The organism is Bacillus sp. EKM206B (assembly GCF_011066015.1).
Classification (GTDB): domain Bacteria; phylum Bacillota; class Bacilli; order Bacillales; family Bacillaceae; genus Bacillus; species Bacillus velezensis.
The window spans coordinates 1-53,238 of record NZ_JAAMNL010000016.1 but is presented as its reverse complement, the minus strand read 5'-3'; the positions used below and the strand labels follow the sequence as shown (position 1 = coordinate 53,238).

Below are 53,238 nucleotides of genomic sequence, written 5' to 3'. Positions count from 1 at the left end.
CGAACACGGAAGTTAAGCTCTTCAGCGCCGATGGTAGTCGGGGGTTTCCCCCTGTGAGAGTAGGACGCCGCCAAGCTTTTTTATTTTATCTACCATGTTTTTGTTTATGAAGCTTATAATATTCCGCAGTAGCTCAGTGGTAGAGCTATCGGCTGTTAACCGATCGGTCGTAGGTTCGAGTCCTACCTGCGGAGCCATTGCTTCCATAGCTCAGCAGGTAGAGCACTTCCATGGTAAGGAAGAGGTCAGCGGTTCGAGCCCGCTTGGAAGCTTATCTAAAATACGTTGATCTGAAGCAGTTTCCGCATGTTATGGAACTGTTATTTTTTTTGTCTGAAAATGATTTGGGTGGCAGAGAGGTGGCAAATTAGCAATTACCTTTAAGATGTTCTTAATAATTTGTTGATTGCGTCTGCCACTAGCGTATCCGATTCTTGGCCGGCATGAGTATAGACATTCAATGTAGTCTGTACATTTGCGTGACCCAGACGTTGAGAAATTGCTTTGATGTTTAATCCCGGCACTTTTCCAATTTGATTTATCAGCATGGTCGCATGGGAATGACGCATGTCATGTAGCCGGCCAGGCTTAATTTTATGTCTTTGAACAAACCTTTGCCAATAGGTATTAGGTGATGTTGGGTATTGTGGTTTCCCTAAGTCTCCCCCAAACAATAAAAGTTTTTCTGTCCCTTGCCAGAGTTCCCCTAACATCAACCGATTTCTCTTTATTTCCCGTAATAAAATCGCTGCTTCTTTCATTACATCTGCAGGCATTGTGATTTTACGGAATGAGTTACTTTTGGGTTCTTTAAATCTGTATCCATTCTTTTTCGTATATTGTAATGACTCATCAATTCTAACTTCGTTTGTGTCAAAGAACAAATCCGATTCATCAATGGCTAACAGTTCACCTTTCCGAAAACCACCGGTAAAAGCGAACTTAATCATAACCCTGTTTCTCAGCGGTGCATGCTCATCGAGTAAATGGAAGATCTCCTTGATTTCTTCTTCAGTATAAATGTCATACTCTTTATATTTTTGTTTTGGACGTTTAACACTTTGAGCTGGATTCTCATCTATGATATGCCATTCGGCAGCTCTTCCTAATATATCTCTTATGATCCGATATCTAGCGTGAACACTTGATGTTGAAACGTTATTTTCTTCTTGGTATTCATCTAAGAAATTTAGAATATGAATTGGTTTAATCTCATCTAAGTACATATCACCAAAGTATGGCAAAATTTCTTTTCCCATAATATATTCATAAGTTTCAATCGTCTGATCATCTAAATGTTGAAGGGCATATTTTTTCTCCCAGTCTTTTATAAACATCCTAAAAGTTCTTTTTCCAGGTGTTATATATGCGCCGGCTTCAATTTCTGTTTTGAATTTATACCATTCGCTCTCAAGATATTGGCGAAGCTTCTTTTTAGTTTTCAATAAGGCTTGATCATCTATTTTTATAGTTTTTACTTTCCGTTTACGTTTGCTCTTAGTGCCAATATCAACGACTAAACGGAAAGATTTATCATTTCTTTTTTCAATAGTTGGCATATAAGATCTCCTCCTCCGTATATTTTTGAGTTAGGAAAGCATGATATTTAAAACTGAATAGCTTACGAAGATACATATCCAGGCGTGTCTCTGCGAATGGATACGTAACTTGAAATAAGTTGGATATGTAGGTTATTGCCTCTCGTTTGGTCGCCGGTAAAACGAGATTCTTCAACATAAAAGTGGGAACTGCGAAGTGATACATAAAAGCATTTGCCTGATTCTCCTGCAGCTCTCTAAATAGGGATGGGATCTTGTATTGAACACCGACATGATTAATGTGATGGCAGAGTTCATGGCAAAAATCTTCCCATTGTTTCTTTTTAGACATACGTGAATCAAGGATAATACAAGCCATCCCCAGTAATTTCACAGCTACACTCTTTTCATTTTTGTAGTAAATTAATATCTTTAATCGTTCTGCGATTTTTTCTAAGTCTCCAGTTCCTGGCTCAGTAATTCCTATACCGGAATAAATAGATCTAATTCTTTCTTCAAGTAATGATAATTGAAACAAAATAAATCCTCCTGCAGTAACTACAAACCTATGTTCGGTTTTTTTGTTTAAAAGAAAAGCCTGAAAAGCAGGCTCATTTTAATGCTCTAAGTTAATCTTTATATCCATCTTATCCCCTAGTGCTGTAGCATTCTCATCGCTTGGTGATGCAACCCTTAGACGAATTGAATCTAGATTTTCTATATCCTCTTCATTTTGAAAGATATAAAAAACAGATCCACTGTCTTTTACTTTCCCAATATACTCTCCGAGCAGGTCGTCACTTTCATCAAGAGAAGGTTCCTCAACTTGTACTCCGGTGCTTGTAGCAAGTTTTATACTATCTGGAGTGAAATTGACTACTCCATCAGATGTGTTCTTCGCTTCCAGTTCAAGTTCAATAAAAGGCGTTTTCTCATTAGCCACCGCTGCAATTACTCTTTTCACAGTCAGTTGCATAGGACCGGATTTAGCTGTGGTTTCTTTATTGCTTATGGCCGTTACTTTTGCTGTTCCACCATCAATTTCATATAGATCTCCAACTTCGTTGGGCCCGTTTTCGGAAATATCCTGACTCTCCGACAAGCTATTATCAGGAACACTGTTTTTGGTCCCGGAAGATGAAGAAGAAGGCTCTTCACTATTTTTGCAGGCTGTGAGCAACACGAGCGAAGCAATTAATAGCAAAGTCCCCAACCTCTTAAACAAATTTTTGTCCCCCTTTGATTTTCTTTATATCTCAATCAATTTACTTATTCGTGAACAGTTTATTTTACAGTACACGCTTACCGCAAAGCCTTGGTAATTCTACGTTTTCACGGGGCTGAAAATTTTTAATTTAACACTTAATTTTCTTTTTGTTAAACAAATGCTAAACAAATGTTTTACCAGAAGAAGAATTAAGAAGTTAAGAATTAAGAAGTGAAGAATGATTGTCTGCTATTCATCAAACCCTTTTTTGAGAAGATACTCTAAAAGCTCTTTCGCTTGTTCCTTGGTGATTTTTCCGTCACGGCCAGCAATTAAGGTTTCAGGGTCATTTAAGAGTTCATCTATCTTTGAGTCATGGGAGTCACCTTTTAGAAGGTAGTCTGTAGAGACATCCAATACTTTAGACAAACTAATAATTTCTGAATCAGTAATAGGGCGAGTACCTTTTTCTATACGGTTCATAACAGCATAATTTAGGTTTACACGGCGAGCCAACTCCCTTTGGGACCAGCCTTTCCTTTCTCTTAATAAAACGATCCGATCACCTATATTCAATGTTTTCACCACTTTCCAAGTAAGACAAATGATATCACGTTTCCGATATGGAAACAAAAAAAGTTTCTAAATTGTAAACAAAAATCATTGACATTTCTAAAACAGAAATGTATTATGTGATTACAGCGTTTCTAAAACAGAAACGAAAGGAGTGAAGAAATGCAGCAGCTTAATTTAATTTTCATCAAGAATAGAAGAAAAGAATTAAAAATCTCTCTGCAATATATGGCGACAAAATTAGGTTTCAAAACTGGCTCAAGTTATTTGAAATATGAGCAAGGCCTATACGCTTTTAAAGCTGAACAATTGCCGATCTTAGCACACCATTTACAATGCAAAATAACAGATTTTTTTGCGGAAAACGTTTCTGATTTAGAAACAAGTAGTGCTTAAGGGATTTCGTAATGAGAAATGAACCGTTAATCCCTAAAAATAATGATTAATGGTGAGGTGTGAAATTTTGCAACGGACAGCATTAAGCCCTCAAGAAACTGCTGCTTTTTTGGGGGTTCATAAAGAAACCATTTATAGCATGGTAAGAAACAACCAAATTCCTCATTTTAGGGTGGGGAGGAAGATTTTCTTTAGGGTTGATTCACTCAATGCATGGATAAAAGAACAGGAAGAAAACAGCGTGCTTACTATTGAAATGTAGATTTCTTCCACCTAAGAGTACAACATGCTCCGACACAAATCTGTTCTGTTTCAGAACATGTTCCATTTTGGAACATTGAGGGGGGGTGAACAAGTTGAAATTAGGGGCACTACTTCGAAGCACACGGGAGCGGGCGGGTCTTTCTCAAGAACATCTAGCTGAATTACTACACCGATCCCGCAGCTGTATATCAAAATTTGAAAACGACAAAAAATCTTTAGATGTTCCTACATACGTACGATGGATGGAAGCGACAAATGCAAAGGAGGCAATGATCGCAACGTTATGCGGCATTGATCCGAGCGCAGTCGCTCAAAGCATCCAAAACATCATGACTCTATTTGGAGGTTGAAATGAAAAACGAAATGGAAAAGCCAATCTATACGGGCATTCATCATAGTGGAATAACACTGGAAATGATCTGTATTGAAACATTGCACACAAGAATCATGGAAGCGTTAAAAACGGGAGACACAGTTAAAGCGTTTGAGGCTCATAAAGATGTGTTGCGTTCGTTGATCCAGATTAAACGATATCAGACTGCCGAACGAGTGGAAAAGTTGAAAGCATCATCAAAAATAGTATCTGTCGAGTATCCGGAATCATTAAAAAAATTGAGAGGAATGGTTTGAAATGAAATTTGTCTTGTCTGTCAGCAAAGTCATGAAGGGGAGCCAAGTTAGAGAAAAGATTGAGGAGTCACGTGAAAATCCTGCGAAATTATACTTAGCAGACGCTGAAGCGAGAAAAGAATGTCAAATCAGAATGGAACAAATAAAAAAGCAGCAAGCCGGCACGCTCACTGCATAAAACAAATGTTCGTATCTATTATACCGCTCTTTTGAGAGCACGGCAAGTTTGTTCTTGTCGTCAGGCCAGGGGGAGAGGCGCTTATCCCACAACCCCCTTGACTTTGTCTCTTTCTCTGGTCTGACGATGCGTGCAAGCATCAGAAAGGAGTGTGAGTAAATTGGGTAATACATTTGACGCTGTGGAGGACTTAGTTGCGGCAACAAAAATTATCGGTGAGCTCCGTGCAGATATGTCGATTGTGAAGACAATGGCATCCTTATTGGCAGAGAGTAAAGATATTAACGTTCTGCAGAATACATTGAACAAAATATCTGATGACATTTCAGCATCATTGGCAAAACACAAATTTTAAGCATTAAAAAAGCTCACTGTGCAGAGTGAGCTTCAGAAGGTGTTGCAATCTTTGGTACTACCAAGTTTACTTTATCACCTTCCAAAAATCAAATATTGGAGGTCTTTGACAAATGAACGAAGTTTTTTACACTGAGCCATTTAGCGAGAATTATCGCGATCAGGTCAATCTGGCATCTGCCGGGGGATCTATCTCTTTTGATATTCAAGGGAATGCGGCTTTTCGTTTTCCTACTGCCGCCGCTCGTGAGGAATATCGCGCTCTTAAACAAAGAGCTGAAGGAGGTGGCAACAAATGAAAAAGGAAATGAAGCTATTGAAGTTGGAACTGCTGAATTTCAAGGGTGTTAAGCAATTCACCCTTGATACTCAAGGTGAGAATGCCAAGGTGTACGGAGATAATGCCACTGGTAAAACAACCCTATTTGATGCCTTCATCTGGCTGCTGTTTGACAAAGACAGTCAAAACAAAAAGGATTTTCAAATTAAGACACTGACAAAAGAAAATGAACCGGTATCTGGATTGAATCATGAGGTAACAGGAGTTTTCGTTGTTGACGGTTGTCATCTCACTCTTAAAAAAGTTTATTCCGAGAAATGGACGAGAAAGCGCGGTAGCAGTCAGGCTGTATTTTCTGGCCATACCACAGATTATTTTATTGATGGTGTGCCGGCAAAGAAAAAAGAGTTCAATGATCGTGTAAATGGGATCATTTCGGAAGATATTTTCCGCCTTGTCACTTCTCCATCATTTTTCAATGAACAAATGAAATGGCAGGACAGACGAAAGATTCTCCTTGAAATTTGCGGTGACATTACGCAAGAAGAAGTTTTTAAAGCGAATCCATCCGTAAAGGCTTTAGAGAGCATCTTAAACAAACGATCAATTGAGGATCACAGAAAAGTAATCTCGGCCAAACAAGCGGAGATAAATAAAGAGTTGAAGGCGATTCCTGTCAGGATTGATGAAGCGCTCCGGTCGGTCGAGGATATATCTGAGCTAAATGAACAGGAATTAAACGACGAAATCAATTGTCTCCAAAATGATATCGATTTATTGGATGATCAGCTGCAATCCGCTCGAAACGGAGAGGCGGTATCGGAAAAAAGAAATGCCATCCTGCATATAGAGAACGAGCTTCAGGAAATGAAAAATGCTCATCAGGAGAAAGAATACAGCAATATCAGGGCACTGAAAGAAAAACTGTTCTCAGTAAAAAATAAGCTGGAGGAAATTTCTCTGGAGATTAAATCGAATACCCGTCAGCTGTCGCTTGAAAAAGACAACCAGGAAAGATTAACTGCGGAAATCCAGTCGCTGCGCCAGAATTGGCTCGATAAGAATGAGGAAACGTTTGATCAGCATCAAACTGAATGCCCTACATGCGGCCAGGCATTACCGCCGGAACAGGTTGAACAAGCGAAAGAGAATTTCAATTCTCACAAAAGCAGTGAATTAGAAAAAATTAATGAGCGGGGTAAATCGCGTAGCGAAGAGCTGAAGAGATCAGAAGACATAATTGCAGAAATAGAGTCATCCGCTCAAAAACTGCAGAAGGATTATGAGAGCAAAAGTGAGGAATGGTCACAACTTGATACTGAAATCAAGGCGGCCGAGAGCAACATGTCAGATATCACCACGGATGATGCTTACAAAAACAAACAATCAGAAATTGATAGCATCCGTAAACAGATTGAGCAATTGGAGTCATCAAAGAACGAAGCAATTCAATTGATCAAAGATGATATTAACGGCAAAAAACAGGAGATGCTGCTGCTTCAAAAAGATTTGGCGAAAATTTCGCATTCTAAAAAAGTGAACAAGCGGATCATGCAGCTTGAAGAGGAACAGAAGGGCTTAGCCGAGGAGTATGAAGGGCTTCAGCATCAACTCTATTTGACTGAGGAATTTGTTCGTACAAAGGTAGATCTCCTGGAAGAAAAAATAAACAACAAATTCAAATTTGCCCGCTTTAAGCTCTTTAAGAGTCAGATCAATGGAGGTCTTGAAGAGACGTGCGAAACGCTATATGAAGGCATTCCGTACTCTTCCGGCTTGAACAACGCCGCCCGAATAAATGTTGGACTGGACATCATTAATACCCTTAATGAGCATTACGGCATTTCTGCTCCAATCTTCGTAGATAACTCTGAAGCGGTGACTAAATTGATCGATACAAATTCACAGATTCTCAGTCTGATTGTCTCTGAAAAAGACAAGCAGCTGCGGATTGAATTAGAAGATAGTACGCTCATTCCAGTGGATTGTGAGGTAAGTGCATGAGTGAAATTGTCACAGTAACAGTAGTTACGGGGAAAGGTTGGGAAGATCAACGCCGTGAAACCTTGCGTATAAATTCGGAAGAGATTATGCATGTGGGTCCGCTTTCTGAATGTCCAGAAGATGCGATTTTAGAAAGAGATTTAGTCGGACCCTCCGACTTTGCTGAACTGCTTAAAAATTTTCTAATTGAGCATAAGGGAAAACAGGTGAAATTTGTGTACGAGGATGAGGAGGATTCAAATGAGTGAAACCACAGAATTAATGACAAAACAGGTTGAGTTTTCAGTGAATGGTGAATCTGTAAAGCTTACGGGAAAAACAGTTAAAAACTTTTTAGTTCGCGGAAACTCTGACGTAACTGATCAAGAAGCAGCAATGTTTATAAACCTTTGCAAGTATCAAAAACTTAATCCGTTTTTAAATGAGGCTTACCTTGTGAAATTTAAAGGCTCACCCGCTCAAATGATTGTTGGTAAAGAAGCATTTATGAAGCGTGCAGAGAATAACGAACAATTTCAGGGGTTTAAAGCTGGAATTATCGTTGAACGTGAAGGGGATATGGTTGAACTAGAGGGCGCAATCAAACTTCCCAAAGATAATCTAATTGGAGGGTGGGCTGACGTTCACCGTGCGGATAGGCAGCAACCAATTTCCGTGCGTATAAGCCTGGATGAATTTAGCAAAGGACAATCCACCTGGAAGACAATGCCCTTAAATATGATTCGAAAAACAGCAATAGTAAATGCCCTGCGTGAAGCTTTCCCTAATAGTTTAGGAAATCTATACACAGAGGAAGAGGAGCAGGCTAACGATGATATACCTGCTGAAGAACGGGTGCGCCGTGAGGTAAATGAAAACGCGAATACAGAGGTTATCGATATCGAACCAATTCCGGATCCACAAACAGAACAGCCGGAGCCGCAACCAACAAAAAAAGATGAGAAGCCTTCAGTCTTTGAAGGGAACGGACCAGACTTTTGATTGAAATTACAGCCCTGTCATCGAGCAGTAAGGGGAATTGCTATCGGGTTACCGATGGTAAGACCCCGCTTCTGTTGGAATGTGGTATCAGCTTTAAACAAATGCAAAAGGGCTTTCAGTTTAGAATGTCTCAATTCGCTGGCTGCCTTGTCTCTCATGAACATGGGGACCACTGCAAGGCTATTAAGGATGTTCTGAACGCCGGCATTGATTGTTATATGTCTCCTGGGACGGCCGGAGCAATTGGCCTCACTCATAACAGAATTAAGCCTGTGCCCGTAAAACAGCCGTTTAAGGTTGGTTCCTGGTCTATTATGCCCTTTGACGTGCAGCACGATGTAGCGGAGCCGTATGGCTTCCTATTGGCGAATGACGCCGGGGATAAACTGCTTTTCGCCACTGATACCTATTACATACGCTATAGGTTCCCTGGTCTCACTCATATCATGGTGGAATGCAATTACTCAGAGGAGATATTGAATGAAAATATTGAGAGCGGCATTACCGCTCCCGCCATGAAAAAGCGCCTTTTACAATCTCATTTTAGTTTAGAAAACGTCAAGAAATTTTTAATGGCCAATGATTTAAGCAAAGTACAGGAGATATGGCTGCTTCATCTTTCAGAATCAAACAGCGACGAAAAGATCTTTAAAGAAGACATCATGAAATTGACAGGAAAGGTTGTCTATATCCCGTGAGTGAACTGATTAAAACTACGTATCCTTATTGCTATGTGTTTTTGGCACAGACTTCTGCTCCGCATATGAGAAAAGCTGTGCTTGAGAATTATATTAAGACATTCATGAGCAAGTATGAGCCGAGCCTTGAATATGTGGCTATTAAAGGCACTTACGCTCTTTGTCGAAGAAAATAAACTCTTTGGAGAGGAGGAAGGCTCTTGTCAGGCTGGGTGAAATTATACAAGTCAGTCGTCGATCATGAGATCTTTACAGATAATGTGGGCTTTAGGCTATTTACCTTCTTAATGGCTAAAGCAGCTTATCAGGACGGTATGAAAATAAATGATTATGAATTGAAGAAAGGACAATATATCCGCTCGTATTCAAAACTATGTGATGATTTAGCAGTAAAAAAGGGACGAGGGTTAACCAGATTTACGAGAGCGGCAATTAAGGCTGCAGCTGAAAGGCTTCAAGCAAAAGGCATGATTGCTGCAGAGGAAACGGAATACGGAATGCTCTGGACCATTGTGAACTATTCGAAATTTCAAGGCTCTGAAAGAATCGTAAATGAAGAGAGCTTTTCAGAAAGGCGGCAAATATCCCAACCAATTGATGAGAAACTGTCTCCTTTCCAAAAAATCGAGGAAAAGTACCTGTCCCGAAAGGGCGGCATGTTTACAACCCCATATGATGTGGCTGCCATAAACAGAATCCTTGATCAACAAATTCCAATTGGGGACGTCCTGACTTGGATAGATGAAATATTTGATCGTTACGTTCCTAAGCATCGAGCGGATGGTATCAAATCCTTTACTTACTGTGAGCAAGGTATTTTAGACAGGTGGCACGCTAAACAGAATCCACCTCCAAAAACAAACGTTTCGGAGTTCCGGCCGCGCGGATCAAAACAAGAGGAGAGTTTTGCCGCACTTGAAGCATATGCCAAAGAAAACGGCATTTCGATGGGGTGATCATATTGAAAAAAGAAGAAGCAATGAAAATTCTAAGGCGGCTCTCCGCCGCGTATACCCGCTTTGATTTAACAGGGGATGTGGGTATGGAGCGGATTGGATTATGGATGGAGCATCTGACTGAAATGCCGTTCAAACCTGTTTATGACAAAGTCAATGAGCATATTTCTAATAAACCATTTCCTCCGACTATCTCAGAAATTAAAGTCAAACAACCAGAGAAAAATGAGTTTTTAGAGCAACAGAAAGAGTGGGAACGGAATGCAAAACATGCTAAAAAACCTTGAAGCAGAAGAGAGCCTGTTGGGCTGTATCCTTGTTGAAAATGAATTGATTAAGGAAACCACCTTGGAGCCGAAACACTTCGCAGATGAGCGGCATAAACGGATTTTTAAGGCTATGCGAGATGTAGATTCCTCTGGCCAGCCTGTTGAAATCGTGACGGTGGTTACAGAGTTAGGAGAAACTGTCGAAGCGATCGGCGGCACCGGCTATCTTGTCGATTTAGCCAGTGCTGTTCCATCTGTTATTAACTTCGAGACCTATCAGACATTAATCTACGAAGCTTTTAAACTGCGTGATATGCAAAAGGCCGCTCTTGATTTTGCAAATAATCCAAGCGATGAGGGAATTTTGCAGGTTTATCAGAAGACCGTGGAGCTGCAGGAGATCGGTGTTACAAATAAACGAACTAAGATGGATGTTTTAACCGAGATTTACGAAGACATGTATCAAGAAAAAGGAGAAATAACAGGTGTGGAATCCGGTTTGGCCGATTTAGATGCTATGACTGGCGGCTGGCAGGACAGTGATTTAATTATCGTAGCTGCCCGGCCTTCTATGGGAAAGACTGCTTTCGCTCTAAGTTTGGCGCAGAATGCAGCGCTAAAAGGTGGGGTTGTCGATGTTTTTTCTTTGGAGATGTCCGACCGTCAACTCGTTAACCGGATGCTCAGCAATTTAGGTTCAATCGAGGGTACAAAATGGAGAAACCCGCACAAGTATTTCAGTGAAAAAGACTATGAAAATGCAAATCGGGCCATTGGTGAATATGAAAAATTAGACATCTATATTCATGATAAACCGTCACAGTCAGTGGCTGATATTCGTTCTGCCATTCGGAAGACCAAAAAGGACCACCCGGACAAAAAACATTTGGTTGTGATTGATTATCTTCAATTAATCCGACCTATCGGCAAATTTGAAACGAAAAACTTAGAGGTCGCAAGCATAACGGGCGAATTGAAGAACATAGCCCGGACCTTCAATGTGCCAATCATTCTTCTTTCTCAACTTTCTCGCGGCGTTGAGCAGCGGCAAGATAAGCGGCCGATGATGTCTGACCTTCGAGATTCAGGCAGCATTGAGCAGGATGCCGATATCGTTAGTTTTCTCTACAGGGATGACTATTACGATAAACAAAGCGATCTGAAAAACGTAGTGGAAATCATTTTTGCAAAACAAAGAAACGGATCCGTCGGCACTGTCATGGCTGCCTTTATTAAAGAGTACGGACGATTCTTAAACCTTGATAGACAAATGGAAGCCCTTGTGGGTTAAAAAGGAGCGGTTTTATGCCAAATAATGAAGTGGAGAAGCGGAGAGAATTTCTAATCAATGAATTGATTCGGTATGGCTATTCCATTGAAAAAGGAGCGGACTTGAGCCATTTGACGCTATTCGATCTGGAGAACCTCACAATTCAAGTAAAATGCCAGTTTGGCCGCAAGCTATCCGAAGAGGAGGAATCCTGCTGATGTACACCGTCCTGGCACTCATTTACGTGGTAAAGGAAGGCGAACAGCAGGAAATGATCATACAGCAGTGGATTCAGGATGACGGGAGGTAACAGCATGATCCAATTTACTATTTATGGGGAGCCAGTTGCACAGGGGCGCCCCAGGGCAGCCACAAGAAACGGCATGACCAGGTTATATGATCCAAAGAAATCAAGGGATTTTAAGCAATACGTTAAACTTGCCGCCTCAGATCATCGGCCAAGTTCCTTGCTGACGGGCCCGCTTGAGTTAAGAGTCAAGGTCTATAAATCTACCTTGAAGAGTTTCAGTAAGAAAAAAGCGGCTGAAGCTGAACAAGGATTACTAAGACCCAGCAAAAAGCCTGATGTGGACAATTATATAAAGGGCATTAAAGACGGCTTAAATAAAGTCCTCTGGCATGATGACAGTCAAATTGTAGACCTCCATGTCAGTAAGTATTACAGCCAAAACCCAAGAATCGAAATTCTAGTAAAACCACTATCACAAGAGGAGGAACAATTATGTCTTTCGTTGACTTCAAAGGAATCGTAAAAAAGGTGAACCACAAACCCAAAGGAATTACCGAGGTCGTTCTGGAGGTCCCAACTAAAGAGGTAGGAAGCGGCATTCAAAATTTAGCCGAGATGATTGATAAGGACGTTCAGGCGCAACTGGAGAGCGAGGTTGTACAGTTTAATGTACAAGTCAACGCGCTCACCGATCGCCCGATTATTAATTACACAGTTGGCTCTGATGGAATTGTAAAGGTAGCAGATCCGGAACCAGAACAACTTGAGGCAAACCTCGGGCTTCCTAAAGAGAAGCCAAAAATCGAAGAAGTAACAGAGGAAATCGAGAGAAAGGTTGTTGACTCCTTCATTACTGAAGATATGGCCCCGATCCTTGATGGATTCCCTGTATACATTACTGAAATGGCTAAGCGGCGCATAGAGGGTGAATCATACCGGAAGATTGCGAATGATTATGTAATGTCTGCAGAGGGCCTTATAGACCTTATCAACGAGTACAGAAAAGAAGTTGCTCCGTATGCTCAAGCTTGGTGGGACTGGAAGCAGGATCAGGAAGCGGAGGCAGAGCCGATGGAAAAGCAGGCGCCGCGTGTTCCTCTTGATGAAGCTGATAAACCCGAGCCGTCAACCGAGGATGAAAAAGAGGATGAGAATAAGGACGAGGACGAACACGGAGCGGCATAAATGGGGAGAAGGAAAAAGCAGCCGCGTTGGTATCTGCTGTTTCGCATAGAGGATGGACAAGCTGTCCACCTCTATGAACCTTTAAAGAAATACGAGCTGGTGAGCCGGATCCGGAATGGATGGAGGGTAAGAAGATGACAGAGAAGAGAAAAAAGCTCTTAGAAAAATTGAGTGATTTCCGCATGGTTCCTGGCCATGGTCCTGATCTTTCCGCGATGACAGATGAGCAATTAGAAAAACAACTATGGTTTTTAGAAACTGCTTTCAAGACGGCTTGGGAAGAAGCAGATAATGAGGACGGTGATGATATATGAGCGTAAGACATCATCTGAAAATCTTACCGGAATATTTTAAAGCGCTGAAGGATGGCCGAAAAACTTTTGAAATAAGGCACGATGATAGAGGATTTAAGGAAGGGGATACCCTCTCTCTAAATGAATGGCAGGACGGATACACTGGCCGCTCAATTGAAGTAGAAGTGACATACGTTACAGATTTTGAACAGAAGTCAGGCAATGTCGTTCTCGGCATTAAAAAGAAAGTAGGAGAAGGCGATGATTGAGATATTTGAAGGTGATTGGGTAAGAGCAAAGGGGAACGGGATCGTCGTAACGGGATATGTAGAGGAAATCAGAAGGAACTCAGTTGTTATCCGCCTTGTAGATGGAGAAATAATAAATGCTTCAAGCCGGGTAGTGAAGAAGATGGATGACACGCTGCATGCCGAAGACCTTGATACAATGATTGATTTTTCCTTATTTATGGGGGATGAAGAATGGTTTCGGGAATTGTCTGAACTGAAATACAAACGCGGTGCCCGTATAACATAAAAAAACCGCAGCACAAGGCCCCGGTTTTAGTTAATCTCGACAATTAATTATAACACGGGGAGTGCTGCAATATGAACAGACCTGAAAAAATTGAAAATTTACATCAACTTTCCGTTAAGGACTTAATGGAAGATCAAAAAACGAAGCTGATCATCTTGGATGGCTCAAGCGGGTCAGCCTATCTTGTAGATACACCGGAATATGGAAAGACCATTGTACAGACAGCCAATAGCAAGCACACAAAGCTGAATTACGATTATGGCTTCTTGCCGTAACGCGGAGGGGAACTCCCCTCTTTTTTTGGAGGAATGTTTATGGCCATGAAGGGAGAATGTCTCAGCGCAGACATTACACCGCTTGAAAAAGGAAAAGAGTATTTCCTCTTTCCTTTAGGAGAAAGTCATTTCTACGTATCAAAATTTAACAATGTAAACGCCCATTGCGGAGCCTATCAAAAGAAACTATTCCGGGTAACTGATGCCAGTCAGAGTGAAGTGCCTGAACCGAATGAATGGCATCAAATGAGTTTGTTTTGATTCCAAATCAAATAGCAGGGACATTCCCTGCGGGGAGGAAACGGAAATGAGTGAGAGAGTTGAACGGTTAAAACAGCTTACTTACATCCCACAAAAGGAAATAGGATGGCTTCTTGAACAAGCTGAACTGGCTGACAAACAGCGGGCTATCATTGAGGAACACCAGCGCCAGCAGGACATTGCGGTCAATCAATTTCGGCAGGCTCAAAAGGACATTCAGCATCTAAGCGGGGAAAGGAGCAGATACAAGAAGGCTTTACAGCAAACTATTAAGAATATGCAATTCACTATAACGGTTGCCCAAAATGAATTGGAGGGGGAAGCAAAATGAATGAATTGGGAGTGAGAAGACATGGACGGAAGATATAAGCGGTTTATCGTATTCGGCTATGATTTGTTTTACCCGAGCGGCGCCCTGTCTGATAGCATATTTGACTTTGATTCAATCGACGAACTGACAGAACAAACACGAAACACACCTGAAAGATTTTTATACGACACTTTGGAGATATTCGACTTGCAAGAACGAAAAATCATCTGGGAAGGCGGTTCGAGTATCTCTTACCGAGATTTAAAAAAGATTGAAGAGATGATGAAGGAGGATGCACAATCATGAAAAAACGATTCAAATCAATCATGCTATCAGCAGTATTACTTACGGGAGCCGCGGCCGTTGCGCCGTCTGCTTCCGCCGCATGGTCCGGTTGGCAAAATGAATCCGGGTACAGCGGCCGGGTGTTTACGGATGCCACGACTTACACGGCCGGCGCCTCAACGGTGGACTGGAAAGCCGAGAAGAAAGGCTCAAGGGCACTTTATTACACGGCTGGCGTGTACAAGAAGCGTAGCGGCGGCGGGCTGACTGATACAAATTTGGTTCAGCGGGGCAGCTTCAAAACGGCAACGCCTCTGAAATCATTCAATGTGAAATCGATCCGGAATAAGACCGGGAAAGGAACCTATGTCATTCAGCTGGACTGCTATTCTGATTCCGGCAAACGGAACTATATCGGAACATTTGAATCAGCGAAATTTTACGTCAAGTGATTCAATTTCGTTACCAAATAAAATGAGCAATTGCGGACATCAGACATTCGGCATAAGGCTGGGTGTTTGACGCCCGCTCTATTACTTTAAGGAGGGAACAGAGTGCAAGCAGTCAAACAATTGTCATTCATTCCAGAAGTAAATGAAAAAGAAGTACGTAACATCGTCATTAAAGAGCTCAAAACGTATAGATCATTAAAAACCCAAGCGGAAAATAGACAAGAGCAAAAGGAAAAGGGAATCATCGGGCTGTTTCCGCAGTTACGAAAAAACACTGATTATAATGAGCTGAAGGTCAAGCAGATGGATAGGGCGCTAGAGAACTGCCTTGACCAAGATGAGCGCAGTATTCTTGAAAAGAAATATTTGTCTCCAAGAAAAATAAAGGATTTAGAAATTATGATTGAGCTCGGCCTCAAAAGAGATAAGTTTTATCAGGTGAAAAGACAGGCCATCTACAATATCGCGACAGCGCTCGGAATAATCTGAGGGCTGTCTTTTTGTCCGTTAAATTAAATTCATCTTTAGAGTCTCAGCCAAGCGAGAAGGCTTTATAGTCAAGGCTTTTTTCACTGGTGCACTTATTGGTTGCACGATAAAATTGCAATAACTGAAAGGAGGGGTGCAAGTGATAAAAAGAAAAAGGACTCAGAGGAGTTTAGATAATGGATGATAAAAAGAAAGAGGTTCAAAGAAAATATAGAGAAGAGATTAAGAGAAAGAAACAGCAAAAAGAAGATGATAAAAACTTCACAAGAGAAGCCTTTATTGTTGTGACGATAATCGTGCTGTTTATTTTTTTGAATTTCATGTTCAAAAGTTTTTAACAAAAAATCCCTTATCCCCACTTGTACTTATTACCTATTAAGTTTATTATTGGAATAGGTAGAATATTACCAATAAGAAAAGAGGGAGAGATGATGAAAGACTTAAAAGTGTGGAAAATACTCTTACTAACGTTGGTTTGTTCAGTGATTTTTTCTGTCGTGTTTGTGACTGTTCAAAGGATTGACCTGTATTTTAATCCGTCAGAAGTACCTGTTAAATCGATTGAAAAAATAAAATAACTTGTGTGGGGGATAAGGGAAAGTGAAAAAAATATTCTTTGTAAGTGCTATTGTTGCAGGGTTTTTTATGTCTGGGATCGGTGTTAACACGGTTAAAGCGGAAGAGTATAAAATTGATCCTATTGGAGATGAAATTGGTTCGGAAGATGGACGATCTGATGTGATTGATCCAGTTGTAGCAAAAGATGGTCCAGAAGATGGGGTTAACGATGAATCTAGCGTGCAGCCTAAGATCAGAAAAATATCAGATGACATAAGCTTATTTTCTCTTCTAGGAGCCGGAGAGTGGGATTACTTAGGTTCTTCAACATTTAAAACTCGTTCAAAAACATTCTATTCTGGTGGAGGAGACCTTGGAATTCAGATTTCTCAGCCATATATTGGCCCTGGATTCGCATGGCAGTATAAGCTTGTAGAAGAAGATCCAGTTATCAATGATACAGTCTCTCGCTTTAATTTAGCTAACCAAAAAGGAACATACGAAGTAGTATTCAATGTACGTAGTTTTGTTGATGGAGATAATAAAAAAGCAGAATTACACCTGGAGAAACTAACAAACCCTGCAACAAGTGTCTCTACAAAATGGTGGGATTGATGTAAAAGAGCAAGCCTGAGTGGTTTGCTCTTTTTGTATGTCCAAAAAAACACCGATAAAAAGCCGAGAAAATGCCGACAAAAAGCCGACAAAACGGGGGATAAAATGGGTACTTTTTTTAGCTGCGGTTTGTCATACGATAGAGACAAGAAGAAAACGAACGTGAATATCTGTCCCAAAAGGAGAAACCTGCGGACGCTGATCTTTTGCATGAGTCTATTTGTGCATCTGATTAGTGGCCGCTTTTTTTATGGCAGATTGGGAGACGCACCTTTCCCGTATCAAGTGTGCACTCGGATGTATCGAATGACAATGAAGGCCGTTAGCTTCACAGGAGGAGCGGCTGGAGTCTATGCAGTATTGCGCGCGATAGTCACGGGGAACGCAAACGGTGAGATCCCGATTGCAAGGAAAGTCTTTTAAACCGGCTCTCCATTTTCTTTGCTTACCTCCTGGGGAAAATCGGCGGGCCACAAATAAATAAAAGCGAATAGCGTAAGGCGGTGCTTATTCGGCAAGGAGAAATGAAAGATGAAGATGAGAGACATTTTATCTGCAGAAACGAAACAGCAACTTGAAAAAGAGAAAAGCCCCTCAACAAAGGAAGCTGATCCTTTGACGAGAAGGGATTGGGAAGAAATCATGGGAGTCAGAAAAGACACCTATAAACGGACAGGCGGCCGTATTCGCCGTAAACAATAGTAATATGTTTTTCGTCCATGTCAATTACCGTTAATAAACCATATTTTATAGTGAGTTAAGCCTCCCATTGTTAAGCGAGGATCAACAAAGAGGGAGGCTTTCTCAGTGAATTCGGGCGGTTCTAACAGCAGCATAATATTTGCTTGCAAAATAATTATTCCCTGCAAAATATGGTTTTATTCAGATGATTTAGGCGCTTTCTTAAGTGGGAGGGCGTTTTTTATGTTCTCTGTAAACTGCTTCTAGTAAGTCTCAGAATAGACAATTGGCGGTTAACGGCTTGAATGTGGAGGCAGCAGGCATTCAAAACCGCTATGACCCACGCTTTGTTATACCGTTCTCCTTTAAAGCGTTGAAAATGAATCTTTTTGACCACGTTGAAAACAATTGTGATATTTTCTTACAAATTTTCTTGAAAAGGTTAAAAATTTACTAAAATTTTTATTAAATAAGACTCAATTGATTGACATGACCGATCGATTTGTCCCGTGGTCTAATTTCTTTTCTGCCCATTTATATGATTTATTACTTATCGGAAAATACTAAATTTTCATCATTTTTCTAAACGAGAAACTTTATATACTGGTTTCATAGAAAGGAGGGGGGCATAAAGCAGGAAACGAGTATTAAGTTGTCTGTTGTTAGCCTATGGATATCTTTAAAATCTAAAGGAGGAATTGAATTGAATAAAAAGATAATCACATCCGTCACCGCTCTGATGCTCGCTACTTCCAGTCTGCCTGCTTTTGCCCACGCTAAAGAAAAAGAGGCTGAACCCACTGTTTCCTCAGCACCAGCCGTTAAACAAACAATGAACCTTAATCAGCCTAAAGCCGGAACTGGTATCCCTGGTGTTAATTTCAATGTAAATCTTGACGTCCTCGGCATAGCAAATTCAATCCGAGATGCTGTTGTGCAAAACGCAAATCGACCGGGTTTTGTCAAAAATATGATGGAATCTACTTTTTACTCTGCGGGGCAGAAATATAATGTCATGGTATTTAATTTGGCCCAGAATTACGACGATCACTTCAGAGGCGTCAAATTCTATGGATCTGCCGTTCTAAATGGAGTGGTATACGGGATCTGGGTGTTTGAAGATGGGGAATTCACAAACCAAGGAGATGGCGGCTGGGATAACTGGGCGTTCAGAGGCTGGTTTGACAGAGATGGCAAATACGTAAAATTTTATAGACCGTAAAACATCAAAAAGGTATGCGGTTGAAAAGTGAAGTGACACACCTTTTTGATGTTTTGTAGAAAGCAAACGGAATATAACTTAAGCATCCTTCGGGGTGCTTTTTTATTTGTACCAGGAGGCGATACATCATGAATATTAGAACTATACCAGTAGAAAAGATTAACCCCGCTACATACAATCCTCGGATTGATCTTCAGCCAGGTAATCCCGATTATGAAAAATTAAAGTCTTCAATAAATAAATTTGGTACTGTAGAACCTCTTGTGTGGAACGAGAGAACAGGGAATTTAGTTGGTGGCCATCAACGATTTAAAATACTTATGGAGCGCCAGCCGGCAGAGTTAGAAGTATCAGTTGTAAACCTGAGTGAAACCGATGAGAAAATACTCAATCTTGCACTCAACAAAACCGGCGGCGACTGGGACGAGGATAAGCTCGAACAAATACTAAGAGAATTAAACGATCTTAATATAGACATTGATCCCACTGGATTTAGTACAGAGGAATTAGAAGGCATACTCGATTTAGATGTATCTGAAGATGTTGATTTTGATTTTAACGAGTCTGGGGAAACAAATACTAATGAGAGTTTAGTTGATAGGTTTATCATCCCTCCGTTTTCAATTTTCGATGCTCGCCAGGGGTATTGGCAGGAAAGAAAACGGGCATGGCACGCTATAGGAATTAGTTCAGATGAAGGAAGAGAAGAGAATCTTTTATACCCGGATTTTTCGAAGTACGCAAAAAAAATGAAAGGAACGTCAATTTTTGATCCTGTCTTATGTGAAATAATTTATAAATGGTTCAATATTGATGGCGGAAAAATTTATGATCCGTTCGCGGGTGGAAGTGTAAGAGGGATTGTGGCTTCTTTCTTAAATTATGAATATTACGGAATCGATATAAGGGAGGAGCAGGTTAAAGCAAATAAAATGAACGCAGCTACTATTGAAGGGCTAAAAATGCCTAACTGGATTTGTGATGACAGTTTAAATGTTAACAGTCACATTACTGAAAATGAAATAGATTTGATGTTTAGCTGCCCGCCTTATGGTGATCTTGAAGTTTATTCCGATAATCCAAATGATATTAGCACTATGGAGTATGATGATTTTGTTGCCGCTTATTCGGAAATAATAAAGAGGGGTGCCTCCAGGCTGAAAAATGATAGGTTTGCAGTTTTTGTGGTCGGTGATATAAGAGATAAAAAAGGCATATACAGAAATTTTGTTGACGATACCAAAAAGGCATTCCTGGAATCGGGCCTTCACTTTTATAACGAGATAGTTCTTATTAATGCATTTGGAACAGCTGGTGTAAGAGCAGCGAATACCTTTGTTAATAGAAAAGTAGTAAAGGTTCATCAAAATGTGTTGGTTTTTTATAAAGGAGATCCAAAGAACATAAAGGATAATTTTAAAGAAATTGATGTTTCCCACTTGGAAGAATTTATTGAGGAAGCATAAATAAAAAGACGCCCCATCAGGCGTCATCTTAAAAAAGAAGTTAATGAAACTTTACGAGGGCGTTGGTTATATTTCTTTGCGATAGCCACTGCTTTTTCATTTACTCTAATCAAGTAAGGTTCTATTTTAATTATCGCTTCCTCTCGGCTTAAGTGCCCCATTTTGTAGGCTGCACGAGCCGCTTCTGCCGTAGTTTTAAGATCTAAAATATCTTTATTCATATCTATCCTCTCCTTTGCTCTGACAGCATATATGAGTCCTACACAGAACTCGAGAGGTTTTTGGGAAAAAATCAAAAAAAGAGGGTGCTGCTAACACCCTCCAATCACAACAGAGATAGCTCCCTGTCGAGAGCGTGATCATGACGCGGCCGCGTTTGTGGGAAATCACGCTCTGATTCATATTGTAATGGAGGACGGGGAGCATGACAAGAGAAAAAACAAACGTATGTTCCTATTCTGATGAAGAGAAGGAAAAGCTTCTGCTTTTACATAAAGCCGATGTTCTTGAAAATATCAGTGAATCAAAAGAGAAGTATCGGAAAATCGTTAGTGCAGGCATTGCACAGTGGATCAGAGACTTTCAAAACGGTCGAATAGAGGTAAACACTGTGGACGACTTAAAAAAGCTCATAGAGCTTGATATACAGCTTCAGAAGGATGAAGAAATATAAGTTATCTCACATTTTTGTGTTTTTCTCTCCTCTTAGTATAATATTCATAAAGGGGAGGTAAAACATGGAAGTCATTCATTATAATAGTTCTTAGTAACTTGTCATAAGTCCTTAGAGAATATAAAAAATATAAGGAGCGAATTTAATGACATTAAATTTTACAAAAGAGCAGCGAGCTATATTAATCAACCAAATGGAAATCCTAAAAAGATTAGACCCTCAAAGCGAGGCTGAATATGAAAGAAACATAGAAGTGCTTTATAATGGCTATTCTCACTTTTATGAAGAGATTTTTGGGCACATTGAAGATGAGTTTTCTCCTGAAATTACCCGTAAGGTTTTTGATGTTTTAACTATGTATAGAGCTCTATATTTTGGCTTCAAGAATCTGACAAGTGAAGAACAAGAGGAAATTTCTGAAGAAGATGTTTTATTCCAAGGGTTTGATGGGAATGAAGAACCGGATCATTACTGTTTTGCAAACCATGTTGTGAAAGAAGCGGGACTTTATTCTGAAATGGAAGACCTGATCAAAGAAGGAAAGATAGAAATGAATTCTCATAGAAACAGAGTTCGTTATTATAATGAGTTGCTCTCACGTTGGACAAAAGTCAGAGAAGATGCTGGCGGAGAACATCTAACACTTCAACAAATAAAAAATGTATTAGGTAAATGATCAAAAGGCCTCGTAAGGCCTTTTTGATTTTCTAAAAACAAACTCAAACTCAATTAGATGGCTCGGGGGTGGGTGATGATGTAATGCCAAGAAAAAGAGATCCACGCAGAGACGAGGCTTTTCATTTGTGGAAAGAGAGCGGCGGAACCAAGAAATTAAAAGACATTGCCGATGAATTGGGCGTCACCAGCAGCACTGTCCGCAAATGGAAAGCGAATGATAAATGGGAAGAAAAAATCAATGGGAGCGCTCCTAAATCGAAAGGGAGCGCTCCTTTTCGTCCGGGCGCTCCAAAAGGTAACAAAAATGCCCGGGGTAATAAAGGAGGCAAGGCGCCGCCTGGCAACAAAAACGCCAAAGGGAACAGAGGCGGTGCCGCTCCCAAAGGAAATAAAAACTCTGTGCGTACAGGTGAGTATGAATCAATCTTGTTTGATTTCATGGATGATACAGAAAAAGAGCTGTTTGATCAGATTGAAACTGACCCGCTCTATCAAATTGAGTTAACGATCCGGGAGCTTTATTTAAAAGAGCGGCGTATGATGCAACGCATTATGAGAATTGAAAATGGATTAAATGAGAAGCAGCGCCGTGTTCTTCAACAAATGCGCAAGGTAAAAGACATCATCCCAACTAATGACAAGAAAACAGGACTTGTAAAGCATGTGCCGCTTATGAACGAGCGGCTGGTTGTCACGGAAGTGGAAGAAACAGCGATGCGGTCCATTGACGATATCTTAAATATTGAAGAAGCAATGACCCGTGTTACCGACAGGCGGCTGAAGGCTATTCGTCAAAAGCATGATATCACCCGCTCTATGGATGAACACGATCTGAAGCTACGCGCCATGTATCTGACAAACGAGACAAAACAAGCTGAGCTTGAACGCTTGACCGCAAGACCTGTGGATAACTCTGTGAATATCATAATAGAGCGTAAGCGCAAGGATAAGGATGACAGCTGATGACTGTTAAAAAAGTAAACCCACATTTCGAGGATTTCCTTTTTGACTGGAACCAAAAGTTTCAGTTTTTGGTTGGCGGCTATGGGTCATCGAAAAGCTATCATGCTGCGCTGAAGATCATTCTGAAATTACTCACAGAGAAGCGGACAGCGCTTGTTATCCGGGAAGTTTATGACACACACAGAGACTCAACCTTTTCTCTCTTCGAAGAGATTGTCAACGAATTAGAGATTGATCACGTTGTTAGGTGTGTTTCGTCACCGATGCAAATACGGTTTCCGAATGGCAGCCGAATTATTTTTAAAGGGCTGGATAAGCCGGCCAAGCTGAAATCAATTAATAACATTTCGATCATATGGATTGAGGAATGTTCTGAGGTGAAGTATGAAGGCTTTAAGGAATTGCTTGGGCGCCTACGTCACCCGACATTGCCGCTCCACATGATTCTTTCTACAAACCCGGTCGGAGAGGATAACTGGACATTCCGGCATTTCTTCAAAGATGACCGCCAAAAACGGTTTGTGCTTGATGATAAAGAGCTTTATGAAAAGCGGACGATCGTTGTGAATGACACCTATTATCATCATTCAACTGCGGAAGATAATCTGTTTCTGCCCGAAAGCTATGTGAAGCAGCTCGATGAACTGAAAGATTATGATCCAGACCTTTACCGTATTGCGCGGAAGGGGCGCTTTGGCATTAATGGTGTGCGGGTTCTTCCTCAATTTGAAGAGCGTCCGCACGAAGAAGTCATGGAGGCTATCGAAAACATTCACCGCCCACTTAAACGAGTCGGCATGGACTTTGGTTTTGAGGGATCGTATAACGCTATTGTCCGGCTCGCTGTGGACACGGAGAAGAAGTACCTCTATATCTATTGGGAGTATTACAAAAATCAAATGACGGACGATAGGACGGCCGAAGAGATAAAGGAATTTGCGGAGACAAAGGAATTGATCAAAGCGGATGCCGCCGAGCCGAAAACAATCCGTTATTATCAGCAGCAAGGGTTCAATATGGTGGGGGCTCGGAAGTTCCAGGGTTCACGTCTTCAATACATTAAGAAGATCAAGCGGTTTAAAAAGATCATTTGCTCTGACCGTTGTGAAAATACGGTGTATGAGCTGAAGCCGCTCACCTATGCTACCGATAAGCTGGGTCACATCATTGAAGACAAGTTCACGATTGACCCACATACTTTTTCAGCGATATGGTACGCGCTGGATGATTACGAGGTTTCCGATCTTAAAGAAAAACCAAAAGGACGCCCGCAGCGGGCCAGACCGGTTAGGGAAGAAAGGGGGTTATCAGATGACGAAGCAATCAGTCAAAGCACGAGTGATTAAAGCCGCTCCGCCTGCCGAAACGACAAAACAAATATATGCTGATGAATTTGCAGGCCATTACACGGAAAACATGATCATGGAGCCGCCATACAACCTGAAGGAATTAAAAATGATAGCTGAGTATTCAACAATGCTCCAGCAATGTGTGGATGCCTATAGGACAAATATTCTTGGTTTTGGCTTTGACATGCGATACACAAAGGATATCAATTCACATGAAGTAGATCCTGCAGAAAAAGCGGATGCGGATAAAGAATGGCAACAGCTCGAGGAGTTCATAAAGCATCTTCATTTTGATGAATCAGCAGAAACACTGCTCGGCTTCTGTTTAGAAGATCGGGAAAAGACAGGAAACGGATATATAGAGGTTATCCGTAACGGTAAAAATCAGCCTGCCGGCATTGAATACATGGCTGCGGAATATGTCCGGGTGTGCAAGCTATCTGATCCTATAGAAGTTCCTTTCAAATACTTTGAATCAGGTCAACTAAAGACTATGAAAAGGCAGAAGCGGTTTCGGAAATATGCTCAGATGATTGATGGGCGAGTCATTTATTTTAAGGAGTACGGCGACCCGCGCACCCTTAACCTTGAGACAGGGCAGTATGAAGAAAACACTCCTATAGAAAAGCAGGCCAACGAGGTTGTGCATTTTAAGATAGGAAGCGGCGCTTATGGGAAGCCGCGGTGGATCGGTCATATTGTCAATCTATACGGCGCCCGCAAAGCAGAAGAGCTGAATTTCATGTACTTTAAACAAGGCCGGCATATTCCCGCTGCTATTACGATCGAGAATGGAATGCTCTCGGAGGATTCGTATAAACAGCTGCAGGACTATATGAACGGCCTTGAAGGCGTGGAAAACTCACATAAATTCCTTTTGCTCGAAGCGGAAGGGATAGCCAAAGGGAAGAATATTCATGGTGATGAGGAAATCGTGCCGGTCAAAGTAGACATCAAATCACTTGCCGAGATTCTTCAGGAAGATGCTTTGTTTCTGGAATATGATCAAAAGAGCCGGGATAAAATCCGCTCTGCATTCCGGCTACCGCCGATTTATACCGGGGAAGCGCAGGATTACAACAGGGCGACAGCTGACACAGCCAGAAAGATTACTGAAGAGCAAGTCTTTCAGCCGGAACGAAAGGTACTTACCGGCAGACTGAACGCGTTATTTTTAAATGATCTTGAAATTCATAAAGTAGAGCTGCAGTTGAAAGGCCCGGACTTTCAAGATCCGCTTGAAATTGCAAAAGTGCTGACTCCTTTCATTACGGCTGGGGCGGTATCACCTAACGATCTGAGGGATCTGGCCGGGCGCGTGCTCGGCAAAACGCTTGAGGAATGGCCGGAGGAAGAATACAATCGGCCAATTGGTAAGAACGAAGCAACGCCTGCAGCGGATCCATTTACGGCTCTGTTTAAATCCGAGAGCGGCACTCCTGATGTGATCGGGCTGTTAAAAGATATGCGGGATGTTTTGGAGGATTTGAAGAATGAACAAAACAGATAAGCTGCTGGTCAGTCTTACCTCATTCATTCAAAAAGCCGAGGAAAGCGAAGGCCAGAAGCTTGTGGAGACGATTCCTGACTTCCCCGGCCTCTCTAAGATACCCCGTTACGTAGAGGATTATGAAAAAGGCATCGCTAGATTGTTCAGGAGCCAGCGTAAGAGATTTTTAAAAGGATTGAACGGCTTTGTAAGCAAAGCTGATTCAGAGACGTTACAGGAGCTTCTGGTGTTTTTTACGCAGAACCTTTTTGCAGAGGATGATTTTCAGGAAGAGTTCCAGGAACTGACCGAGGATTTTCTGCAACAGACGCTTGAAGAGCTGGCCGCTGTCATAATGGATTCAATCGATCCTGAAGTTCCGTTCAAAGTTCTTTCTTCCCGCTCGATCGACTGGATCAAGGATTGGTCAAAGAGACTGGCCGAGATTATGCAGCTCAACACACATGAAGCGGTGGAAACGGTGCTGACGGAAGCCATTGACTCAGGTTCGTCAATCCAGGAGATTGAACTGACTCTGAAGGATATGCCGCATTTCGATAGACCGAGAGCCAGGACAACGGCCATAACCGAGGTTCTTGCGGCTTCCTCTGCCGCTCAGCATGAATCTTATGCGCAGTCCCCGGCGGTATCCAAGAAGAAATGGCGGCACAGCGGAGGGAAGAAGAACAATCCGCGTGAGAATCATATAGACCTCGACGGCACAATTGTTGGTGTTGACGAAGAATTCAGGATACCAGGAAGCAGTGAAACCTGTATGTATCCGCGAGACACGAAGCTTTCCGCCGCTGAGCGGGTTAGATGTCATTGCGTTCTCTCGCCTGTAGTAGACAACAAGGTTTTAGGCTTGTCAGCTGACGAAAAAGAAGAGATTCGCAGAGAAGCCTTAGCAAACATGGAATAAAATAGTATAATCTCCATATCAAACTAGGAATGGAGAATTAGCTATGGAATGGAGCAAGGTTTTTGATCTTCTAAAAACAATCTTAACTTCATGGCCGTTGGCTGTAGTAGTAATAGTATTTGCTATTCGTAAAAGTCTAAAGACGGTTATAGAAAACAGGTTATTTAGCTTTAAAGTAGGAAACGTAGAGATTATTTTCGATAAACTCTTGGAAAAAGTGGATAAGAGTTTAGAAGAGGCGAGTCAACTATCTGAAAAAGAGAAGGTAGAATCTCAAAGTGTAAGAGAATCTGAGAATACCCAAACAGAAAAACAATATGATTTACCAGAGATTCAGCCAGAAAAAAAATATGATTTACCAGAGATTCAGCAATCAATAGTAAGAGAATCACAATATTATTCGGACGCTTTAGTAAAAAGACCAAGGCTATTAGTGAAAGAATCTTGGAGGGAAGTTGAACGTAAAATTAGAAGTTTAGCGATCGAAAGTGGAGGTAACGATTTCCGTTTAATGCACCCTAAAAATAGCATAATTTATTTAACTAAAGAATACCCACAGTTAGGGAAAGCACTTAAGTCTCTTTTAGAGCTACGAAACTTCTTATTAAATGAAAACTACGAGCTAAAAAGTGTTGATGCGACTATTTTTCGTTCTCGGTGTCTAAGCGCAATTGACGAATTAAATAAATACATGGAAAAGTCTAATGTTGCAAATTAGTTTCTTGAAAGGAGGTGAACAAAATGCCAAGAGAATTGGTGAACGCAAAAATCACACATGTTTCTTATGTAGACAAGGCTGCTAATCAAAAGCAGTTCTTTTTTATGAAATCAGAAAAACAGCCGGACTTTCAAAAGGAAGTCAAGGTCCTTGCGAAAGAAGCAAACGAGCAAAAACTCGTTTACGGTATCGTTTATGAACCGGACACAGTGGATGCTCATGGGGATTTCATGACAGCTGCAGAAATTGAGAAGGCCGCTCACGGCTTCCTGAAAGATGCTCGTGAAATTGACAAGCAGCATGACTTTCAGGGCGGCGTCGGTGAAGTGGTAGAATCTTATGTCGCTCCTGCTGATTTTGAAATGAATGGCGAAACCATCAAAAAAGGATCATGGGTGCTTGTGACAAAGGCTTCCGAGGCAGTTTGGGATGAAATCAAAAAGGGCGAGATTACCGGTTATTCAATGGCCGGCATCGCGGATATCGCAAAACAAAAAGAAAAGCCTGTTTCTCCAGAGGACAACAACGAGAAAGGGCTTTTTAATTTGGTCAAAAACTTTTTTAATGCCAATGTGGCCAAGGGCGCGGTTCGGGACAAATATGACGAGGGGCGCCAACGCCGTGAGTTTTGGGCCGCACAAGATGCGTTAAACTCAGCTTTATTCAAATGGGACTATCCCGGAGAGATGGAAAATGATCCTGCAAAAATCAAAGAAGCTCTGCAAGACTTCGTGGATATCGCTCAGGATGTATTGATTTCCGATGACATTCTAAAAGCGATCGGGCCGAAACCGGCAGAGCTGCAAAAGGCCGGCCGGAAATTCTCGGCTTCAAGCTTACAAGAAATTAAAAGCGCTCATACCGCTCTCGGCAACTTGCTGAGTCAGGTGGAGACGGAAGGAGAGGAAGAAGAAATGAACGCAGAGGACGTAGCAAAATCCATCGAAGCAGCGTTAGAGCCAATTCAGAAGCGGCTCACGGAATTGGAAAAAGAGGAAGATCCTAAAAAGAAGAAAGACGAGGAAAAAGCATCTGAGGAAGAAGAGGCTGAAAAAGAGGCTGAAAAGTTGAAAAAAGCCATCACAGACGCTGTTCAACCGCTCGCTGATCGTATTGATGCCATTGAAAAAAGCCGCGGCGTTTCAAAACAAGAAGAGACCACGCAGGAAACCGCAGATGTTAAAAAATCAATCTGGGCCGGGCTTCTTTAAGTAGCAGCGGCAAACACAAGGAGGATCACATGAGAAATCACGAGGTAATTGAAAAGGCAGAGATGACGCTTGCCAGCTTAAAGAGCGGCGGCATGATGAACCCAACACAGGCAAATGCTTTTATTCGAATGGTTCAAGATGCGCCGACTATCTTAAATGAGGCGCGTGTCATTCCTATGGATCACGATACGCAAAAAATTGAGAAGATCGGGTTTGGGCAGCGGATTCTCAGAGCTGCCCAGGAAGGTGTTTCGCTGACAAAAGATCAAAAGGTTGTTCCGTCAACAAGCACTGTCAACTTGAGCACAAAAGAAGTCATTGCAGAAGTAAATATCACCTACGACACGCTTGAAAACAACATTGAAAAAGAGGGACTGCAAAATACAATTATGCAGATGCTCGCTGAACGTGCGGCCGTTGATATTGAAGAGCTGTTAGTAAACGGTGATACGGAATCTTCAGATCCTTATCTTGCGCAAATAGACGGGATTCGAAAGCAAGCCACATCTCATATCGTGGATGTAGCGGGCGAAGAGCTGACTCGCCAGGTCTTCAAGCGTGGATATAAAGCAGTTCCTTCAAAATATCTCCGGATTCCACAGGAGTACCGTTTTTATACGTCCCCTGGAATGGAAGTTGAATGGAAAGACCGAGTGGCTGACCGCCAGACTTCTTTAGGAGACACTGCTGTACAGGGCGGACTTTCTTCAGCGTTTGGTGTTCCGGTCAAAGGCATTGCCAACCTACAGCCGTACACCACAGGTGAAGGGGATAGCGCGTCAGATGTGTCTGATATTATCCTGACTCACCCGAAAAATATCATTCTCGGCTTCTCGCGCAACATTCGTATTGAAGTAGATAAGGATATCCGCCGCCGTATGTTCTTGATCGTCCTGACGGCTAAGCTGGACAGTAAATTCGAAGAAGAAGACGCTGTGGCTAAAATCATCAAAGTGAAAGAGTAGGTGAATAAAATATGGCCGACACATATACAGCGAAGTTGATAGCAGGTCAGACATACGATGTTATGGGGTATGTCTTCCTGCTTAATCAAAAGCGTGAAGTGGAGAAGCCCGTCTATTCTTATTTGAAGAATAATGAGCAGTTTGAGTGTCATTTAATTAAAGAAGAGCCGAAGGAAACGGAAAAACCTAAAAGCGATGATGACACGGCAACAAAGAAGAAGTACACAGAAACAGATTTGAAGGGCATGAATAAAACTGAACAAGAAGCCATTGTTACTGATCTTGGCGGCAATCCGTCTGACTTCAAGAATGCAGATGAAAGAATTGCCTTCATCCTTGAACAACAAGGAAAAGAAGAGTGAGCGGCATGTTAATTACCCCTGCTGACTTGAAGGCTTACTCGGTTTTTGATTCAGTCAAAGATCGGCCGGACGTGCTGCTTACCCAGGACATCATAGAAGCCGTTGCTGAAATTTCGTTAGAAGTTGGCCATGATTTTTCAGGAGAGGATTATGATCCTCTTCCTGAAAGGGTCAGGCTTGCCGTTTTAAAGATGGCGCAGTTTTATGCACTGATCAATTCTGATGAGTCAATCACAAAAGGATATACGTCCGAGAAGATAGGCGATTATTCGTATACTCTCGGCAATGGAAGCACCATTCAAAAACCCAATATCTATTCACTGATTAAGGATTACGTGGTGCCGGCTGATTCAGATCTTGAAGGCACAGAAGTAAAAATGCGGATGAGGTCTATATGAGTTACCGCTCCTTATTGACTCACCGGTGCGATGTTTATCATCTGCAGGAGAAACACGAAGGCCAAGAAAAGAGATACGGCGTGCCTGTTCACGATGCACCGCCGACTTACACTTATCCCGATGAGCCTGATATAAAGAGGCAGCCCTGCTATTTTACTGAGAAGAGCCAGTCAATTGTTCAGCAGGAGCCGAACGCGGCCATCTATCAGTCATTTATGATTCATTTTCCTGCTTCTGCAGATATTCGGATCAATGACAGAGTGAAATGGGAAGGCACTGCCTACAAACTGCAGCAACCGCGTTTGATTAAAAATCACCATTGGGAAGTGACAGCAGTCAGGGAGGTTAATTACCTATGAGAATTAAGGGGCTCGATCAATTCGTTCAAGCGCTACACCAGGCATCCCACGGGGGGCTGCGGCAAGAATATGAGATTTGGCTTGAAGGAATGGGGTATCAATTCCTTGATATTGTCCAGGATGAAGTGATCCAGACTCAGACGGTAGACACGCGCCGCCTGCTTAACTCATTTCATAAGGGCGATCAGGAGAACATCTTTTCTATGACAGCCGGTAAATTAAAGCTGGATGTTGGAACGAATCTGGATTATGCATCTTACGTCAATGACGGGCATTTCACCATTGATCCGTCCAAGAATCAGGACCGTCGCTGGGTGCCGGGCCGATGGAAAGGTGACCGCTTTGAATATGATCCTGCTGAAAAAAACTCCGGAATGCTGCTGAAGTTCAAATGGGTTGACGGTTCGGGGTATTGGGATAATGCAATGGCCATCTTTGAAATGATGTTTGAGCGCAGCCTTGAGCGGAAGCTCCAGCAATGGATTGAAAATAAATTTTAGGCGGTGGCAGCAGATGAATAGTGAAGTTGGCTCAATCATGGGCTATCTATACAATTTGTATCCTGTCCAGGTATATGAGGAAGAGATACCGCAAGACTTCGCGGTCCCATCTCTTTACTTCCCGCCGGCTTCTACCGCCGACGGTCCAGACACAGTTTCAACATTTCAGAAAGTCTATGTGCTAAACGTGAAGCTGTTTCATAAAAACGCACAGAGGGCTCATACAGAAGCGGAAAGGATAGCGGATGTCCTTAGAAGTAAGAGGGGGCTAATCCCGCTCCTAAAGGAATCTGGTGAAGGTACGGGTGATTTTATCCGTCTGTCACGAATTGAAACCCGGGTGACGGATGATTATGCAAGTATTGTCCTGAATTGGACAGGCCGCTATTGGTATGAGAGAGAAGAAAAGCCAGCTCTGAATAATTTTGATTTTACAAGCGGGGTGAAATGATGGCCACTAAGTTAGAAAAAGCAGAAACTGCTTTCTATATCAGGGACTTGAGAGAGCACAGTCGTGAACTCTTTGGGGTAAAGCCCGAAGTATTTGACGGTGCTCTTTTTCATGTAGACAAAGAAAGAATTACAAAAACAGAAGCGAAGAAGCTCATAACTCAGTTTCTTCAAAAGGAGGTTAAATAGATGAACGGCGGAACATTTACACCAGGCAAGGAAAAAGAGCGTGCGGGTATCTACTTTAATTTTAAAACGACCGCCGAGGATCGTGTGTCTGTCGGTGAAAGGGGAACCGTGGCGCTCCCGATCGCTTCCAGTTGGGGAGAACTGAAAAAATTCATTTCTATCTCTTCCATTGAGGATTTGAATAAGAAGATCGGATTAAATATTGATAATCCTTCGCTACTTCTGCTGCGTGAAGCAATGAAGAAGGCAAAAACAGTCTTGCTTTATCGGTTGACTGAGGGTCTTCGTGCTTCTGCAGAAATTAGCGAAGGCGTTAAGGCCACCGCTCTTTATGGCGGGACTAAAGGGAATGACATCATTATCCGGATCACCGAGAATGTCATTGATTCAAAAAAGGTTGATGTCATTACGTATCTCGATGAGTCAGAAGTTGATAAGCAGACCGTGGCGGCTGCGGAGGAATTGAAGGCAAACAGCTATGTATCCTTTACTGGAAAAGGAGATTTGACCGTATCCATCCCGCTTACCGGTACGTCACCTGCCGATGCAAGCGGAGACTTACCGGCATCCGCCGGCACCCGTCTTTCTGGCGGCACAGATAAGGTCCCGACGAACGCCGACTATATGGATTTCTTAGATGCAGCTGAAACTGAATACTTCGACACCATTGCTCTGCCAGTAGAAGACAATGAACAGCTTAAAGCCACGTTCGTGGCATTCGTGAAGCGGTTAAGAGATAACCAAGGTCAGAAGATTCAAGGCGTCCTTTCGAATTATAAAGGGGATCATGAAGGCATTATCAATGTGACAGGCGGGGTCCTGCTGGAAGACGGTACTGAGATTACGCCTGAAAAAGCTACTGCCTGGGTGGCCGGGGCCAGCGCGGGGGCTACCTTTAACCAATCCCTTACGTTTGTTGAATATGAAGGGGCTGTGGACGTTTTAAACCGCATTGATAATGATGAAATTGTTGAACGACTCGCTAAAGGTGAATTTTTGTTCACTTTCGATCCCCGCGATAAGGCGGTGGCTGTTGAAAAGGATATTAACTCCCTGACCAGCTTAACGGCTGAGAAAAACAAGGTGTTCCAGAAGAACAAAATTGTTCGGGTCCTTGATGCAATTAATAACGATCTGACATCTCAGCTGAAAGCATTAATTAAGTCCAGAAAAGCGAGCGGTAGCGATGTCCCGGCTTCGGATGACGGCCTACAGTTCGTGAAAACCCTGATCACTCAATACATGGGAATCCTTCAAGATGGGGGCGGCATTACGGGGTTTGACTCTGAGTCTGATATCGCGATTGTTCTGAATGAAGATCGAGACGGCTTTATCATTGATTTGGCCGTGCAGCCTGTTGATGCAGCAGAAAAATTCTACTTTAACGTGGAGGTGAAGTAAGGTGGCATTAAAAGCGCAAAACACAATTTCAGGAAAAGAAGGCCGTTTATTTCTCGATGGAGAAGAGATGGCGCATATTAAAACCTTTGAAGCAAACGTAGAAAAAAATAAATCAGAAGTAAACATCATGGGCCGCCGTATGACCGGCCATAAAACAACTGGCGCGAATGGAACGGGAACAGCGACATTTTATAAAGTCACATCCCGCTTTGTGCAGCTGATGCTGAACTATGTGAAAAAAGGTGAAGATCCGTATTTCACTTTGCAAGCGGTGCTTGATGATAAATCATCTGGCCGCGGGACTGAGCGGGTTACTATCTATGATGTGAACTTTGATTCTGCGAAGATCGCGGGGCTGGATGTGGATTCCGAAGCGTTGGAAGAGGAAGTGCCGTTCACCTTTGAAGACTTTGATCTTCCTGAAAAGCTGAAGGATACATTCTAAGAAAAACGTGTAATGCATTTCATTGGGGTGATTCAATACGAGGCAAAAATAAACAAAAACCTAATAAAATCTAATAAAATCTAATACATTACCACTTGATAACTCCGATTGTTAATATTAATATTGATGTTAACAAGTTAACAAATAGTATTGATAGTATCGGTACTACAAGTAGTATCATTACTACTGGCAGTCAGGTATTCATGACTACCGATGTAATGCATTTCGTCTTTCTTGGTTTTCCGTGTATTTCTTAAACAAGAAATGCATAAAATAAAAAATACCGGAGTGCGCCAACACTCCGGCCTGTACAAATGCTGGCTCCTCATTGGAGCGCTGGCTATAGGTGTACCTTTTTAGATATGGACCTACCCTAGAAGTTTCTGAGGCTCAAAGGGTGGTCTATTTCTTTTTGTCTATATACGTCAACAATGCGAGGATAAACATCCCGAACCCAAGCATTAAAGTGAGTGCTTGAAATGTTGACATAGGCGTCACCCCCTTTCAGGGGATTTAGCCAGCAGACCACCTTTGAGCTAGCCGGACAAAATGTACAGGAATAATTATACACTAAGACAACCAAATTGTGGTTGTCTTTTTTTGTTGGCAAGAGTCAACTAAATCTAATATCCAAAGGAGTAATTAACATGAGCGAAAAACAAAACGAAAAAGTATATGATCTTTCATTCTTTATGCCAGGACAAACAATTGAAGCGGAAGAGGTAGAAGTGCTGATCTCAAAGCGGTTTAAAGACAAAGCGGGGAACGTGATTCCGTTCGTTTTCAAAGCAATTACGACTGAGCGCATCGAAGAGCTGGAGAAAGAAAACACAACATACAAAAATGTCAAAGGCCGCGGCCGTGTGAAAGAACTGGACAGCCAGCGCTTCTATGCACGAATTGCTGTGGAATCGACTGTTTACCCGAACTTTAAATCAAAAGAGCTGCGCGAAGCTTACAAGACAGAAGATCCAGTGGAAGTGGCAAAGCGCATCCTATCTGTCGGCGGGGAATATGCTAACTGGCTGAACAAGGCAATTGAGATCAACGGTTTTGAAGATGATCTGGAAGACCTTGAAGAAGAAGCAAAAAACTAATACGGGGCGGGGATAAAGAGGCTGTGTATTTCTATTTCGCTATGCACGAGCTGAAATATTCCCCGTCTGAATTAAGGGAGCTTTATGAGGCTCCGCGTGAATACAAGGCGCTGCTGTACGGCGCCATTGCTTATAAACTTGATTTGCTTGAAAAAGAAGCGAAAAAATCATAGGTAGCTGTTAGAAAAAGAAGCAGAGAAAGGAGGAAAATAACCATGGCGAAACTAACAGCCACATTTGATCTACACGATAAGATGACCAAAAAGCTCCGCAAAATACAAGGAAATGCTGAAAGACTTCAGAGGGCCGCTAATGGCCCTCTTGTTTTTGAAGCTGATGACCGGACACAACGGACCATACGGAGGATAGACCGCTCAGCTACCCAATTGACGCGGCGCCCCCGCTCTCTTGATGTCCGTCTCGATGATCAAGCTTCAGGAGGGTTAACTCGCATCAGGCGGCAGACTGAGGACATCACAGAAGGGGAACATGAGGTCAGGGTATCGGTGGATGACCGGGCGACCCCGCGCCTGCGTTTAATCAGGGGAAGTCTGTCTGATTTACAACGATCAGACGCAACGCCGACTGTCTCCGTAAGAGACCGCGCATCTGGGGATTTAAATTCTCTCCGACATCGCGTTTCAGATTTAGATGGATCTGAGGCAACGCCGACTGTGTCTATTAAAGACAAAGCTTCCGCTGCTCTCGATGCTATCGAGAAGAGGTTGGACAGCTTAAAGACTGTCACGATTACATTAGCGGCAGCGGGTGGATTATCAGGCGGCGCAATTATGAACTCCGGAAAAAATGCAATGGCTCAGGACGCCTATGTCTCAGCAACCTCAAACGTGAGCAAAAAAGATGCAGGACGGATGACTGACGACATTTTCTACAAAAACAAAGTCGGTGGATCCCGGGAGGAAGTAAGCTCAGCATTAAAGGGACTCTCGCAACTGACGGGGGCATCCGGCCGGGCGCTGGCGGAACTCACCGAGTCTTCAAGCAAAATCGCTCAATTGATGAATGCTGACCAAGCTGAAGTAGACCGGGCGTTCAGTGCTATGTATAACAACTTGAAAATGACTGGTAAAGAGAGCGGGGACACCATAGCTTACATTTACCGGAATGCTGGTGACCAGGCTGACGATTTGCTGGACACAATGAATGAATACAGTTCCACTTTCAAAGACATGAAGCTTACGGGCGGTCAAATCGCAAACGCCATGATAAAAGGGACCAAGGGCGGCGCCCGGAACTTCGACAACCTTGCCGACAGTATGCGTGAATTTAACATCCGTCGCACGGAGATGTCAGATAACCAAGTCGCCGCGTTTGAACAATTATTTGGCGGCAAAGAAACGCAAAAAATGTTCAAAGGCTTCAAAGACGGTTCTATCAGTGGACAGGAAAGCCTCTTTAAAGTGGCTGATGCGCTATCCAAGGTCAAAGACAAGACCAAGCGTGCTGCCATTGCAACTGAGCTTATCGGGACGCAGTACGAGGACTTAAAGCAGCCAATCCTTGATATGGCTGAGGGGATCGGCACAAGTGCGAAAACAACCGGCGAGCTAAACCGCAGCTTTACTCAGCTTCGGAATAACAATCCGATGACGCCTGTAAATGATGCTATTAGGGATTTTGAGAGTATATCAAAGGATATGGGAACCTCATTGTTAACCGGTCTTGGCCCTGCTTTTGATAAGATTAGTGACTTCCTGAACAGTAAAGAAGGCAAAGAAAAGCTGAAAGAGATTAAGAACGACATAACCGATCTTGGAGAAGCTGTCGGTGACAAGCTGAATAAGGCTATCGAATTTACGGTTAATCACTGGGATGAACTGAAAACAGGATTTAAGGTTGTGGTCCCGCCTCTGATCGGTTTAATAGCTTATCTGAAGATTCTCCGTCCGATCCTGAAAGGAATAGGCACAGCCGGCGGCGATGCTGCCCGCGTCATAAAAAAACTGATTCCTTCACGAACGGGTTCAGCATCCGCAGATCCCAATACGAGAAGCGGTAGAAGAAACGGAAGGGCCGGCAGAGCAAGCCCAACGAGTATAGCAAGAAGCGGCAGTCTGACAGGCTGCTGTTGTGCTGGCGGTTTCGGCGGGGAAGGCCGGGGAAAAGGCAGATCATCTGGCCGACAAGGAGGCGCTGCCCGCAGGAATCCCGCTCGTGGGACAATCAGCGTGCCTGCTGATCGCTTAGGAAGAGAACGGGGGCGTACAGGGGCGGGCTCCGCTGCCGGTAGGGATGGAATTTCAACCACAAGAACAGAACTCCGGTCTGCCGGCCAGGCTTCGTCCAAAATGGGGAAAATCCTTAAACCGCTATCCGGAGTTGGAAAGTTTGCGAAAGGAATCCCGGTACTTGGTACAGCGTTGGCGGCAACGGGGCTTATCGGTATGAATAAAGATAATGCCGGTGAAAAGCTCGGCTCTTTCGGGGGCAACATGGCAGGCGCGGCTGCTGGTGGGGCAACCGGCGCGGCAATAGGCTCTGTCGTTCCGGTTGTGGGAACAGCTGTCGGTGGTTTAGTCGGCAGTGCTGTTGGCGGCATTGCGGGATCAGATGTAGGTTCGTCAGTGGGGCAGTGGTTTGATAAGGGCGGCATGTCAAAGACATGGGATAGCATCAAGACTGGCGGTGGAGATGCCTTTGCCTGGGTATCCGAAAAAGGGCAGGACGCCTTAGACTGGATCACCGACACCTGGGACGATCTATCATCTTGGTTTACGGACAACGTCTGGGACCCAATTGGTGACTGGGTCGGTGATACCCTTGAAGACATAAAAAAGAAATTTGAAGACGGAAAAAAGTGGGTTACTGATACCTGGAATACAGTATCAAATTGGTTTGATAAGAATGTGTGGACGCCCATCTACAATACAGCTGTCCCGATTATCAATTTCGTAGTCGGCATTTTTGCTTTCGCTTGGGATGGCATTAAGAAGATATGGTCTATCGTCTCAACTTGGTTCATGGAAAATGTTTGGAATCCAATGAGTAAGGCGGTAGCCAGCGTAGCAAAATGGATCTGGACAAAGATCACTGATGCGTGGAAGTGGATTTCCGATACTTGGTCTACTGTTTCATCCTGGTTTATGGATAACGTTTGGAATCCAATCAGTGATGCTGTTGCGACTGTGGCCGGTTGGATACAAGCGCATATTGATTATGCGCGAATCTGGATTCAATTAAAGTGGCTCCAAGTGGCGACCTGGTTCTATGACAACGTTTGGAATCCAATTAGTACAGCAGTTAGTGACGTAGCAAACTGGATTTGGACGAAGCTTAACGATGCGTGGACTTTTATTTCAGACTTATGGTCTACTGTCTCAACTTGGTTTATGGATAACGTCTGGAATCCGGTAAGTGATGCGGTGACAACGGCAGCAAAGTGGATCTGGACCAAACTAAATGATGCATGGACGTGGATTTCTGATAAGTGGAGTGCAGTTTCCACTTGGTTCACTGAAAATGTGTGGGACCCCATTGTCACAAAAGTGGAAAATGCTAAAAAATCAATCACGAAAAAGTTTGAGGATGCCAAAAACGCAGTTACCGGCGCTTGGGGAGGAATTGAGGCTTGGTTCAAAACAAATGTCGGTGATCCCCTGGGGAAAGTGGCCGACGGAATTAAAAAGAAGTTTGAGAAAACGTTTTGGTGGGTCATTAAACTTAAAGAGTTAGCCGACGCCGGCGGGGAGTTTATCGGTTCCATTATACATCGTGGTGAACAAGTCACTGGACTGCACCAAAAGGGGAAAACTTCAACAAACAACAATGCGGCAGGAACAGGAATTGGCTTAGCTCGTACGCAACAACAGCCTGCAAATAGTGTTTTTCCGCCAAAACAAAAAAGCGTACTGCAAAAGAATGCCACAGGCGGCTTCATCACAAAGCCTACTATTTCATGGATCGGTGAAGCCGGTAAGGAGTTTGTTATCCCCGTCGATAATAATCGTGGTCGCGGTAAGATGCTCCTTTCACAGGCGGCTTCTAAGCTCGGCATGAGTGTTGTGGACGATATGGCTGCAGCTTCAAGCGGCGGTGGTGAATCTTCTGTTTCTCCATTATCCAGTGGTGCGGCAGTTTCCGCTTCTGTCTCTCCAACAGTAGACACGTCCAGCCTGAATGACCAGGCAGCTACATTTGGTCAACAGTTCTCACAAGGCTTTGATCAAGGTATAAGCGACAATGTTGTGTCTATGGATGCTTGGAAACAGAAAAACGTTGGTCAGCCTATGAACAGCTTAATTTCCTACTCGCCGAATTATGGGAAACAGGTTGTCAATGGGTTTGCCAGTGGCCAGAACAGCACTGCGACAGGTACGGATGGATTTCTGCAAACCAAAGTCAAAACCCCTTTCCAAAATACTGTTAACAAATCAGGGGCATGGGGAAGCGGCACGGTGAAGGGATTCGCTTCCGGCCAGAACAGTACGGATCCTGGCACTGCGCAGTATGTCAGCTCTCGTATAGAAAAGCCTTTCCTCCGTTCTAAAGAGTCCTCCAATGGATGGGGGAGCGGGATGATCGGCAACTTTATTACTGGGATGGCATCCAAAGGCAGCGAAGTATCTGAAGCTGCGAAGGAACTTGCTAAAAAAGTAGAAAAAGCATTCCGTGAGGAGCTTGATATCCATTCGCCTTCCCGTGTCATGATGAGTCTTGGCCGCTTTGCATCAGTAGGGGTTGTTAAAGGTCTCGGCTCTGTCGATGTGAAAAAGTTTGCCGAAAAACAAGCGGGTTCACTTGCGGCTGCCTATTCCGGAATGGGCGCAGTCAGCGGCAACGTGAAGGAATGGCTAATGTCTGCAATGATCGCAACTAAAACTCCATTCAGCTGGCTTCCGGGCTTGATGACAATTGCACAGAATGAATCAGGCGGCAACCCTAATTCCATTAACTTATGGGACAGCAATGCCAAAGCCGGCCACCCGTCACAAGGGTTAATGCAGACGATCCCAAGCACCTTTGAATCTCATAAGGCGCCGGGAATGAATGATATCAGCAACCCAATTCACAACGCTGCTGCCGCTATCGGCTATATTAAAAGCAGATACGGATCGATAAACAATGTGCCCGGGATTAAGAGCCTGGCGCGCGGCGGCCCATACGTCGGTTATGCCAATGGTGGTTTGATCACTAAGGAGCAGATCGCCCGTGTTGGTGAAGGGAATAAACGGGAGTGGATCATTCCTGAAGAGCGGGGCATCCGCGGCCGTTATTTGCTTGGTCGTGCCGCTCGAGCGCTTGGAATGGAGGTAACTGATCCTGCGCAGACGGGAACAACTGAACTCTCTTCCGGGAAAGTATCTGCGGCCACCTCGGGCGGCACGCAGACAGCGGTTGCCGCTTCCGGCAGCAAAGAAATTGTAATTCAACTTAACGGCGATCAGCATTTTTATAACAATCAAGACGCCGATAGCCTCGTGGCCAAAATCAAACAAGCTCTGATAGATGAATTAGAGAAGGATATCAATATCGGAACGAAAGGAGTCGTAGCTTTTGACTAAGTCTGTTTATGAGTTTTGGATATCACAGGGTAAGGATAGGCTGCGGCTGCCCGTCCTTCCGGAACAGATCGACATATCTGATACGATTCAAAATGACTCTGTAAAGGTGGCCCGCTTCGGTGAGATTACCTTTATAGATAATCCGGGAGCGAAAGAAATTTCGTTCTCTTCCTTTTTTCCAAAAAAGCACAGTCCGCTCTCCGAATATAAAGGGTTTCCTTCCCCAGAAAACGCAATTGCAAGAATAGACAAATGGTTGAAATCGAAAAAGCCTGTTCAGTTTTTGATTACCGGAACTAAAATAAACTTAACCTGCAGCATTGAGGCATTTTCGCACAGTGAGGGACAAAAGGACATAGGGGATCGAGATTTTGAAATTAAACTGAAGGAATACAGGACCGCTTCACCCCGGAAGATAAAACAAAAGAAGAAAACAAAGAAAAAACGTCCGTCAAAATCTGCCCCCAAAACATATACCGTGAAAAAGGGGGATACTCTTTGGGATCTGGCGGGCAAATTCTATGGGAACAGCATGCAATGGCGGAAAATATGGAATGCCAATAAAACGGCAATGATTAAACGCAGCAGAAGAAATATCAGGCAGCCGGGCCACTGGATATTCCCCGGGCAAAAATTAAAGATTCCGCAATAGCAGGTGATGACACATGATTGAGCTTTTTGTCATTAAAGAAACAGAATGGCTTGAGCTGGTAACAGAGACAGTCTCTCTTGAAGGACAGCGATATCAAGCGCCGCGTTCAATCACGGCCACGATCATAACAAAGCAAGGAAATCACTCTTATTACAGCGTAACTGAAGGCGATACCGTTCTATTCAAGTGGAAAGGTAAGGAATTATTCCGCGGCATTGTGTTTTCCCGCAATCCTGATGATCAAAAATTGACTTTTACGGCCTATGACATGCTTCAATATCTGGTGAAGAACAAAGATGTTTACGTCTTCTCAAATCAGCGTGCTGATCAAATAGTAAAACGGCTGGCCCGAGATTTTCAAATACCCACTGGGTCCATCGCCAAAACAGCATATACTATTAAATCATTGGTTTTTAAAGACGATACCAGCCTTTATGACATGATATTAAAGGCATTGAAGCAAACAAAAAAACAGACCGGTCATAATTATCAGTTATATGCCTCGAAGGGGAAGCTTTGTCTCAGGGCTTGGCCTGACCCGTCAGAAGTTTGGGTGTTAGAGACAGGCGTAAACATCACAGGATACCAGTACAGCACCTCAATAAATGAAACAGCAACGAAGGTCAAACTCCGCCGTCAGAAAGACAATAAAACGTATACTGCCACTACGCGCGATAGTTCAGGAATTAATAAATACGGGGTTCTGCAGTATGTGGAAACTGTCTCGGATAATATTAATCAGGCGCAGCTTCAGCAGCGAGCAAACGTACTCCAATCACAGAAAAAAGGTGTGAAAAAGGAATTAAAGAGTATTCAAGCTATTGGTATCCCTGACTTGCAGAGCGGGCTTCCGGTGTATATTTCTATTCCGGAAGTGGGGGTAAAGAAAACATATTGGATTGATTCTGACAAGCACGAATTTAAAGGCAGCTCCCACACGATGACAATTGATGTGGTTGAGAAAAACACAATCCCGGACGGGGCTTCATCATGAGGTTAAGTGAAGCAATTAAACATCTGGCTATCGGTGCTGTTGGTTCTGAGTCGCCGGTGGATATGCTGCCGGCTGAAGTCGTTTCTGTTTCCCCTGTTGAAATCAAGCTCAATGAAAACGAAAAATTGATCATTCCTTCTGACTTAATTATTATCCCTAAACGCCTGCGCACCGGGGGAGAAGATGAGCTTAAAACTGGTGAGAATGTAATGGTTGTCTCCTTAAAAGGCGGACAATCATTTTTTATTCTCGACAAAATATAGGGGGGTGCGTGGGTTGGCCCTTTCACCAGAAATAGAATTTGATGATTTTGAAGATGACAGCGAAGCAATAGAGACATCGCGCACATATAGAATTGACTTTGAAAATGGGAGAATTACTAACGAGCTGATCGCAGGACTTGAGGCAATTAAACAATTTGTTTATATGGCCCTGCATACAGAGCGGTATTCCTATTCTGTTTTCAGTCATGACATTGGTAATGAGCTTCAAGAGGTTCTTTCTGATAACGAGACAACAGACGCATATAAAAAAATGGAGATCCCGAGGCTGATCGAAGAAGCTTTAATTTATGATGATCGAATTTCTTCTGTCACTGATTTTGAGATTGATAAATCAGGTGATAGGTTCATAGTTTCTTTTATCGTAGAGACAGACGAGGGCACGTTGGAGATCGAGGAGGTGCTTGGCGAGGATGTTTGAAGATCAAACGTTTGAGGAGATTATGGATCGTATGCTGTCCCGTATCTCTGCGGATATTGATACAAGAGAAGGGAGCGTCATTTACAATGCGCTCGCGCCTGCGGCCGCTGAGCTTGCAAAGTCTTATATTTGGCTTGATACCGTGCTGGAGCTCGTGTTTTCCGATACGGCTCAGGGCGAATTTCTGGACAGGCGGGCTGCTGAAGCGGGGATTGAAAGAACGGCAGCCACAAAAGCTGTAAGGGCGGGCGAATTCACATCAGGGGTGAAAATTCCTGCGGGTTCCCGCTTCTTTGTTGATAATCTCTATTTTCAATATACAGCTGATGGAACATTAGAATGTGAAACGGCCGGTGAAGCTGGTAATGCAAATATCTCCGGACAAAATCTTTTGTCGCTCGATACGATACCCGGACTTCAAAAGGCGATAGTGAAAGAGATCCTGATTCCTGGCCGCGAAGAGGAAGACGACAATAATTTGAGAGAACGCTATTTTACCCGCGTGCGCCGAGAAGCCGTAAGTGCTAATAAAGAGCATTATAAGCAGTGGGCGGAAGAAGTGGACGGAGTGGGTAAAGCGAAGGTCTTCCCGCTTTGGAAGGGAGACGGCACTGTCAAAATTGTGGTGACGGATTCTAAGCTGGAGCCGGCTTCAGATATTCTGATAACAAAGGTCGGTGATTATATTGATCCGGAGCCCGGACAAGGAGAAGGCCAGGCGCCGATCGGTGCGTTTGTAACAGTAGAAAGTGCAGAATGGAAAGAGATTGAGATATCCGCCTCTGTGCTGCCTGAAATCAATAGCTCGATTGACCAAGTTAAAGACGAAATAGAAGCGGGAGTCCTGAATCTTTTCAAAAAGATGGCTTTTGAAGATAATGTGATCCGGCTCTCTCAAATTAACAACATCGTGTATAATTCGCCATCCGTGAGCGATTACTCTGATATTAAAATTAATGGACTGGCTGAAAATTTGGTCCTGGATGACATTGAAATCCCTAAGCTCAGGCAGGTGAAGATCGTTGAGCAAACTCGATGAGATGACGGCTTACCTGCCGCCCTTCTTAACAAAGTTGAAAGAAATGACTCAAATCCTTCAGACGGAAGCACCGGAATTTGAGAAGCAAAATGATGGCATCTTTGATCTGACAGATCAGCTGTTTGTTACAACAGCTACCTGGGGGCTCGAACGCTGGGAAAAGATATTAAACGTGCCGCGCGAGTCGGGTGATACGTATGAGATTCGCCGGCTGCGCCTGATTTCCAAAATGTCCAATATTCCTCCGGCAACATATCTGGCCATTGAGCGGGCGCTTAACAGGTTCTTGAAAAATCCGTCTGCCTGCGTCCGTTTGATTCCTGGAGAGTATCACTTTAACGTTGATATTGATATAGATGACCTGCAGCACATGACTGAGCTTATTGAGACGTTAGAGAACATGAAACCGGCACATTTGGCTTACACACTCAGGCCGGCCTTTAATGAGATTCTGCAAATAAAGGATACAGTCATATTGAATCACAGGAGATACCGTAAAGTGAGTGAGCTTCGGGTAGGTTATTCCGTAACTCTTAATAACAATGAGGTGATCTTGACATGATTTCAGAAGCATATAGAGAGCGTACTGCCGCCGATTTAAAAGATCGAATCAGCAAAGTGCTGCTGAATGGAAAAGAGACTGAAATCGTGGAGCTTTCGATCAGTGGCGCGGTGGTTATGGTGCTCACACATCGTGAAGAGGATATCAAGCACATTGAATCAGTGCAGATCATTGATGACTTGGGAAATGTGATTACTGAACGAAAGACTGATTTAAATGTCAGTGATAACAGAACGTTAGATTTTAGGTTTACTTTTGAGGTGGTATAACAATGGCTTATGAAGCAAAAACAAATTGGCTTCCAGACGACCCGATTAACGAAGGTGATGTTAACCGCTGGGAAAAAGGAATAAAAGACGCCCATACGGACCTTGCATCTCATAAAAACGACATGAATAACCCGCATAAAACGACAAAGGGACAAGTCGGACTCGGGAACGTGGACAACGTGCAGCAGGCTCCGAAACGAGACTTTGATATTCATGTGAATGATGCTGAACTTCATATCAATAAAGAAGAGCGGGAAAACTGGAACAACAAAGAAACCCCTGAAGGAGCAAAAGAAAAAGCTAAGCAGGCATTGACTGATGCTATCAATTATGTGGATTCCAATTTCAAAAACGAGAACCTAATTTGCATTCGTGATGGAGATGAAAGAGCGATCGTCGATGCAAGAACACCAGGCACTGATTACCCTGAAGGAATAACCTTTATGGGTATCTATGAGGGCAACGACACAGGCTACCCTCTTGGCTATGGCTTAATTAAAAATGAAAATTTAAATAAATGGCGCTTTGCTCAGTATTTCTATGGTAATGGCGATGGAACAAAGAGGAAGAATATCGGGACATGGATTCGCCATTGGTGGGATAGTACAGGCTGGACAAAATGGGAAAAGATATCAGGTTTTGCTCATGCAAGTGTGGGAGTATCCGATGTTCAATATTTAAAGCAGATTGATCACACCAAGATAGCTTTTAATCGAAAAATAAAAGACAGTCATGATGCTTTTGATATTAAAAATAATAGATTTGTCGCGCCGAATGATGGAATGTACTTAGTAAATGTTGGGCTTTATATGATCAACTACGCTATGTATATTAACTTTCATTTGAAGGTGTATCTGAACGGAAAAGAGTATAAAACCCTTGACCACTATAGAGGATATTTTGATAACGGCAAAGAAATGAATTTAGGATTAAACGGAACAGCCACTATACCGATGAACAAGGGCGATTATGTGGAAATCTTCTGCTACTGTAATTATGGCGGAGATGAAACCGTCAAGAGAGGCATTACTGATAAGAATGATGTTTACAACTTCTTTGATATTCAAGAAGTTGGAGGATTAAATTATCCCAATGTGTGAGGAGGTAAAAAATGAATATAGGTGAAGCAATCCTTTATAAATATCCCGATGCCGATCCGACTAAAGATTTTATCATTCAGAATAATGGCGATGGTACCCCCTCTTACATTGCACGATGGAATATCCGGGCTCCTATCCCTACAGAAGCGGATTTACAAGCTTGGTGGGACGAATTAAAGCAAAATCCGCCATTTGAACCGCCTGATCAAATTCAATTACTGGCACAGAAGCTTTCGGAAGAAAAACTGGCCCGTAAACAGCTTGAAGAATTAAATCAAACACTTGGACAGCAGCTGTCGGAACTAAAGCTTGCCGTTATGTCATGGGAAGAGAGGGATGAATCAAAATGAATTATTGGGTATTGGCACTATATTATAAATGGGCCACTCCGGAGATGGTGAAAAAGGCAATGTATTACGACGATTGTTCTGCAGCTGATTTACAGCAGGGCGTTGAAAAGAAGCTCGTTACCCCGCAACAGTATATAGAGATCACTGGTAAAGCCTTATAGGCTTTTTTATTTTGCCTTGAAGGGGGTGAGACGGTGTCATAAGTTTGAAAAAAATCTGCTCAAATAAATAAAAACTTTTATGAAGGAGGACAATTATGTCATCTTTAGGATTTACCTTTCCAACGGATGCCGCGGGAAAGCCGGGCGCAGTAAAACCATTTAGAGAAGGGAAAAGCGACTTTGTTGAGCCAGTTGCAGATATTTCAGGAACAGCAGAACTTCTGACTAATGCAACGTTAAAGGCCACAGATTCTTATAGCCAATACGGCCAGGATAGATTGGGACCGATCTTAATTTCTAAAATCAAAGGCGCTGCATATTCAGATCGTGAAGGGACTTTATTTATCGAGCAAAGTAACGATAATGTTTCATGGTCCACCATCACATCATTAGAAGTGAAAGCCAATACTCTATCAGAGACTGATTGGGTCGATTTATCACAGAGATACTACCGCTTCAGATATGCGAATGGTAACCTGCAACAATCAGAATTTTTACTGTATCAGTCGCTCGGGGCAGGCCAGGGAGATGTGAAGATTCGGGATTCAGTCTCAATTAAATCTGATAAACCGCTCCCGCTTGAATTTACATCAAGCAATGTAACCAAAGACGGCCGCTTAAAGGTAGAAACCCAAGGAATCGCGATTAATCCGGCTGATTTTGAAAGTGTACAGGCTAAAACAGCCGATATCGTTTTTCATGACAAAGTGGAGACCCCAGGTGAGGGGAATATTTTGAAAGTCGGTTCCTTTAAAACATTATTGATTGAAGTCTATGGCACGGCTGATACAAGTGAATTGAAGTTCTGGGGGAAATCTCTTTCAGGAACAAAACGCCCGCTGCGTGGCCAAAAAGTTGACGACGGCACCCTGGCTATAAGCACAGTCGGGAAGTCAGAAGCTTGGACTTTTGATATTACAGGATTCAAAGAGATCGTGATGGAGATTACCGCTTTAAATAATGGGAACTTTTCCGTAAAAGGGACAGCCGTCTCATAAAATAGCGGCTGTCCTTTTTAATTGCCTCATACAGGAGGTGAAAACGATGTAATAAAAGGGGGGCGTACTAATGTCAGAAGTGACGGAGGTACCAGATGTGCATGTATTACAAAAAGAGATAATGGAAATGAAGACAGGTCAGAAAGCAATCGAACAGCGCGTAAATGTTCTTGAACGCGTTTCCGATAGGCAAGACCAGCAGATCATGACATTAAACGAAAAACTCAACAAGATCGAAGAGAACACAACTTGGATCAAGCGCACAATCACTGGCGCTATCATTACAGCGGTATGCACTGGCATTATTGGCGGCGCAATCGCTATTTTTTATACTGTTTTGCAAAAATAAGGAGGAACATACAAAATGAAAAACTACGACAAAGGCACGGTCATTCGGACGGTGCTTCTTTTAATTGCGCTTATCAACCAGACTATGCTGATGTTTGGCAAATCGCCTCTGGATATTACGGAGGGTCAGGTGAATCAGCTTGCTGACGCTCTTTACACTGCCGGCTCTGTACTCTTTTCAATCGGTACAACTGCCGCAGCCTGGTTCAAAAACAACTATTTGACTGAGAAAGGCCATAAGCAAAACGCTATTTTGAAACAGCACAATCTAACAAAGTGAGGCTGCCGCTTGGCAGCCTTCTTTCATTATCAAATATAAGGAGATGATCAAAATGATAAAAGTCATTCAAGATTTTATTCCAGTAGGGCACCACAACAGACCGGGATATGCAATGAACCCTGTATACATCACAGTTCATAATACGGCGAACACAGCAAAAGGGGCAAACGCAGCCATGCACGCCCGTTATGAGAAAAACCCGGAAACGCCAACCAGTTGGCATTTTACAGTGGACGAGAAAGAGATATATCAACATCTGCCATTGAATGAAAACGGATGGCACGCGGGAGACGGAAACCGCGGAACCGGCAACCGGAAATCTATCGGCATTGAAATTTGCGAAAATAGAGATGGGGATTTTGAGAAAGCTGTGGCGAATGCTCAATGGCTGATCAAAAAGCTCATGAAGGAGCAGGGGATTTCCCTTGCAAATGTTGTTCCTCACCAACACTGGTCCGGCAAGTATTGTCCGCGCAAGCTACTTGATCGGTGGGACTCTTTTAAAGCCGGCATCAGCGGCGCCCCATCTTCACCTGCGAAAACAGAAGTCAAGACCGGTGGGGCGACGTACACCGTCAAGAAAGGCGATGCCCTTTCTGTCATTGCACAGAAAAATGGCGTAAGCATGGCAACTCTACAAAGCTTGAATGGTATCAAGGACCCGAATTTTATCAAAGTCGGCCAAGTATTAAAACTGACTGGCTCGGCTAGCTCTTCATCAGGTAAAAAGAAATCATCCTACACGCTGCCGTCAGGCATTTTTAAAGTGACAAGCCCCTTAACTAAGGGGACGGCCGTAAAACAAATTCAATCGGCACTGGCGGCTCTCTATTACTACCCAGACAAAGGGGCAAAGAATAACGGAATAGATGGCTATTACGGTCCGAAGACAGCAAATGCAGTCAAACGGTTCCAGTCCATGTATGGCCTGTCTGCTGATGGCATTTATGGACCGAAAACAAAAGCGAAGCTCGAAGCTCTTTTGAAGTAATAAAAGAAGGCCCTTCTCGTAGAGAGGGTCTTAAATTCAATCATCTATGTTTCCATCTTTCATTTTTATATTTAATGCATTATAATCCCCTTTATTAAAAGAGACAGTTACTCTAGCCACTCTATCCGAATCTGGATAGAGGAGTAATTGTTGGTTAAACTTTATTCCTGCTTTCCCGACTATTTGGTATATCAGGTTTAAAATTTTAAAACAATCTAAATCTACTCCGTCTTTTAAATGGTTCTTAATACTAATAACTACAATATTTTCGATGGTTTCAAACCTCGGTTTCCGGGGAGAAATGTCGTTAATTTTACAAAACCCCTTCACATATTGTTTGAAAATGTCTAAATTCCCATTATCTTCTGTCAAAAAATCACCCCTTTATTTTGCTTTTATGGTACCATTATCCAAGTGCAAATAAAATAGGAGAGGATTTGAAAATTATGAAAAAAATATTTGTAATGTCATTTGCTGTGTTTTTCTCTTTGTTTTTAGCCGTTCCTGCTTTCGCCAACGAAAAACCTCAGAATTTAGATGATTTATCTAACCTCGGTGAAATTGTTTATCAAGATGATGAGATTACAGTAAGAGATTTTGGAAATGATCCTGTAATTTCTAATATCATTACTGAAGATCCGAACAGTGTTATAGCTGAAGAAACTTCTGATATTGAACCAAAAGTTGTTGGTCCTGGAGGAAGAGCAGTTGTAACCGCAGGCAATTACGGAAGAACTATCTACTGGACTGTTAGACCGAACACATTATGGCCGTACCACTTTGAAGGAAAAGTAAAATTAAGATATTATTCCGGCTTTAAAAGAGATGCACTGGTTGGTGGTATGGGAGGCTTGGGATCAAGTGTTAGTGGAGCTGTACACATGAACAAGAACAATGGAGGTTATGCAACCTTGACGGGCACTGCATACTCATTGGATTTCAGTAAATACAAAGTGTTGCCTGGGGCTGGAACCTCATTCTAAGATAACATTTCTATAGAGTAAGTAAGAGGTGGCTCAATGGCAGTTTTTGTTGAAAAAACGATCCAAAGTCAATGGGTAGCCGCCTGCGGCTAGCTGGCATGTACGAGCCAAATTAAAAGCAAATAATTTCACTAAAAAAAGGGGCCCTAACAGTGGCCCTTTTTTTATGTCCATCTCCAGTTTATAGCCCCATCAGGATAAACAGCAGGAACAATGATGCCTCTTTTATTCCCGTTATCCGAAACAAACCAGTTTTCGTCCTTTAGCCAATCTTCATCGTATTTCGTTTCATCGAAATCACCATCTTCGTCAATGAGGTCATTAAAAAGGCCTCTAAAAACCTCGATGTTTTCATATGGACTGAGTATTCCGTACATCCACATGCCTTCTCCGCTGACGTCGTGAATTTCGCCCAGCTTCTCTTCTTTATAGTAAAGGAACACTTATCTTCACTCCTTTGATTGCAATTTGAAATACTCGCTCGGTATTTCGCCTCTTACTAAATATTCCGTGTCTCTTTTTGTCCAGCATCCTTTCTTAATGAAATTGTTGACTAAATTTTACCGTGTTGAAAAGGAACATGATCAATAACATGTTTTTTTAAACTTAAATGATTCTTTAGAATTGAGTCTAAATAGATACATACAGTAAGGCCGCAAAATGATTGCGGGTTTTTTTCGTTTTCACTTTATGTTCAAATAGTTATAATATTACAAAAATAGTGATTAGAGGGAGAGGTATATATGGATCAAGTTTTGCCGTCGTCCCAGGTTGGTGTCAAGATCAATGAATGGTACAAAATGATTCGCCAGTTCAGTGTGCCTGATGCTGAGATTTTAAAGGCTGAAGTAGAACAGGAGATAGAGGAGATGGAAGAGGATCAGGATTTGCTTGTTTTTTATTCATTGATGTGCTTTCGTCACCAATTGATGTTAGATTCCTTGGAGCCGGAAAACAGATATCGAGATCGCCCCACAGTCGACGAACTACTTGAAAAAATAGAAAAGCCGCAAAAAAGACTTACAGGCCTCTTGAAGTATTACTCATTATTTTTTCGTGGAATGTATGAATTTGATCATAAAGAGTATGTTGAAGCGATAGGCTATTATCGCAAAGCAGAGAGAGAGTTGAATGCTGTATCAGATGAAATGGAGCAAGCTGAATTTCATTACAAAATAGCTGATGCCTATTACCAAATTGATCAGCACTTTGTTTCCCTCAATCATTTGAAAAAAGCCAAGCAATTGTTTGAAAAAAATCAATTATACAAAGTGAAAGTGATTGGCTGTAATATGATGGTTGGTGCTAACATGTACGATATGTACAGGCTAACGGAGGCAGAATCATATTATCGGGAAGCATTAAGTATCGCCCGTGGGTTGGATGAGGTAAAAGTGAAAAGAATTGTCGGAGTGATCTTTCATAACTTAGGCTTAGTTTATTTAAGAGGGAAAAATTTAATTGCTGCTGAAGAGAATTTCAAAAAGGCAATAGACGTGAAAGAACATATTGATACAGTGTATGGTGTGAGATCATTATATATGATGGCAAATGTCTTGTACCAATGTGATAAAGCCAAGGAAGCGCGTTTCTTTTATGAAACGGCTTTAAATCGTGCTCGGACTTCTAATGAAGAAGAATATTTGGCTAAATTAAAAATCATTAATTCATTATACGAAGAATATAATGAAACAGAAGTGAATCAAAGCTTAGGCTACTTAGAAGAGAAACGCCTTTGGTCTGATTTCGCAGAGCTAACCGAAAAATTAGGTGACTTTCATTTTGAGAAGAGAAACTATGTAGAGGGAAGAAACTTCTTAAAGAAAACCATACATGCCCAAACACAAATACTTAAGGTTACGGAGGCTATATAATGAAGAAACTTATAATCAGCTCCGCTTTAATCGGTATTCTTTTCACTGGATTATTAAGTGTGGCAAATGTTTATACTGCTGAAATGAGTGATTCTGGAACTTTTTATATCGCCGAAAAAGCTATAAATATTTAATTGTACTCCCAATTCAGATCCCCGCCTTTAAAGGTTGGGGTTTTTCTTTTTAAAATCTCCACCGGTGCTTGTGCTTATCCCATTTCAACATCCGCTGCCGCATAAGGTTCTTGACCGCTTTACGTATAGTCTGTTCATCTTTACCGGTTTTCCTCTTCAACTCATCCAAGGAGGGATCTTTCCCGAATTGGGTCATGTTAAAGATTATCCGGTACACTTTCCGCTCGAAATCATTCATTCGAAATACCTCCTCGAGTAAATAATACCAGAACAAACATTCCCTTTTCAACTTGATGTAGAACAAAGGTTCGTATAAAATAATAGTAAAGAAGGAGGGGGCGCAGCTTGCATTCATTGTTAAACCGCTCATTAAATGAAAAATCAACGCTGGACATGATCTACATAAAGAATGATGGGACAATATCGAAGAGAGCAATCATAGTACATCAAATCAAGAATCAATACATTCGTGCGTTCTGTTTTAAAAGTAGACAGACAAAAACTTTCAGGATGGATAATATTCTCGCTGTGGCCCCCTCTAATTATAGAAGGGGAATCAGCAATCATGCGTAATCTTACAAAAAGGCAAGAAGATGCTTTAAACGCGATATCGAATTTCTTAAATCAGTATGGAGTGGCCCCAACACATCGGGAGTTAATGGAGGAACTTGGTTTGCGGTCCACCAGTTCGGTAAAGGGGCTGCTGGATAGGTTAAGAGAAAAGAATTACGTAACATGGCAAGAAGGATTACCGCGGACAATTAAATTATTATAAGGAAGAGCCCTGGATAAGTAAGGGCTCTTTTTTATTGCGGCGAAACCTGGATGTAGGTGGTGGCTAGGGTGGCAAAGAGGTGGCAAATACGATTAGTCGCCTTCTTTTTAAATTGGTCTAAATCATTTTAACGTTTATCAAAACCTTGTTATAACAGTGATTATCCGACTAAACATTTCTAAGACTTTAACTGAACACTTCCATGGTAAGGAAGAGGTCAGCGGTTCGAGCCCGCTTGGAAGCTTATCTAAAATACGTTGATCTGAAGCAGTTTCCGCATGTTATGGAACTGTTATTTTTTTGTCTGGATCAGTAAAAACTGTTACTGATTGCAGCAGTTAAGGTATAGGTGGTTAAAGCGCGCTTTCTGATGAAGTTAGTCTTGCTTCAATTCAAAGAGATTAACATAATTAATTGTTAAATGGTATTGACTTTTATCAAAACCTTGATATAATTACTTTTGTCATAATGAGCAGTATGTTTAGATTGGTCTGCTGGTTATACCATTTGGATTTTCACTGAATAAATAATAATACAGTTTACCGCTATCTGAGGCTGTATTCTGGCCATGCTTTACATTTTTACTTGCGGAAGTAGTTCAGTGGTAGAACATCACCTTGCCAAGGTGGGGGTCGCGGGTTCGAATCCCGTCTTCCGCTCCATTTTTCCCAACGGGATATTGTGAAATTGATTGCGCCCGTAGCTCAATTGGATAGAGCGTTTGACTACGGATCAAAAGGTTAGGGGTTCGACTCCTCTCGGGCGCGCCATAATATATTTAAAAATCGGGAAGTAGCTCAGCTTGGTAGAGCACATGGTTTGGGACCATGGGGTCGCAGGTTCGAATCCTGTCTTCCC

General features: G+C 42.6%; 78 protein-coding genes, 4 tRNA genes and 1 rRNA gene. 74 read left to right on the top strand and 9 right to left on the bottom strand.

Annotated features, from left to right (window positions below; translation table 11 throughout):
* The 3 genes from rrf to G9F50_RS19330 form a co-directional block, all read left to right on the top strand.
* Positions 1 to 76, top strand: a 5S ribosomal RNA gene (gene rrf / locus G9F50_RS20890); the annotation flags it as partial.
* Between the two features lie 46 nt (positions 77 to 122).
* A tRNA-Asn gene (locus tag G9F50_RS19335) sits at positions 123 to 197 on the top strand.
* A 2-nt stretch (positions 198 to 199) separates the two neighbouring features.
* Positions 200 to 272 (top strand) — tRNA-Thr (locus G9F50_RS19330).
* Positions 273 to 380: 108 nt separating this feature from the next.
* Here the strand turns inward: G9F50_RS19330 and G9F50_RS19325 are convergent.
* The 4 genes from G9F50_RS19325 to G9F50_RS19310 form a co-directional block, all read right to left on the bottom strand.
* Positions 381 to 1,559 (bottom strand): tyrosine-type recombinase/integrase, encoded by a 1,179-nt coding sequence (locus tag G9F50_RS19325; RefSeq protein ID WP_095061729.1) that lies wholly within the window; start codon positions 1,557 to 1,559, stop codon positions 381 to 383.
* Positions 1,546 to 2,076 (bottom strand): ImmA/IrrE family metallo-endopeptidase, encoded by a 531-nt coding sequence (locus tag G9F50_RS19320; RefSeq protein ID WP_095061727.1) that lies wholly within the window; start codon positions 2,074 to 2,076, stop codon positions 1,546 to 1,548. Before G9F50_RS19320 ends, G9F50_RS19325 begins: the two co-directional genes overlap by 14 nt.
* Before the next feature lie 78 nt (positions 2,077 to 2,154).
* Positions 2,155 to 2,763: a hypothetical protein gene (locus tag G9F50_RS19315; protein ID WP_095061725.1), complete on the bottom strand. Its 609-nt coding sequence runs from the start codon at positions 2,761 to 2,763 to the stop codon at positions 2,155 to 2,157.
* A gap of 231 nt (positions 2,764 to 2,994) precedes the next feature.
* Entirely contained in the window at positions 2,995 to 3,321 is a 327-nt protein-coding gene (locus G9F50_RS19310) for a helix-turn-helix domain-containing protein (protein ID WP_025284106.1), read from the bottom strand.
* A gap of 159 nt (positions 3,322 to 3,480) precedes the next feature.
* Between G9F50_RS19310 and G9F50_RS19305 the strand changes: the two genes are divergently transcribed.
* The 31 genes from G9F50_RS19305 to G9F50_RS19155 all read left to right on the top strand — a co-directional run bounded on the left by G9F50_RS19305 (position 3,481) and on the right by G9F50_RS19155 (position 20,477).
* The gene (locus G9F50_RS19305) at positions 3,481 to 3,714 is read left to right on the top strand and encodes a helix-turn-helix domain-containing protein (RefSeq protein WP_053285433.1); all 234 of its coding nucleotides are present in this window, start codon (positions 3,481 to 3,483) and stop codon (positions 3,712 to 3,714) included.
* Positions 3,715 to 3,781: 67 nt separating this feature from the next.
* Complete coding sequence (locus G9F50_RS19300; protein ID WP_053285432.1) at positions 3,782 to 3,976, top strand: helix-turn-helix domain-containing protein; 195 nt, start codon at positions 3,782 to 3,784, stop codon at positions 3,974 to 3,976.
* 85 nt (positions 3,977 to 4,061) lie between these two features.
* Positions 4,062 to 4,328: a helix-turn-helix domain-containing protein gene (locus G9F50_RS19295; protein WP_038455948.1), complete on the top strand. Its 267-nt coding sequence runs from the start codon at positions 4,062 to 4,064 to the stop codon at positions 4,326 to 4,328.
* 1 nt (position 4,329) lies between these two features.
* A complete protein-coding gene (locus G9F50_RS19290) occupies positions 4,330 to 4,608 on the top strand; it encodes a hypothetical protein (protein WP_095061723.1) in 279 nt (92 codons plus the stop codon).
* 1 nt (position 4,609) lies between these two features.
* On the top strand, positions 4,610 to 4,786 hold the full coding sequence (locus tag G9F50_RS19285) for a hypothetical protein (protein WP_164512106.1): 177 nt from the start codon (positions 4,610 to 4,612) through the stop codon (positions 4,784 to 4,786).
* A 160-nt stretch (positions 4,787 to 4,946) separates the two neighbouring features.
* A complete protein-coding gene (locus tag G9F50_RS19280; RefSeq protein WP_053285430.1) occupies positions 4,947 to 5,141 on the top strand; it encodes a hypothetical protein in 195 nt (64 codons plus the stop codon).
* A gap of 112 nt (positions 5,142 to 5,253) precedes the next feature.
* A complete protein-coding gene (locus G9F50_RS19275; RefSeq protein WP_053285429.1) occupies positions 5,254 to 5,439 on the top strand; it encodes a hypothetical protein in 186 nt (61 codons plus the stop codon).
* Positions 5,436 to 7,424, top strand: coding sequence for a hypothetical protein (locus G9F50_RS19270; protein ID WP_095061721.1), 1,989 nt, complete (start codon positions 5,436 to 5,438; stop codon positions 7,422 to 7,424). The genes G9F50_RS19275 and G9F50_RS19270 overlap by 4 nt, the downstream gene beginning before the upstream one ends.
* Positions 7,421 to 7,672 (top strand): hypothetical protein, encoded by a 252-nt coding sequence (locus tag G9F50_RS19265; protein WP_053285427.1) that lies wholly within the window; start codon positions 7,421 to 7,423, stop codon positions 7,670 to 7,672. Before G9F50_RS19270 ends, G9F50_RS19265 begins: the two co-directional genes overlap by 4 nt.
* Complete coding sequence (gene bet, locus G9F50_RS19260) at positions 7,665 to 8,405, top strand: phage recombination protein Bet (RefSeq protein WP_095061719.1); 741 nt, start codon at positions 7,665 to 7,667, stop codon at positions 8,403 to 8,405. Before G9F50_RS19265 ends, bet begins: the two co-directional genes overlap by 8 nt.
* Positions 8,402 to 9,103: an MBL fold metallo-hydrolase gene (locus G9F50_RS19255; protein WP_053285425.1), complete on the top strand. Its 702-nt coding sequence runs from the start codon at positions 8,402 to 8,404 to the stop codon at positions 9,101 to 9,103. Before bet ends, G9F50_RS19255 begins: the two co-directional genes overlap by 4 nt.
* A gap of 200 nt (positions 9,104 to 9,303) precedes the next feature.
* Complete coding sequence (locus tag G9F50_RS19250; RefSeq protein ID WP_053285424.1) at positions 9,304 to 10,059, top strand: hypothetical protein; 756 nt, start codon at positions 9,304 to 9,306, stop codon at positions 10,057 to 10,059.
* Between the two features lie 5 nt (positions 10,060 to 10,064).
* On the top strand, positions 10,065 to 10,346 hold the full coding sequence (locus G9F50_RS19245; RefSeq protein WP_053285423.1) for a replicative helicase loader/inhibitor: 282 nt from the start codon (positions 10,065 to 10,067) through the stop codon (positions 10,344 to 10,346).
* Positions 10,321 to 11,619 carry a replicative DNA helicase gene (gene dnaB / locus G9F50_RS19240; RefSeq protein WP_053285422.1) on the top strand — a complete coding sequence of 433 codons (1,299 nt, stop codon included), beginning with the start codon at positions 10,321 to 10,323 and terminating at the stop codon, positions 11,617 to 11,619. Before G9F50_RS19245 ends, dnaB begins: the two co-directional genes overlap by 26 nt.
* Positions 11,620 to 11,633: 14 nt before the next feature.
* The gene (locus tag G9F50_RS19235; protein ID WP_053285421.1) at positions 11,634 to 11,816 is read left to right on the top strand and encodes a hypothetical protein; all 183 of its coding nucleotides are present in this window, start codon (positions 11,634 to 11,636) and stop codon (positions 11,814 to 11,816) included.
* Between the two features lie 96 nt (positions 11,817 to 11,912).
* A complete protein-coding gene (locus tag G9F50_RS19230; RefSeq protein WP_053285420.1) occupies positions 11,913 to 12,371 on the top strand; it encodes a RusA family crossover junction endodeoxyribonuclease in 459 nt (152 codons plus the stop codon).
* The gene (locus G9F50_RS19225) at positions 12,341 to 13,033 is read left to right on the top strand and encodes a hypothetical protein (RefSeq protein ID WP_053285419.1); all 693 of its coding nucleotides are present in this window, start codon (positions 12,341 to 12,343) and stop codon (positions 13,031 to 13,033) included. Before G9F50_RS19230 ends, G9F50_RS19225 begins: the two co-directional genes overlap by 31 nt.
* Positions 13,034 to 13,167: 134 nt before the next feature.
* A complete protein-coding gene (locus tag G9F50_RS19220) occupies positions 13,168 to 13,347 on the top strand; it encodes a hypothetical protein (protein WP_053285418.1) in 180 nt (59 codons plus the stop codon).
* Positions 13,344 to 13,595 carry a DUF3850 domain-containing protein gene (locus G9F50_RS19215; RefSeq protein ID WP_053285417.1) on the top strand — a complete coding sequence of 84 codons (252 nt, stop codon included), beginning with the start codon at positions 13,344 to 13,346 and terminating at the stop codon, positions 13,593 to 13,595. Before G9F50_RS19220 ends, G9F50_RS19215 begins: the two co-directional genes overlap by 4 nt.
* Positions 13,588 to 13,863, top strand: a complete 276-nt coding sequence (locus G9F50_RS19210) for a hypothetical protein (protein WP_053285416.1) — start codon at positions 13,588 to 13,590, stop codon at positions 13,861 to 13,863. The genes G9F50_RS19215 and G9F50_RS19210 overlap by 8 nt, the downstream gene beginning before the upstream one ends.
* A gap of 71 nt (positions 13,864 to 13,934) precedes the next feature.
* Positions 13,935 to 14,138 carry an XtrA/YqaO family protein gene (locus tag G9F50_RS19205; protein WP_053285415.1) on the top strand — a complete coding sequence of 68 codons (204 nt, stop codon included), beginning with the start codon at positions 13,935 to 13,937 and terminating at the stop codon, positions 14,136 to 14,138.
* A gap of 39 nt (positions 14,139 to 14,177) precedes the next feature.
* Positions 14,178 to 14,399, top strand: coding sequence for a hypothetical protein (locus tag G9F50_RS19200; RefSeq protein ID WP_095061716.1), 222 nt, complete (start codon positions 14,178 to 14,180; stop codon positions 14,397 to 14,399).
* Positions 14,400 to 14,445: 46 nt separating this feature from the next.
* Positions 14,446 to 14,730, top strand: coding sequence for a hypothetical protein (locus G9F50_RS19195; protein WP_053285413.1), 285 nt, complete (start codon positions 14,446 to 14,448; stop codon positions 14,728 to 14,730).
* Between the two features lie 21 nt (positions 14,731 to 14,751).
* Positions 14,752 to 15,015 carry a hypothetical protein gene (locus G9F50_RS19190; RefSeq protein WP_053285412.1) on the top strand — a complete coding sequence of 88 codons (264 nt, stop codon included), beginning with the start codon at positions 14,752 to 14,754 and terminating at the stop codon, positions 15,013 to 15,015.
* Positions 15,012 to 15,446, top strand: a complete 435-nt coding sequence (locus tag G9F50_RS19185) for a hypothetical protein (RefSeq protein WP_053285411.1) — start codon at positions 15,012 to 15,014, stop codon at positions 15,444 to 15,446. Before G9F50_RS19190 ends, G9F50_RS19185 begins: the two co-directional genes overlap by 4 nt.
* Positions 15,447 to 15,548: 102 nt before the next feature.
* Positions 15,549 to 15,935, top strand: coding sequence for an ArpU family phage packaging/lysis transcriptional regulator (locus tag G9F50_RS19180; RefSeq protein WP_095061714.1), 387 nt, complete (start codon positions 15,549 to 15,551; stop codon positions 15,933 to 15,935).
* A gap of 176 nt (positions 15,936 to 16,111) precedes the next feature.
* Positions 16,112 to 16,273 carry a hypothetical protein gene (locus G9F50_RS19175; RefSeq protein ID WP_014304372.1) on the top strand — a complete coding sequence of 54 codons (162 nt, stop codon included), beginning with the start codon at positions 16,112 to 16,114 and terminating at the stop codon, positions 16,271 to 16,273.
* A gap of 262 nt (positions 16,274 to 16,535) precedes the next feature.
* Entirely contained in the window at positions 16,536 to 17,108 is a 573-nt protein-coding gene (locus tag G9F50_RS19170; RefSeq protein ID WP_053285409.1) for a hypothetical protein, read from the top strand.
* Between the two features lie 531 nt (positions 17,109 to 17,639).
* Positions 17,640 to 17,810: a hypothetical protein gene (locus G9F50_RS19165; RefSeq protein WP_053285408.1), complete on the top strand. Its 171-nt coding sequence runs from the start codon at positions 17,640 to 17,642 to the stop codon at positions 17,808 to 17,810.
* Between the two features lie 718 nt (positions 17,811 to 18,528).
* Positions 18,529 to 19,011, top strand: coding sequence for a hypothetical protein (locus G9F50_RS19160; RefSeq protein WP_053285438.1), 483 nt, complete (start codon positions 18,529 to 18,531; stop codon positions 19,009 to 19,011).
* A 128-nt stretch (positions 19,012 to 19,139) separates the two neighbouring features.
* Positions 19,140 to 20,477, top strand: a complete 1,338-nt coding sequence (locus tag G9F50_RS19155; protein ID WP_053285407.1) for a ParB N-terminal domain-containing protein — start codon at positions 19,140 to 19,142, stop codon at positions 20,475 to 20,477.
* A 23-nt stretch (positions 20,478 to 20,500) separates the two neighbouring features.
* Here the strand turns inward: G9F50_RS19155 and G9F50_RS19150 are convergent, their stop codons facing one another.
* Positions 20,501 to 20,698: a hypothetical protein gene (locus tag G9F50_RS19150; RefSeq protein WP_053285406.1), complete on the bottom strand. Its 198-nt coding sequence runs from the start codon at positions 20,696 to 20,698 to the stop codon at positions 20,501 to 20,503.
* A 203-nt stretch (positions 20,699 to 20,901) separates the two neighbouring features.
* On the opposite strand from G9F50_RS19150, the gene G9F50_RS19145 reads away from it, so the two are divergent.
* The 17 genes from G9F50_RS19145 (at position 20,902) to G9F50_RS19065 (ending at position 33,549) form a co-directional block, all read left to right on the top strand.
* Positions 20,902 to 21,150 carry a hypothetical protein gene (locus G9F50_RS19145; RefSeq protein WP_053285405.1) on the top strand — a complete coding sequence of 83 codons (249 nt, stop codon included), beginning with the start codon at positions 20,902 to 20,904 and terminating at the stop codon, positions 21,148 to 21,150.
* 145 nt (positions 21,151 to 21,295) lie between these two features.
* The gene (locus G9F50_RS19140) at positions 21,296 to 21,826 is read left to right on the top strand and encodes a YfbU family protein (RefSeq protein ID WP_053285404.1); all 531 of its coding nucleotides are present in this window, start codon (positions 21,296 to 21,298) and stop codon (positions 21,824 to 21,826) included.
* A gap of 83 nt (positions 21,827 to 21,909) precedes the next feature.
* Positions 21,910 to 22,791 carry a phage terminase small subunit gene (gene terS, locus G9F50_RS19135; protein WP_053285403.1) on the top strand — a complete coding sequence of 294 codons (882 nt, stop codon included), beginning with the start codon at positions 21,910 to 21,912 and terminating at the stop codon, positions 22,789 to 22,791.
* A complete protein-coding gene (locus G9F50_RS19130; RefSeq protein ID WP_095061712.1) occupies positions 22,791 to 24,137 on the top strand; it encodes a PBSX family phage terminase large subunit in 1,347 nt (448 codons plus the stop codon). The genes terS and G9F50_RS19130 overlap by 1 nt, the downstream gene beginning before the upstream one ends.
* The gene (locus G9F50_RS19125) at positions 24,103 to 25,650 is read left to right on the top strand and encodes a phage portal protein (RefSeq protein WP_095061710.1); all 1,548 of its coding nucleotides are present in this window, start codon (positions 24,103 to 24,105) and stop codon (positions 25,648 to 25,650) included. The genes G9F50_RS19130 and G9F50_RS19125 overlap by 35 nt, the downstream gene beginning before the upstream one ends.
* Positions 25,634 to 26,551 carry a phage head morphogenesis protein gene (locus G9F50_RS19120; RefSeq protein ID WP_088461995.1) on the top strand — a complete coding sequence of 306 codons (918 nt, stop codon included), beginning with the start codon at positions 25,634 to 25,636 and terminating at the stop codon, positions 26,549 to 26,551. The genes G9F50_RS19125 and G9F50_RS19120 overlap by 17 nt, the downstream gene beginning before the upstream one ends.
* Before the next feature lie 43 nt (positions 26,552 to 26,594).
* Positions 26,595 to 27,269: a hypothetical protein gene (locus tag G9F50_RS19115; protein ID WP_095061708.1), complete on the top strand. Its 675-nt coding sequence runs from the start codon at positions 26,595 to 26,597 to the stop codon at positions 27,267 to 27,269.
* A gap of 23 nt (positions 27,270 to 27,292) precedes the next feature.
* Positions 27,293 to 28,480, top strand: coding sequence for an XkdF-like putative serine protease domain-containing protein (locus G9F50_RS19110; protein WP_095061706.1), 1,188 nt, complete (start codon positions 27,293 to 27,295; stop codon positions 28,478 to 28,480).
* Positions 28,481 to 28,509: 29 nt separating this feature from the next.
* Positions 28,510 to 29,445 carry a phage major capsid protein gene (locus G9F50_RS19105; RefSeq protein WP_088461992.1) on the top strand — a complete coding sequence of 312 codons (936 nt, stop codon included), beginning with the start codon at positions 28,510 to 28,512 and terminating at the stop codon, positions 29,443 to 29,445.
* Between the two features lie 11 nt (positions 29,446 to 29,456).
* Positions 29,457 to 29,807, top strand: a complete 351-nt coding sequence (locus G9F50_RS19100) for a YqbF domain-containing protein (RefSeq protein ID WP_053285396.1) — start codon at positions 29,457 to 29,459, stop codon at positions 29,805 to 29,807.
* A 5-nt stretch (positions 29,808 to 29,812) separates the two neighbouring features.
* Entirely contained in the window at positions 29,813 to 30,205 is a 393-nt protein-coding gene (yqbG, locus tag G9F50_RS19095) for a protein YqbG (RefSeq protein WP_095061731.1), read from the top strand.
* A complete protein-coding gene (locus G9F50_RS19090) occupies positions 30,202 to 30,564 on the top strand; it encodes a DUF3599 family protein (RefSeq protein ID WP_095061704.1) in 363 nt (120 codons plus the stop codon). Before yqbG ends, G9F50_RS19090 begins: the two co-directional genes overlap by 4 nt.
* Positions 30,561 to 31,064 carry an HK97 gp10 family phage protein gene (locus G9F50_RS19085; RefSeq protein ID WP_088461990.1) on the top strand — a complete coding sequence of 168 codons (504 nt, stop codon included), beginning with the start codon at positions 30,561 to 30,563 and terminating at the stop codon, positions 31,062 to 31,064. The genes G9F50_RS19090 and G9F50_RS19085 overlap by 4 nt, the downstream gene beginning before the upstream one ends.
* A 13-nt stretch (positions 31,065 to 31,077) precedes the next feature.
* A complete protein-coding gene (locus G9F50_RS19080; RefSeq protein WP_095061702.1) occupies positions 31,078 to 31,515 on the top strand; it encodes a phage tail terminator family protein in 438 nt (145 codons plus the stop codon).
* Entirely contained in the window at positions 31,512 to 31,703 is a 192-nt protein-coding gene (locus G9F50_RS19075) for a YqzN/YkzM domain-containing protein (protein ID WP_095061700.1), read from the top strand. Before G9F50_RS19080 ends, G9F50_RS19075 begins: the two co-directional genes overlap by 4 nt.
* Complete coding sequence (locus G9F50_RS19070; RefSeq protein ID WP_088461987.1) at positions 31,704 to 33,104, top strand: phage tail sheath family protein; 1,401 nt, start codon at positions 31,704 to 31,706, stop codon at positions 33,102 to 33,104.
* Position 33,105: 1 nt separating this feature from the next.
* Positions 33,106 to 33,549, top strand: coding sequence for a phage tail tube protein (locus G9F50_RS19065; protein ID WP_095061698.1), 444 nt, complete (start codon positions 33,106 to 33,108; stop codon positions 33,547 to 33,549).
* Between the two features lie 402 nt (positions 33,550 to 33,951).
* On the opposite strand, the gene G9F50_RS20850 is transcribed toward G9F50_RS19065, so the two are convergent.
* Positions 33,952 to 34,038 carry a putative holin-like toxin gene (locus G9F50_RS20850; protein ID WP_095061696.1) on the bottom strand — a complete coding sequence of 29 codons (87 nt, stop codon included), beginning with the start codon at positions 34,036 to 34,038 and terminating at the stop codon, positions 33,952 to 33,954.
* 158 nt (positions 34,039 to 34,196) lie between these two features.
* Between G9F50_RS20850 and G9F50_RS19055 the strand changes: the two genes are divergently transcribed.
* From G9F50_RS19055 to G9F50_RS18975, 17 genes are all read left to right on the top strand, one after another.
* Positions 34,197 to 34,646, top strand: coding sequence for a phage tail assembly chaperone (locus G9F50_RS19055; RefSeq protein ID WP_095061694.1), 450 nt, complete (start codon positions 34,197 to 34,199; stop codon positions 34,644 to 34,646).
* A 41-nt stretch (positions 34,647 to 34,687) separates the two neighbouring features.
* Entirely contained in the window at positions 34,688 to 34,819 is a 132-nt protein-coding gene (locus tag G9F50_RS19050) for a hypothetical protein (protein ID WP_223198305.1), read from the top strand.
* A gap of 42 nt (positions 34,820 to 34,861) precedes the next feature.
* Positions 34,862 to 40,168: a phage tail tape measure protein gene (locus tag G9F50_RS19045; protein ID WP_095061692.1), complete on the top strand. Its 5,307-nt coding sequence runs from the start codon at positions 34,862 to 34,864 to the stop codon at positions 40,166 to 40,168.
* On the top strand, positions 40,161 to 40,820 hold the full coding sequence (locus G9F50_RS19040) for a LysM peptidoglycan-binding domain-containing protein (RefSeq protein ID WP_025284113.1): 660 nt from the start codon (positions 40,161 to 40,163) through the stop codon (positions 40,818 to 40,820). Before G9F50_RS19045 ends, G9F50_RS19040 begins: the two co-directional genes overlap by 8 nt.
* Positions 40,821 to 40,833: 13 nt before the next feature.
* The gene (locus G9F50_RS19035) at positions 40,834 to 41,814 is read left to right on the top strand and encodes an XkdQ/YqbQ family protein (protein ID WP_095061690.1); all 981 of its coding nucleotides are present in this window, start codon (positions 40,834 to 40,836) and stop codon (positions 41,812 to 41,814) included.
* The gene (locus tag G9F50_RS19030; protein ID WP_095061688.1) at positions 41,811 to 42,077 is read left to right on the top strand and encodes a DUF2577 family protein; all 267 of its coding nucleotides are present in this window, start codon (positions 41,811 to 41,813) and stop codon (positions 42,075 to 42,077) included. The genes G9F50_RS19035 and G9F50_RS19030 overlap by 4 nt, the downstream gene beginning before the upstream one ends.
* A 13-nt stretch (positions 42,078 to 42,090) precedes the next feature.
* Positions 42,091 to 42,516 carry a DUF2634 domain-containing protein gene (locus tag G9F50_RS19025; protein WP_069013437.1) on the top strand — a complete coding sequence of 142 codons (426 nt, stop codon included), beginning with the start codon at positions 42,091 to 42,093 and terminating at the stop codon, positions 42,514 to 42,516.
* Entirely contained in the window at positions 42,509 to 43,555 is a 1,047-nt protein-coding gene (locus G9F50_RS19020; RefSeq protein ID WP_095061686.1) for a baseplate J/gp47 family protein, read from the top strand. Before G9F50_RS19025 ends, G9F50_RS19020 begins: the two co-directional genes overlap by 8 nt.
* On the top strand, positions 43,539 to 44,117 hold the full coding sequence (locus tag G9F50_RS19015; protein WP_088461981.1) for a YmfQ family protein: 579 nt from the start codon (positions 43,539 to 43,541) through the stop codon (positions 44,115 to 44,117). Before G9F50_RS19020 ends, G9F50_RS19015 begins: the two co-directional genes overlap by 17 nt.
* Complete coding sequence (locus G9F50_RS19010) at positions 44,114 to 44,386, top strand: hypothetical protein (protein ID WP_088461980.1); 273 nt, start codon at positions 44,114 to 44,116, stop codon at positions 44,384 to 44,386. Before G9F50_RS19015 ends, G9F50_RS19010 begins: the two co-directional genes overlap by 4 nt.
* Positions 44,387 to 44,388: 2 nt before the next feature.
* The gene (locus G9F50_RS19005; protein ID WP_095061684.1) at positions 44,389 to 45,486 is read left to right on the top strand and encodes a hypothetical protein; all 1,098 of its coding nucleotides are present in this window, start codon (positions 44,389 to 44,391) and stop codon (positions 45,484 to 45,486) included.
* An 11-nt stretch (positions 45,487 to 45,497) separates the two neighbouring features.
* On the top strand, positions 45,498 to 45,836 hold the full coding sequence (locus tag G9F50_RS19000; protein ID WP_095061682.1) for an XkdW family protein: 339 nt from the start codon (positions 45,498 to 45,500) through the stop codon (positions 45,834 to 45,836).
* On the top strand, positions 45,833 to 45,997 hold the full coding sequence (locus G9F50_RS18995) for an XkdX family protein (RefSeq protein WP_025284122.1): 165 nt from the start codon (positions 45,833 to 45,835) through the stop codon (positions 45,995 to 45,997). The genes G9F50_RS19000 and G9F50_RS18995 overlap by 4 nt, the downstream gene beginning before the upstream one ends.
* A gap of 95 nt (positions 45,998 to 46,092) precedes the next feature.
* A complete protein-coding gene (gene xepA / locus G9F50_RS18990; protein ID WP_025284123.1) occupies positions 46,093 to 46,995 on the top strand; it encodes a phage-like element PBSX protein XepA in 903 nt (300 codons plus the stop codon).
* Between the two features lie 70 nt (positions 46,996 to 47,065).
* Positions 47,066 to 47,344: a hemolysin XhlA family protein gene (locus G9F50_RS18985; RefSeq protein ID WP_025284124.1), complete on the top strand. Its 279-nt coding sequence runs from the start codon at positions 47,066 to 47,068 to the stop codon at positions 47,342 to 47,344.
* A 15-nt stretch (positions 47,345 to 47,359) separates the two neighbouring features.
* Complete coding sequence (locus tag G9F50_RS18980) at positions 47,360 to 47,623, top strand: phage holin (RefSeq protein ID WP_095061680.1); 264 nt, start codon at positions 47,360 to 47,362, stop codon at positions 47,621 to 47,623.
* 52 nt (positions 47,624 to 47,675) lie between these two features.
* Positions 47,676 to 48,614 carry an N-acetylmuramoyl-L-alanine amidase gene (locus G9F50_RS18975; protein ID WP_095061678.1) on the top strand — a complete coding sequence of 313 codons (939 nt, stop codon included), beginning with the start codon at positions 47,676 to 47,678 and terminating at the stop codon, positions 48,612 to 48,614.
* Positions 48,615 to 48,650: 36 nt separating this feature from the next.
* Here the strand turns inward: G9F50_RS18975 and G9F50_RS18970 are convergent, their stop codons facing one another.
* Positions 48,651 to 48,986, bottom strand: a complete 336-nt coding sequence (locus G9F50_RS18970) for a hypothetical protein (RefSeq protein WP_095061676.1) — start codon at positions 48,984 to 48,986, stop codon at positions 48,651 to 48,653.
* 65 nt (positions 48,987 to 49,051) lie between these two features.
* Between G9F50_RS18970 and G9F50_RS18965 the strand changes: the two genes are divergently transcribed.
* The gene (locus G9F50_RS18965) at positions 49,052 to 49,597 is read left to right on the top strand and encodes a hypothetical protein (RefSeq protein ID WP_095061674.1); all 546 of its coding nucleotides are present in this window, start codon (positions 49,052 to 49,054) and stop codon (positions 49,595 to 49,597) included.
* Between the two features lie 164 nt (positions 49,598 to 49,761).
* Here the strand turns inward: G9F50_RS18965 and G9F50_RS18960 are convergent, their stop codons facing one another.
* Positions 49,762 to 50,040 (bottom strand): hypothetical protein, encoded by a 279-nt coding sequence (locus tag G9F50_RS18960; RefSeq protein ID WP_095061672.1) that lies wholly within the window; start codon positions 50,038 to 50,040, stop codon positions 49,762 to 49,764.
* Between the two features lie 300 nt (positions 50,041 to 50,340).
* Here G9F50_RS18960 and G9F50_RS18955 point away from each other — a divergent pair, with 300 nt between their 5' ends.
* Complete coding sequence (locus tag G9F50_RS18955; protein ID WP_104678987.1) at positions 50,341 to 51,471, top strand: Rap family tetratricopeptide repeat protein; 1,131 nt, start codon at positions 50,341 to 50,343, stop codon at positions 51,469 to 51,471.
* Positions 51,471 to 51,605, top strand: coding sequence for a hypothetical protein (locus G9F50_RS20685; RefSeq protein ID WP_254926354.1), 135 nt, complete (start codon positions 51,471 to 51,473; stop codon positions 51,603 to 51,605). Before G9F50_RS18955 ends, G9F50_RS20685 begins: the two co-directional genes overlap by 1 nt.
* Before the next feature lie 49 nt (positions 51,606 to 51,654).
* Here the strand turns inward: G9F50_RS20685 and G9F50_RS20680 are convergent, their stop codons facing one another.
* On the bottom strand, positions 51,655 to 51,843 hold the full coding sequence (locus G9F50_RS20680; RefSeq protein ID WP_095061758.1) for a hypothetical protein: 189 nt from the start codon (positions 51,841 to 51,843) through the stop codon (positions 51,655 to 51,657).
* 327 nt (positions 51,844 to 52,170) lie between these two features.
* On the opposite strand from G9F50_RS20680, the gene G9F50_RS18950 reads away from it, so the two are divergent.
* From G9F50_RS18950 to G9F50_RS18940, 3 genes are all read left to right on the top strand, one after another.
* Positions 52,171 to 52,380, top strand: a complete 210-nt coding sequence (locus G9F50_RS18950) for a LexA family protein (protein WP_021494575.1) — start codon at positions 52,171 to 52,173, stop codon at positions 52,378 to 52,380.
* Between the two features lie 587 nt (positions 52,381 to 52,967).
* A tRNA-Gly gene (locus G9F50_RS18945) sits at positions 52,968 to 53,042 on the top strand.
* 31 nt (positions 53,043 to 53,073) lie between these two features.
* Positions 53,074 to 53,150 (top strand) — tRNA-Arg (locus tag G9F50_RS18940).
* The last annotated feature ends 88 nt before the right edge of the window (positions 53,151 to 53,238 follow it).

Coding starts and splice junctions, on each gene's coding strand:
- G9F50_RS19325 (WP_095061729.1), bottom strand. CDS start 1,559: ATGCCAACTATTGAAAAAAGAAATGATAAATCTTTCCGTTTAGTCGTT.
- G9F50_RS19305 (WP_053285433.1), top strand. CDS start 3,481: ATGCAGCAGCTTAATTTAATTTTCATCAAGAATAGAAGAAAAGAATTA.
- G9F50_RS19290 (WP_095061723.1), top strand. CDS start 4,330: ATGAAAAACGAAATGGAAAAGCCAATCTATACGGGCATTCATCATAGT.
- G9F50_RS19285 (WP_164512106.1), top strand. CDS start 4,610: ATGAAATTTGTCTTGTCTGTCAGCAAAGTCATGAAGGGGAGCCAAGTT.
- G9F50_RS19275 (WP_053285429.1), top strand. CDS start 5,254: ATGAACGAAGTTTTTTACACTGAGCCATTTAGCGAGAATTATCGCGAT.
- G9F50_RS19270 (WP_095061721.1), top strand. CDS start 5,436: ATGAAAAAGGAAATGAAGCTATTGAAGTTGGAACTGCTGAATTTCAAG.
- G9F50_RS19265 (WP_053285427.1), top strand. CDS start 7,421: ATGAGTGAAATTGTCACAGTAACAGTAGTTACGGGGAAAGGTTGGGAA.
- bet (WP_095061719.1), top strand. CDS start 7,665: ATGAGTGAAACCACAGAATTAATGACAAAACAGGTTGAGTTTTCAGTG.
- dnaB (WP_053285422.1), top strand. CDS start 10,321: ATGCAAAACATGCTAAAAAACCTTGAAGCAGAAGAGAGCCTGTTGGGC.
- G9F50_RS19235 (WP_053285421.1), top strand. CDS start 11,634: ATGCCAAATAATGAAGTGGAGAAGCGGAGAGAATTTCTAATCAATGAA.
- G9F50_RS19230 (WP_053285420.1), top strand. CDS start 11,913: ATGATCCAATTTACTATTTATGGGGAGCCAGTTGCACAGGGGCGCCCC.
- G9F50_RS19225 (WP_053285419.1), top strand. CDS start 12,341: ATGTCTTTCGTTGACTTCAAAGGAATCGTAAAAAAGGTGAACCACAAA.
- G9F50_RS19220 (WP_053285418.1), top strand. CDS start 13,168: ATGACAGAGAAGAGAAAAAAGCTCTTAGAAAAATTGAGTGATTTCCGC.
- G9F50_RS19215 (WP_053285417.1), top strand. CDS start 13,344: ATGAGCGTAAGACATCATCTGAAAATCTTACCGGAATATTTTAAAGCG.
- G9F50_RS19210 (WP_053285416.1), top strand. CDS start 13,588: ATGATTGAGATATTTGAAGGTGATTGGGTAAGAGCAAAGGGGAACGGG.
- G9F50_RS19205 (WP_053285415.1), top strand. CDS start 13,935: ATGAACAGACCTGAAAAAATTGAAAATTTACATCAACTTTCCGTTAAG.
- G9F50_RS19200 (WP_095061716.1), top strand. CDS start 14,178: ATGGCCATGAAGGGAGAATGTCTCAGCGCAGACATTACACCGCTTGAA.
- G9F50_RS19195 (WP_053285413.1), top strand. CDS start 14,446: ATGAGTGAGAGAGTTGAACGGTTAAAACAGCTTACTTACATCCCACAA.
- G9F50_RS19190 (WP_053285412.1), top strand. CDS start 14,752: ATGGACGGAAGATATAAGCGGTTTATCGTATTCGGCTATGATTTGTTT.
- G9F50_RS19185 (WP_053285411.1), top strand. CDS start 15,012: ATGAAAAAACGATTCAAATCAATCATGCTATCAGCAGTATTACTTACG.
- G9F50_RS19175 (WP_014304372.1), top strand. CDS start 16,112: ATGGATGATAAAAAGAAAGAGGTTCAAAGAAAATATAGAGAAGAGATT.
- G9F50_RS19165 (WP_053285408.1), top strand. CDS start 17,640: ATGAAGATGAGAGACATTTTATCTGCAGAAACGAAACAGCAACTTGAA.
- G9F50_RS19160 (WP_053285438.1), top strand. CDS start 18,529: ATGCTCGCTACTTCCAGTCTGCCTGCTTTTGCCCACGCTAAAGAAAAA.
- G9F50_RS19155 (WP_053285407.1), top strand. CDS start 19,140: ATGAATATTAGAACTATACCAGTAGAAAAGATTAACCCCGCTACATAC.
- G9F50_RS19150 (WP_053285406.1), bottom strand. CDS start 20,698: ATGAATAAAGATATTTTAGATCTTAAAACTACGGCAGAAGCGGCTCGT.
- G9F50_RS19145 (WP_053285405.1), top strand. CDS start 20,902: ATGACAAGAGAAAAAACAAACGTATGTTCCTATTCTGATGAAGAGAAG.
- G9F50_RS19140 (WP_053285404.1), top strand. CDS start 21,296: ATGACATTAAATTTTACAAAAGAGCAGCGAGCTATATTAATCAACCAA.
- terS (WP_053285403.1), top strand. CDS start 21,910: ATGCCAAGAAAAAGAGATCCACGCAGAGACGAGGCTTTTCATTTGTGG.
- G9F50_RS19130 (WP_095061712.1), top strand. CDS start 22,791: ATGACTGTTAAAAAAGTAAACCCACATTTCGAGGATTTCCTTTTTGAC.
- G9F50_RS19125 (WP_095061710.1), top strand. CDS start 24,103: ATGACGAAGCAATCAGTCAAAGCACGAGTGATTAAAGCCGCTCCGCCT.
- G9F50_RS19120 (WP_088461995.1), top strand. CDS start 25,634: ATGAACAAAACAGATAAGCTGCTGGTCAGTCTTACCTCATTCATTCAA.
- G9F50_RS19115 (WP_095061708.1), top strand. CDS start 26,595: ATGGAATGGAGCAAGGTTTTTGATCTTCTAAAAACAATCTTAACTTCA.
- G9F50_RS19110 (WP_095061706.1), top strand. CDS start 27,293: ATGCCAAGAGAATTGGTGAACGCAAAAATCACACATGTTTCTTATGTA.
- G9F50_RS19105 (WP_088461992.1), top strand. CDS start 28,510: ATGAGAAATCACGAGGTAATTGAAAAGGCAGAGATGACGCTTGCCAGC.
- G9F50_RS19100 (WP_053285396.1), top strand. CDS start 29,457: ATGGCCGACACATATACAGCGAAGTTGATAGCAGGTCAGACATACGAT.
- yqbG (WP_095061731.1), top strand. CDS start 29,813: ATGTTAATTACCCCTGCTGACTTGAAGGCTTACTCGGTTTTTGATTCA.
- G9F50_RS19090 (WP_095061704.1), top strand. CDS start 30,202: ATGAGTTACCGCTCCTTATTGACTCACCGGTGCGATGTTTATCATCTG.
- G9F50_RS19085 (WP_088461990.1), top strand. CDS start 30,561: ATGAGAATTAAGGGGCTCGATCAATTCGTTCAAGCGCTACACCAGGCA.
- G9F50_RS19080 (WP_095061702.1), top strand. CDS start 31,078: ATGAATAGTGAAGTTGGCTCAATCATGGGCTATCTATACAATTTGTAT.
- G9F50_RS19075 (WP_095061700.1), top strand. CDS start 31,512: ATGATGGCCACTAAGTTAGAAAAAGCAGAAACTGCTTTCTATATCAGG.
- G9F50_RS19070 (WP_088461987.1), top strand. CDS start 31,704: ATGAACGGCGGAACATTTACACCAGGCAAGGAAAAAGAGCGTGCGGGT.
- G9F50_RS20850 (WP_095061696.1), bottom strand. CDS start 34,038: ATGTCAACATTTCAAGCACTCACTTTAATGCTTGGGTTCGGGATGTTT.
- G9F50_RS19055 (WP_095061694.1), top strand. CDS start 34,197: ATGAGCGAAAAACAAAACGAAAAAGTATATGATCTTTCATTCTTTATG.
- G9F50_RS19050 (WP_223198305.1), top strand. CDS start 34,688: ATGCACGAGCTGAAATATTCCCCGTCTGAATTAAGGGAGCTTTATGAG.
- G9F50_RS19045 (WP_095061692.1), top strand. CDS start 34,862: ATGGCGAAACTAACAGCCACATTTGATCTACACGATAAGATGACCAAA.
- G9F50_RS19035 (WP_095061690.1), top strand. CDS start 40,834: ATGATTGAGCTTTTTGTCATTAAAGAAACAGAATGGCTTGAGCTGGTA.
- G9F50_RS19030 (WP_095061688.1), top strand. CDS start 41,811: ATGAGGTTAAGTGAAGCAATTAAACATCTGGCTATCGGTGCTGTTGGT.
- G9F50_RS19020 (WP_095061686.1), top strand. CDS start 42,509: ATGTTTGAAGATCAAACGTTTGAGGAGATTATGGATCGTATGCTGTCC.
- G9F50_RS19010 (WP_088461980.1), top strand. CDS start 44,114: ATGATTTCAGAAGCATATAGAGAGCGTACTGCCGCCGATTTAAAAGAT.
- G9F50_RS19005 (WP_095061684.1), top strand. CDS start 44,389: ATGGCTTATGAAGCAAAAACAAATTGGCTTCCAGACGACCCGATTAAC.
- G9F50_RS19000 (WP_095061682.1), top strand. CDS start 45,498: ATGAATATAGGTGAAGCAATCCTTTATAAATATCCCGATGCCGATCCG.
- G9F50_RS18995 (WP_025284122.1), top strand. CDS start 45,833: ATGAATTATTGGGTATTGGCACTATATTATAAATGGGCCACTCCGGAG.
- xepA (WP_025284123.1), top strand. CDS start 46,093: ATGTCATCTTTAGGATTTACCTTTCCAACGGATGCCGCGGGAAAGCCG.
- G9F50_RS18985 (WP_025284124.1), top strand. CDS start 47,066: ATGTCAGAAGTGACGGAGGTACCAGATGTGCATGTATTACAAAAAGAG.
- G9F50_RS18980 (WP_095061680.1), top strand. CDS start 47,360: ATGAAAAACTACGACAAAGGCACGGTCATTCGGACGGTGCTTCTTTTA.
- G9F50_RS18975 (WP_095061678.1), top strand. CDS start 47,676: ATGATAAAAGTCATTCAAGATTTTATTCCAGTAGGGCACCACAACAGA.
- G9F50_RS18955 (WP_104678987.1), top strand. CDS start 50,341: ATGGATCAAGTTTTGCCGTCGTCCCAGGTTGGTGTCAAGATCAATGAA.
- G9F50_RS20685 (WP_254926354.1), top strand. CDS start 51,471: ATGAAGAAACTTATAATCAGCTCCGCTTTAATCGGTATTCTTTTCACT.
- G9F50_RS20680 (WP_095061758.1), bottom strand. CDS start 51,843: ATGAATGATTTCGAGCGGAAAGTGTACCGGATAATCTTTAACATGACC.
- G9F50_RS18950 (WP_021494575.1), top strand. CDS start 52,171: ATGCGTAATCTTACAAAAAGGCAAGAAGATGCTTTAAACGCGATATCG.